Raw genomic sequence first — 57671 nt, 5'->3', positions numbered from 1 at the left:
CCGCCATGTTCCTCGTTCGGGCCGCCAAGTTCGGCATGAGCCGTACCACGTTCGCATCGGTTCGCACTTCGAGAAAGTCGGTCGGCACGCCCGCGGCGATCGACACCAGCGTCTGTTCGGGCGAGAGATCGAGTTCCTCGAGCACCATCCCGACGATGTCGGGTTTGACGGCGACGGCAACTACGTCGGCGTCGGTCGCCTCGGCGGTCTCCGCGGTAGTCCGTGTCGCGTACTCGGCAACCGCCTCCAGCGCGTCAGGGTCGGGGTCGCACGCGATCACCGTGTGACCGCCGGCGCTCGAGAGCCCCTCAATCAGGGCTCCACCCATGTTGCCACAGCCAATAACGCTCGTCCGTACCATCGTTATCCTTCCGAAGGACCGAGATACCCATACAAACTTTGGTATCCGTCCGACGTCAGCCGCTGGGGACGAAAATCGTCCTCCCCGACGTTCGGCCAGTAACTGGCGGCCAAATCCGACTCCCAGCCTTCCACGTGGCGAATCTCGTAGGCGAGACTCGAATGACGAGGAGACAGAAGAGATTGCCAGCTCTCTCGAGAGGATAAGGGTCCGCGGGGGCGCGGAAAGTTACCCAGCTTCCTCGCGTCCGAGATCGGAGCAGTACGTTGATCCGAGGGCTCGCTCGGTACCGTACCGTCCGGCCACCGAGTTCGTCGCGGTGACGACATCGGGTCCGATACTGTCCTCCGATTGGATCAGTCACTCCGATCGAGAGAGATGCGTACACATCCAATCAGGGCTCAGTTTCAGCGGTGACGAGATCGGCGACGACGTCGACGACCGACACGGCGCTTTCGCCGAGAACGTACGCGATCGGTTCGATTCCGAACGCCCCCTCGTGGTAGACGACGCGGGGAACGGTCGCACGCGTCTCGAACGCCGACCGGAGTCGTCCGGTCCGATCCTCGTAGTCCGCATCGAACGCGAACGTCTCGAATCCTCGTTCGCGAGCAGCCTCCAGCAGTCGATCGTCCGTCCGCAGGTTACACGCTGCTCGGATTGTTGGGTCCACCTCGTTAGCTGCAAGGATCATCCGTGAAACGTGTTCCGAAGCGCCGAACTCCGGATTGCCCGGAACCTCGATTCGGCCACGAACGGAATGGATTCGTCCCGGAATTGCAGCGACGTCGGCGGGACCGATCGGATTGGGGCGTGCCATCCCGAGGTTGGTTCCGGCGTTCGGGACGAACGCTCCGATCGAATCCGACGTCTGAAGCATGCGAGTCGCCCGACGGACGTTCGCGAGCGTCTCTCGGTCGGCCGCGACGGCGTCGTCTGCCCCCCGTACGCAGATATCACAGCCCAGTCCCTCGAGTGCGGGCATCTCCGCTTCGTGGATCGCACAGATCGGTCCCCTGTCTTCGAAGCTCCGGATCAACTCGATGATCTCCGCCATCGCCTCGTACTCGTCGAGATCGTCCGAGTCGAAACCTTCCACGAGTCGATCGACGGTTTCTCCGAATCGCGGGTCGTCGGTGAGACGTTCGTCTACAGTCCCCTTGCCGCTCGCGTACCCGCTCACCGCCGCCTGTGTCACGCCGAGTTGCTCGGCGACAGCTCGCTGTGTCCACCCGCGCTCGAGCAACGCCGTCGCGAGCTCGGTCCGGAGTGTCGGTAACACCCGCTCGGTGACGATCTCCTGTGGCAACACCAATCCCATAGACTTCCTTCCCAGCGGTCGACCATAAGCCTCAGCCGGATTGGGGGTGATGACGATGAGCTGGCGGCTACTGATCTCGAGGACCGCAGACACGCCGACGTACACGGACGAAACAGCAACCGGAAAATCGTGTTCCCGGTTCTCCGGCGAGAACGACCTGTTCGAAGCAGCACTCGAGTCTCGAGCTGTACCAGAAGTACAGGGATTCACGTGAATCCAGATGGGTACCAGTCACTACATATCCCGGAGCTCTACTCGAGATCCTGTTCGGTCGGCCCATCCGCTCATCCTTCCAACTATGCGTTCTACAGCACAATAGCCCATCAATTCATCGTCAGCATACCTATCGCTCCGCAACCTATATTAATGGATGATATAACTAGGTAATCGATGCCAGAGACACAACTGCAGCGGGCCCGTGCAGGAGAGATTACCGCCGCTATGGAACGAGTCGCTGAACGAGAAAACCGCAGGCCAGAGACGGTGAGAAAACAGGTTGCCACCGGCCAGGCGGTCATCCCGGCAAATCACGGCCACGACTCCCTCGATCCGATGATTATCGGGCGAGAGTTCTCGACGAAAGTCAACGCGAACATCGGCAATAGCGACACGACCAGTGGTATCGAGGGGGAACTGCAGAAGCTCCATACAGCCGTTCACTACGGAGCGGACACCGTCATGGATCTTTCTACGGGTGACAACCTCGATCGAATTCGAACGGCAAATATCGAACACTCACCCGTTCCAGTCGGGACGGTTCCAATCTACGAGGCAGTCAAGCGCGCGAAGAATCCCGCGGACATCACCCGCGAGCTGTTACTCGAGATTATCGAGAAACAAGCAACGCAGGGGGTCGATTACATGACGATCCACGCGGGCGTGTTGATGGAGCATCTGCCGCTGACGGATAACCGCAAGACCGGTATCGTTTCCAGAGGTGGCTCTATTCTGGCCCAGTGGATCGAAGAGAACGGGATGCAGAACCCCCTCTACACCGAGTTCGAGGAAATCTGCAGTATCTTCGCAGAGCACGACGTGACGTTTTCGCTGGGTGATGGCCTTCGGCCGGGCTGTCTAGCGGACGCGAGCGATGAAGCTCAGTTCGCCGAACTCGAAACGCTCGGCGAACTCACACGGACGGCACGGGACCACGGCGTGCAGGTGATGGTTGAAGGACCGGATCACGTTCCACTGGATCAGATCGTAGACAACGTCGAACGACAGCAGGAGGTCTGTGACGGGGCTCCGTTCTACGTCCTCGGTCCGCTGGTCACTGACGTCGCACCGGGATACGATCACATCACAAGTGCAATCGGCGCGACCGAAGCCGCTCGAGCCGGGGCTGCGATGTTGTGCTACGTCACACCGAAAGAACACCTGGGCCTCCCGGATAAAGCGGACGTTCGGGACGGACTCGCAGCGTATCGAATTGCCGCCCACGCTGCGGACGTTGCAAACGATCACCCCGGAGCACGCGATTGGGACGACGCACTCTCGGAAGCGCGCTACGAGTTCGACTGGCAGCGACAGTTCGATCTCGCTCTCGATCCCGAACGCGCGCAGAACGCCCACGATCAGACGCTCCCGGGAGACAACTACAAAGACGCTCGGTTTTGCTCGATGTGTGGCGTCGAGTTCTGCTCGATGCGAATCGACCAGGATGCGCGAACCACCGACGGTGAGATGACCACGATCAGCGACGAAACCGATCTCGATTCGTCTCCCGCGGCGGACGTGAACCTCCCCCCAGTCGGGGTCCACGATACCAGTCGTCTCCCGGACGAGATCGAAATCGACGGGGTGACCTTCACACCAGAGGAGTCTCACGCGGACGATTAGCGTCTCGATGGCGACGCCAGCAGCGGTCGCTGACGGTATCCCCGAACTGCAGTATCTCCTTCCTTTTGGATGGATGAGTAACTCGCTTCCCCAGCGACTGCACCGCAGACCCTGTAGTCCGATGATCTCTTGGCAACTCGGAACCTGTCTCCTCGATCCCACGAACACGCTGCTGTACCGTACCGGTTCTAAGGGGTCCACTTTGTAGCTGCCTACCCGATGGATCTGCTCAAGGATGGGCCTTAGATAAGGATCTTAGCAAAGATAGTTTTCTAAGATTCGTACCCGAGAGACACATAGCGACTCGAGACGACGACAGGACCACCGTCGATAGTAACGACACCACGTTCGCCGACGCTGTTTAGCGGCTGCGCTCGCGGCGAAAGGAGCGACCGAAAATACCTGAGTTCCCCGCTCGAGCGCGTCTACAGTCGTCGGCTCCCGAGCGGAGCGTGCCCGGACCAGTTCGTTTGGCGGGGCTCGTTCAGCCCTCGGTCGGGAAGGTCTCGTGGAGCAAATCGTGTGCGTCGCCGAGACCGTCGACGAGGCTCTCGCCCTGAACTCGGAGCCGACGAACGGCACGCTCGGCGTCGCGAACGGCCAGCAGCCGACCTCGGGTGTAATCGTACTCCGGGTCGTCGACGTCCATCGACGCGACGGTCTCCTCGAGGTCGACGAGCGCGGCGTCGAGGTGGCGTTCGATCTCCGCGAGGCTCTCTGCTTCGGCGAGTCCCTCGATAGGCCCCTCGAGGTGGCCCTCGAGTTCCTTCTCCGCGTGCTCGCGGGCGTGCTGGTCCTCGACGCCGAGGACGGTCATCAATCCGAGTCGAAGCGCTTCGATTTCGTAGCAGCTCATATGTAGTGGGTGTGTGGTGGTTCGGCGGTTTCGTTCGAGTGTGATTCAGTACCGAGTTCGAGAGGTGTTCTACAGGGTCTGATCGACGAGATCGCTGACGAGACGCCCTCGTTCCAGGTGGTCGGACACGATCCGATCGGCGTCTTCGGCCGCGACGTCGCCGTACCAGATCCCGTCGGGGTAGACCGCGACCATCGGCCCGTCGCCGCAGCGACCCAGACACGACGACCGGGTGATGCGGACGTCACAGTGCTCGGCGTCGCGAGCCTCCTGACGGATGCGTTCGAGCACCGCGGACGACCCCATGTCGGCACAGGTCCGGTTCGTGCAGACCGCGACGTGTTTTTCCGGCGCGTCGTGGCTGTGGGGCTCGTCGTCGACGTCGTCCCGATCGGCGTGTGCCTCCTGGTGGGCCAGCGCGCGCAGCATGGCCCGCGCGCCGCCGACGTCCTCCTCGTACCCCTCGAGATCGACCTTGTACTTGCACGTATCACAGGACATCTCGACGCTCTCCGTCCTGGCCTCCTGCCAGCGATCTGTGAGGACGTCGAGCAGCCGGGAGTCCGTCCCGAGGGGATCGCCAGCGAGCGCGTCGACGTACGGGTACTGGTCGTCGAACTCGCTCGTCCAGTCCCGGACGCGCTGCGTGAGGACGCCGTCGCCGAGCATGTACGGCAGGACGACCGCGGCGTCGGGGCGGTGCTTCGAGAGCCCGTGGAGGGTGTCCTCGAGCGTGGGTTCGGTGACGCCGACGAACGTCGCTTCGGCGCGGTCGAACGCCCGCCCCTCGTACAGCAGTCGGGCGAGTTTGTGGACGTCGCCGTTCGCGTCGGGATCGCTCGAGCCCCGCCCGCAGAGGACGACGGCGATGTCGTCCGTCGTCCGGTCGACGCCCAGCTCGGCCTCGGCCGCGCGAGCCCGGTCGTCCAATAGGTCGAGTATCGCCGGGTGGATGCCCAGGTGTGCCCCGTTGTCGATCTCGAGGTCGTGTGCCGCTCGCGCCCGCTCGATCGCCAGCGGCACGTCGTTTTTGACGTGACTCGCCGCGAACAGCGAGCAGTGGACGACCGTCACCCGGGACACGAGCGTCGCGAGTTCCGCGAACGCCTCGTCGATCGCCGGCGCCGCGAGCTCGAGGAACGCGGCGTCAACTGGGATCCCGAGCTGCGACTCGAGGTCGGCGGCCAGCTCCCGTACTTGCTGGTTCGACTTCTCCCGGCGGGAGCCGTGACCGACCAGCAAAACCGCCTCGTCGTCGAACGCCGCCGTGGGTGCGGTGTCGTCTGGCGTACTCATCTTGGTCTCGTGGGTGGTCTTTCGTCGGTGATAGTCATGATCGGATTCGGTCGCCTTGGTTACGGCTCGTCGTACGCCTCGGCCTGCTCGAGGCTCCGCTCGAGCTTGCGGCGACGACTCGGCGCGTAGAGTCCGGTCTCCTCGCAGTCCTCGTAGAGCCACGTTCCGAACGCGGGCGCGTCGGCGTCGTCGATTCCGAACCAGTAGCCGCCCGAGGAGGTCTCCGAGAGGTCGTCGACGGACGCCTCGATCGGACACCCCGTGATCAGCTCCCGGGTCAACTCGAGCAGGTCCCGGTCGTTGTGGACGAACGAGATCCCGACGGTGCCGCTCTTCGACTTGAAACAGATCGTCCCGCAGCCCTCGAGCAGTCCTCGAAGCAGCTCGCGGTCGTGGCTCGAGAAGGCGCTGAACCGGTAGTTCCCGCGGCCGCCGACGGGAAGGCCGAGCACGTTGCTGCGGCCGAGCAATCCCCTGGTACCGTCCTCCTGGCCCTCGCCGTTCTCTTCCTCGTCGTCCTCGATCGAGAGCGTGTACTCGTCCTCGGTTCGGGTGATCGCCGCGTCGTGGGCGTACTCGCGGCTCGTTGTCTCGTGCTCGAGGTCGCCGCCGGCGACGGCTGCGAGCACCCGTGCGGAGCGCTCGTCGTTGGTGGTGACCTCGATGTTGCTGTCTGAAACCGCCCCGCTCCCGGCGACATGGCCCCAGAAGTACGCGCTCGCGGGATGGCCCGCCAGCGGATCCGCGGGAACCTCGATTTCGAGGGGGTCGTCCTCCCGCTCGACCGACTCGCTCATCTATCCACCTCCTCGACGACGATGGCGTCGGTCGGGCAGGCCGCAGCAGCCTGTTTCGCCTCGTCGAGGCGGTCGTCGTCGAACGTCGCGACGACCCGGTCAGCGGTGTCGGTCACGTCGCCCTCGCAGTCGTAGATCGGATCCGCGTCGGGATCGATCGTCGCGAGGCCGTCCTCGCCCTCGACGAAGCGTGGGTCGCGCGTCAGGCAGGCGAAGATGCCGTCGCAGGCGTCCTTCTCGATGGTGAGTTCGTAGCGTGGCATTGGTTTGTCTCGTCGTTAGTAGTCGTACTTCGTCTCGTAGCCCCGCGGCGTCACCATCCGGTCGTCCCAGACGTAGGTGTCCTCGGTGCCGACGAGGATCGTCGTCGTCATGTCGATAATCTCGCTCTCGCCGAGGTCCTCGAGTTCGCCGAGTTCGGTGATCATCACCTGTTCGTCCTCGCGGCCAGCGCCGTGGACGATCCCGACGGGCGTATCGGGATCGCGGTGGGTCAGCAGGATCTCACAGCATTTCCGGAAGTTCTCTCGGCGCTTGCGGCTCCAGGGGTTGTAGATCGTGATCGTGAAGTTCTCGCTCGCCACCGAGTGCAGCCGGGACTCGATCTCGGGCATCGGCACGAGGTGATCCGACAGCGAGACCGAGACGGTGTCGTTGACCAGCGGCGCGCCCAGCCGGGCCGCACAGGACTGAGCGGCCGGGACGCCCGGGACGACATCGAACTCGACCATCGACGCCGTTGCACCCTTAGACTCGAGGATCTCCAGGGCCAGCCCGGCAAGCGCGTAGACGTTCGGATCGCCGCTGCCGACGATGGCGACGTCGTTTCCAGCGAGGGTACGGTCGATCGACTCCTCCGTGCGCGACACCTCGCCACACATCGGCGTGTCGTAGATCTCGTCGGCCGCCTCGGTGATTTCGTCCGGAATGAGCTCGATGTAGGTCGTGTAGCCGACGATGTGGTCGGCCTCGAGCAGCGCCGTCTTGGCGCGTTCGGTCATCCCCTCGGCGTGGCCGGGACCGAGTCCGACTGCGGTTAGCTGGCCTGGATCGGCGTCGAAGTCCTCGACCGTGGACCCGACCTCCTGTTCGTGGGAGTCGTCGCTCGAAGCGGAACTCGAGGCGCCGCAGTTCGAACTCGAGTCGTCGGTGCTCGAGGCTCCACACGTGCTTGAGGATGACTCCGCCGTTGTCCTGTTCGTCTCGTTCGAGGCGCCACAGTTCGATGTCGATTCGTCGCCCGTCTCCGCGTTGGTGTCCGTGCTCATATCAGAAGTCCTCGACGTCGCGCCCGCCGCGGGGCGTGACGAGGTACGTTCGGTCGTCGTTGCTCCAGGTCTCGGTCTCGTGGGTGCCGACGATCAGCGAGGTTCCCATCCCCGACACCTTGTCGTCGTGGTCGGCGGCCTCGCCCAGCGTCGTGATGAACTCGCTCTCGCCGTTGCGGCCGGCGTCGGCCCGACCCGCGTCGTTGACGATCGCGACGCGGGCGTCGTCGGTCCGCTCCTCGCGAACGATCTCAACTGCCTTCTCGTAGTTTCGCCAGCAGTTGTACAGCACGATCACGAAATCGGAGATCGCCGCCGCGCGCAGCTTCTCCTCGATCTCTTCCCAGCCGCGCCACTTGTCCGACAGCGAGACGGTACAGAAGTCGTTACACAGCGGCGCGCCGACGTTGGCCGCGCCGCCGAGCGCCGCTGTCATCCCGGGGACGATCTCGATCGGAACGTCCGTCGCATCCTCCTCGTCGGCCATCTTGAAGATCAGGTCCGACTTGCCGTAGACGGAGGGATCGCCCCCCGAGACGTGGGCGACGTCTTTCCCCTCACGGACGTAGTCGAACGCCGCGCGGGCGAGTTCGATCTGGCGGCCCATCGTCGAACGGACGATCTCCTGTTCAAAGCCGTCCTCTCGGGTCGCGATGCCGTCCTCGTTCGTCCGTTCTGTAGAGGGGATGGTCCCGTCGTCGCGTAGAAACTCCTGGTAGAGACTCGAGGCGATGACGACGTCCGCGGTCTCGATCACTCGCTTGGCCTTCACCGTCATGTGCTCGGGCAGCCCGGGACCGATGCCGACCACGGAAAGCGTCCCGTGGTCCTCGGGGGTTCCGGTGGTTTCTGTCGCCGCCGAATCGCTCTCCGAGCTCATCGACCGATCGCCACCGTGACCTCGTTTTCGTACCCCCGCTTCTCGAGCACCAGTTCCTGCTCGGCACCGCCCGCGATCGCACTTGCCTCGGAGACGCCCGGCCAGCCGATCAGCTCCTTGGACTTCGAGGGTGTCGGCCCCTCGTGTTCGAGCAGCGTTTCCTTGTCGAAGACCACAACACCCAGATCGAGCTCTCGGGCCGCCTCGAGCAGCCCCTCCTCCTCGGCCTTCCGGGTCGCGGTGGCGACGAACTCGACGTCCGACATCTCGTGGTCGGTCCGCTCGAGGGCCTCCTCCCAGGCGGCGAGAAACGCGTCCTTGCTGGCGCCGGAGACGCTGCCCGTGCCGAGGACGATTCCGCCCCGTTTGTTGCGCTTGAGGACGGTGACGTCGTCGCCGACGAGGACGGCTCGGGGACCCTCGAGCCGTTCGACGGGACCGAGCTCGTCGTCGAGCACGGCGAGGTTCGTCTTGACCGTCGAGTCGCCGTTGACGACGTGGGCGTCCATCGCCTTGGCCTTCGACTCGACGCCCTGCTTGCCCGCCGCCTCGCTGGCGGTGGTCATCGCGGGCACGGCGCCCAGCGTCGCCAGGTCCTGGGCGACCTGGTTGGCACCGTGGTGACCGCCTGTGATCGGGATGGCCCACGTCAGTTCCTCGTCGACGACGCAGATCGCGGGGTCGTCCCACTTGTCGTCGAGCAGACCCGCGGTCTTGCGCATCGCGATTCCCGAGGCCATGAGGCCGATAAAGCAGTCATACTCGCCCCAGTGGTCGGCGAAGACGTCGCCGTGGTACTCGAGGATCTCGATCGACTCGTAGCGCTCCTCGAGTTCAGCCCGGATCTTCTCGGCGGTCTCCATCTTGCGCTCGAAAGAGACGATCGCGATCTCCTCGGCCACCTCGCCGTCCGAATCCGGCGTCGAACAGTGGCTACCGGAGTCTGTACTCGAGTCGTCCGTCCCGTCCGCGTTCTCAGTTCCTGAACTCATTGTCGAACCTCCGTCGTACCGAACTCGCCCGTTCCACGCCGAATCGACCCGTCCTGTCCACCGCTGGGGTGGGACTGAAAGGGGCCAGCCCCGTCGGCGAAGGCGGGCGACGCAAGCACCGCAGGGAGGGAGCGTCGCGACCGACCGAGGAGCACAGCGAGGCCCCCGAGTCGACGGGGCTGGGGGCTTTCATTGTGTTCGCGGTACCGCACCCGACTCTCCTCAGTCATCGCTCGCCTCCGGCTCGCTCGTGTTTTCGGCCGAGCTTCCCGAAGAACCCCGATTAGCCCAGTCGCCGTAGAGATACGAGCGCTCGTAGCCCGCGCCGGTGACGGCGTCGCCGATGACGACCAGCGCAGACGCTCGATACCCCGCCTCCTCGACCTTGTCTGCGATATCGCCGATCGAGCCGACGATCACGTCCTCGTCGGGCCAGGACGCGTGGTAGATCACGCCGACCGGGGTTTCCGGATCGTGACCGTCCTCGAGCAGCCGATCCATCGTGTCCCGAACGGCGTGAGTCCCGAGGTAGATGCAGGTCGTCACGTCGCCCATCTCGACGAAATCGGAGATGTGGTCCTCCTCGGCGCTCAGGGTCTTGCCCTGCGGGCGGGTGAAGGCGACGTGGTTCGCGACCTCGTTGAGCGTCAGCTGCGTCCGCAGGGTGGCGCTGGCCGCAAAGGCCGAGGTGACGCCGGGGACGAAGTAGGTCGGCACGCCCTCGTGCTCCAAGGCGTCCATCTGCTCGAGCGCCGCCCCGTAGATGGCGGGATCGCCGCTGTGCAGTCGGACCACGTTCCGACCCTCTTCGTATGCGTCCCGCATCAGCGGGATCAACTCCTCGAGGTCCTTCCCCACAGAATTGACGAGTTCCGCGTGGTCGCAGTACGCCTCGAGCAGCTCGCTGTTGACCAGCGAACCGGCGTGGACCACGAGGTCGCTCTCCTCGAGCAGTTCTCCCCCGGCCACCGTCAGCAGCCGCGGATCACCGGGACCGGCCCCGACGAAGGGGATCCCCGCCTGTTCGTCGCCCGCGCTGTGGTCGAAGACTCGATCGTCCAGTTCCTCCCGGCGACGATCCCCCTGCGCGTCGATCGCGCTCTGAGGGTCGCCGTCGTCTGTAGCTCCGTCGTCGTCCGTCTCGGTCGTCTCACCCATCAGTACCAGTGCTCGCTACAGTCGCCGTGTTCACAGCCCTCGGCACGCTCGAGGTCGACGAGCGTGCCGTCGACGTCCGAATCCTCCGGAAGGGAACGAAACTCGACACCTCGTTCGCGTCCGGACAACGGTCCGTTCGCCGACGGTCGCCCCGCGACGGTCGACTCGCTGCCGCCGTCCGCGATCGACTCGTCGCTCGAGGGACCGTCCGTTCCGTCGGTTCGGAAGGCCGCCGTCGCCTGCTCGATCTCGAGATCCGCCTTCTCGGCGTAGGCCAGCGTGTAGTAGTCCCGTTCGTCGATCTCGGCGGGGTCGTCGGTCACCAGCGTCTCGCCCTGCTCCATGAACAGTCGGCGGCCGTAGGTCACCTCGTAGCCCGCCTCGACGAGCCCCGCGTGGGTCGCCGGCGCGTCGGTGACCTTGAACAGAATCATCCGATCCGGCCCCGTGGGGCTCGCCCCGCTGGCTGCCTCCCGGAGCGAGAGCCCCGCGCCGGCCTCGATCTCGACGCCCAGCGCGGTCGCGAAGGCCGTCACCGCGCTCACGCCGGGGACGATCTCGAGGTCGATGTCGGGGTGGAAGGCGTCGATCGTTCGCCGCAGGTGACCGAACGTCGAGTAGACGTTCGGATCGCCGAGCGTGACGAAGGCGACGTCGCCCTCGCGAGCGTTGGGCGCGATCTCCGCGGCGGCCTCCTTCCAGGCCGCCCGAAGCTTCTCCTCGTCTCTCGTCATCGGAAACTCGAGGTCGCCGATCCGTTCCTCTGGGACGTGCTCGAGGGCAACGGTCCGCGAGAGTCGGCCCGGCGAGTAGACCACGTCCGCGTCCTCGAGAATCCGTTTTCCTCGGACCGTCACGAGGTCGGCCTCGCCGGGGCCGAGCCCGACGCCGTAGAGGGTCATCGCTGCGATCCCCCACCGTCGGCGGCGACTCGCTTTCCGTCGTCCCCGTCCGCGTCGTTGTCGGTCGCGCTGCCGACCAGCATGTACACCGGATTCTCCGAGTCGAAGCTCGTCGCCCCGGCGAGCTCGTAGCCGTGACTCACCTGGAACTGGACGACCTCCTCGAGGAGGTCCCGCTCGCGGAACGCCTCGGTCGCCCGGCCGGCGACCTCGAGGCGCGAGACGTTCATCACGACGCGATCGACGCCCGTCTCTGCGGCGTGGTCGAGCACGGCCTCGACGTTGCGGCTCCCGCCGAGAAAGAGCGCGTCGGCGTCCTCGGGCAGCCCTTCGGGGGCCTCCGCGTTCCGTAGTTCGACGTCGGCCCGCACCGAGTCGGCGTTCGCCGCGAGGTTCTTCTCGGTCGTCTCGAGCCGTTCGTCCTTCCGCTCGAGGGCGGTTACGCGCCCCGCCCGTCGCGTGGCCTCGATCGTGACGGCGCCCGTACAGGAGCCGACCTCGACGAAGTGGTCGTCCGCCTCGAGCGCGAGCTTCGAGAGGGTGACGGCCCGGACCTCCGCCTTCGTCGGCCCGGCCTTCGCGTCGTGTGGCAGCGCAATCGGTGGCATCACCAGTGGATGACTGGCGCCTCCACTAAAACAATTGTGTTTGGTTTAGATCAACTACTATTGGGCATTCTGAGTTTCGGTAGCGAAAGTTTCGTTGTATTCTCGGGGTGACTGAGGAGAGCGCAAGGACGGGCGTCGGAATCGGAAAGCGGAGCGGGCTACCGCTACACGGGTTGTCGCACCGCGAGCACCACCAGATCCGAGAAGGGGGTGTCCTCCGGACCGTCGCCGCCCGCGTGGGTCGACAGCTCGGCCACCGTGAACCGGTGGATCCGCTCGTCGTCGTGGGTTAGCTTCTCGCAGACCAACGCCTCGAGTTCGGGGTCGGCGCCGCGCTCGAGCAACAATGCGGCGAGGTCGCCGGGCATCCGATCGTACGGTCGCGGGAGCGCGAGCAGGTGGCGGCCGTCCTCGACGACGGCCCTCCCGAGTCGGTCGACGTCGTCCTCGAGGTCGCCGCTCTTGTGGAGCGTGACGAACTCGGCGTCCTCCATCGGGATCCGGGCGCGGCTCGCGGCCACCTGCAGCGAGGAGATGCCGGGGACGATGCGGATCGGGCGCTCAGGGGTCGCTCGTTCCACGGCATCCCGACGAGTGTGCGAGTCGGAGCTCGTCGAGCTCCGCTCGACGGCGTCCTGGACCTTCCCGACGAACTGATAGCCCGAGTGGTTGGGGTCTCCCATCGCCACGGCGGTTCCGGACTCGCCGGCGGCGACGCGCTCGCTGAATGCCTCGAGCGCTTCGGCCTCGTCCCGGTAGCCGCAGGTCAGCAGCTCGGCGTCGGTCAGCTCCTCGACGAACTCGACGACGGTGGTGAAGCCGACGACGACGTCGGCCTCCCGGATCGCTCGCTCGCCGCGGGGCGTGAGGAACTCGCGATTCCCGGGCCCGACGCCGACGACGTAGACGGGGTCGCTGATCTCCTCGTCGATGTCCGGCTCCGGGCTCCCAGCCGCGAACGTTGCCGGGTCCGGGCCTGCATCGAGGTCGTACCCGTCGCTCATCGATCCTCGTCGTCCTCGGTCGCGCCGTCGCTCGCTCGAGCGGCTCGCATCTCGGCCGCGAGATCCAGCTCGAGCTCGCCCGTTCGAACGTCGCTCGCGACGTGGATCAACTCGTTCGTCAGCGCGGCCGCCAGGCCGCTCCCACCGCGGCGACCGACGTTCGTGATCGCCGGCACGCCGTGCTCAGCGCTGACCTCGCGAACGCGCTGGCGGCTCTCCTCGGCCTTCACGAAGCCGACGGGCGTCGCGACGATCGCCGCGGGACGGGTGCCGTCCTCGATGCAGTCCGCGAGTGCAAAGGCGGCCGTCGGCGCGTTCCCGACGACCGCGATCGAGCCGTCGTAGACGCCGCGCCTGTCGAGTTCGAGTACCGAAGCAGCGGTTCGGGTCATACCCGTCTCCTTCGCGAGCTCGGCCCCGTTGCCGATCGCCTTTCGAGTCTCGCAGTCGTGGCCCCGACCCGTAATACCGGCCTTGGCCATCGTGATGTCCGTGACGATCGTCGCCTCCTCGAGCACCGCGCGGGCGCCAGCCCGAACGGGAGCGTCCTCGTCGTCGCCGAGTTCGTCGCCGCCAGTGAACTCGAGCAGGTGTTGGAACTCGATGTCGCCCATCGAGTGGACCGACTTCTGTCGAACCCGATCGGCGAGCGTCTCGTCGGGGACGAACTGCCTGACGATGTCCATGCTCGTCTCGGCGATCTCCATGGCGTTCTCCGTCGTCGCCCCGAGATCGGCGTACTCCTCGTCGTACTCTGGGTCGGACCCCGTGCCGGTCGGCCGCGCACCCTCAGTCATCGTTCGTCACCCCCGCACCGACGACCTCGTTGGTCGTCCGGGCCTCGAGGTCGCCCTCGACCTCGAGATTCAGGTCACGCAGCCGGTCGACGGTCTCCTCGTCGGCGTCCCACAGGTCCCGGTCGATCGCCTCGAGCAGCGTGTCGGTGATCGACTCGAGGGCCCACGGGTTGACGTCGCGCATCCATTCCTGGCGATCCTCGTCGAAGGCGAACTTCTCGGCGACCTCGTTCCAGAGGGTGTCGCTGACGACCCCTGTGGTGGCGTCCCAGCCCAGTGTCACGTCGACGGTCGTCGAGAGGTCGCCAGCGCCCTTGTAGCCGTGGTCCTCCATCGACTCGAGCCAGTCGGGGTTGAGCACCCGCGAGCGCATCGCCTTGCGGACCTTCTCCTCGTTGGTGTAGACGGAGACGTTGTCGGGATCCGAGGAGTCCCCGACGTAGGAGGCGGGCTCCTCGCCCGCGATCTCGCTCACCGCCGAGATGAAGCCGCCGTGAAACGCGTACCAGTCCGATGAGTCGAACTCGTCTTGCTCCATCGTGTCCTCGAGCTTCACGGTGGCGTCCACACTGGAGAGCCGACGCTCGAAGGCGTCGTGGGCGTCCGAGACCCGTCCGCGCGATCCCATCGCGTAGCCGCCCCACTGGACGTAGATGTCGGCGAGATCCGAGCGGTCGTCCCAGTTGCCCTCGTCGACGGCCTTGTTCGTCCCGACGCCGTAGCCGCCGGGTTTCGTGGTGAAGACCCGGTGTTTGGCGGCCGTGTGGGCATCGGACTCGTCGAAACCCTCCTCGGCCTCGAGTTCGGCCTGCTCCTCCTCGACGTGTTTTTTGACGTAGTTCAGCTCGTGGGGCTCCTCGAGATCGATCACGGCGTCGACGGCGTCGTGGATGACCCCGGCCGCGGCGGGGAAGGCGTCCCGGAACAGTCCCGAAACCCGCGTCGTCACGTCGATCCGGGGTCGATCGAGCTCCTCGAGCGGGATCGGATCGACGTCGTCGATCCGGCCGGCGTCGGTCCACTGTGGCTCGACGCCCATCATCGCGAGCACCTGGGCGATCGTCTCGCCGCGGGTGCGGACGGTGGGGGTCCCCCAGGCGACGACGCCAATCTCCTCGGGGTAGTCGCCGTTCTCCGCGTGGTGACGCTCGAGGACGCCCTCGGCGACCTCGCTGCCGACCTGCCAGGCGGGCCTGGCGGGTACCTTGCGGGGATCCAGCGTGTAGAAGTTCCGCGCCGTCGGCAGCAGATCGACGCCGCCGCGAGTCGGCGCGCCCGATCCGCCCGGCGGGACGTACTCGCCTGAGAGGGCGTCGGCGGTGCGCGGAATCTCGTCCTCGGCCCCCTGCACGCGCGGCTGAGCCTCCTCGCAGATGTACTCCAGCACCTCACGCAGGTCGTCGTGGGCGCCCGACGTCGCGCGAGCGTCGCCGATCGTCTCGAGATCGACGACGAGTAGGTTCATGTTCACCTCATCCCCGGGGTCAGCATCGCGTTCCGACTCCGGGATGTCGAACTCGTGTTTCGCCAGCGTCTCGACCAGCTCGAGACTCGTCTCCCGCACCTCGTCGGCGGCCTCGGCGTAGGTCATACCCAGCTCGTCGTCGTACTCGCCGGGCGCGTTCAGCATCCGCTCGTAGTCTACGCCGAGGACGCCCGCAACGCTCTCCCGGAGACTCGGCGCGCCGGGGTTCTCGAGGCGGGTGAGCGCGACGAGGTACTCGACGAGGCGGTCGCCGGCCGGTGGCTGGGACATGGTGTGGAGCCCCAGTCGGATCTGGGTCGACTTCACGTCCGTGAGGTACTCGTGGACTCGCTCGACGAGCTCGTCGATCTCGAGTTCGTCGCCCGTGACGTCGCCCTCGGCCAGGGTCGTGCCGGTTTCCTCGGGACCGCGAACGTCGGCCTTCTCGGTGATTTCACCCGAAATACCCAGTTCGACCGCGAGATCCAGTTCGTTGATTTTCTCCCGGATCAGCACCTCGAGGTGTTCGCCGCTGTCGGCGCGGGCGTCCTCCATCCCGGCCTCGCGGTACTGGTTCGCGAGCTCCTCGAGCTCGGCCAGCTCGTCGTACGTTCCGGCGGCCCGCATGACCGGTGTGAGATAGTCGACGATCGCCGCGTACGACCGTCGCTTGGCCTGCGTGCCCTCGCCGGGGTTGTTGACGATATAGGGGTAGACGTTCGGCAGGTCGTCGATCAGCTGGTCGGGCGCGCTCTCCCCGTTGAGTCCAACGGTCTTGCCGGGGAGCCACTCGAGGCTGCCGTGGGTGCCCAGATGGACCACGCCGTCGGCGCCGAACTCGTTGCGCAGCCAGCCGTAGAACGCGTAGTAGTCGTGGGGCGGCTGCAGGTCGGAGTCGTGGTACACCTTCGAGGGATCCATCCCGAACCCGCGCGGAGGCTGAACCGTGACGAGGACGTTGCCGAACTCGACGCCCGGAATTGCGAACGGCCGATCGGGAACGTCGCCCCACTCCTCGCGGACGTTCTCCTGAAACCGCTCGTCGGCATCGGCGAACCACTCGCCGTACTGGTCGGTCGAGACCACGTCGACCGAGAGGTCGCGGACGTCCTCCGGGGCGATCCAGCGGTCCTCGAGGGTCAGCTGCGAGGTCAGTTTTTCGACCAACGTCTGCCCGTCGTCGGGGGTCTCGCCACCGAGGTCGTACCCTCGAGCGTCGAGCTCCTCGAGCAGGTTCACCGTCGATTCGGGACTGTCGAGTCCGAACGCGGTGCCGATCCCGTCGTCGCTCGGCGGGTAGTTGTGAAGTACGACCGCGATCCGTTTCTCCTCGTTGGGCGTGTGCCGGAGTTCGGCCCAGTTGACCGCCAGCCGCGTCGCGTGGTCGATCCGATCCTCGATCGGGAAGTGATGTTTCGGCGCCGATCCGATGCCAGCCTCGTCGTCGGTGCGTTCCTTCCCCGAGACAGGGTGGGTGATGACGTTTCCGTCGAACTCCGGAAGCGCGACCGAGAGCGCGAGTTCGAATCCCATCACTCCCGTGTCGCTGCCCTCGTAGCGCGACCGGGAGCGCATCGTCGTCACGGTCTGGAGGACGGGGACGCCGAGTCGGTCGAGGAAGACATCTTCGGCGCTCTGGCCCTCATCACTCGCCGAACGGCCGCGCTCGTCCATCGACAGCGAGAACATGAAGGAGGAGAGCACGGCGTCGACGACCGGTTGCCCCGCGCCGTCCAGCAGCCACTCGTCGGTCACCCACTCGGCGTCCTCCTGCTCTTCCGTGTCTGTCGCCGGGTTGCAGAAGATCGGCAGCGCGTTCGCCCCCTGCTCCTCGAGCGCCCGGACCTGCGCGTCGACGTAGCGGGTGTTCTCGTGGGTCCAGTGCGATTCGTAGAACCAGACCGCCACGGTCGGCTTTCCCGGATCGTGGGTTTCGAGCAGTTCCTCGTACCCGACACCCGGATAATCGGGGTGGTAGACGCCCTCCGTGGGGAGTTCGGTCGGCTCCTCGTACGCGAGGTCGCGGTCGCCGTACTCGCTCGCGAGGAACCGACAACAGTTCTCGACGTTGATCGTCCCGCCGCGCTCGAGGTACTCACAGACCTCCTCGCGGTGCTCGCTGACGACCGTCGTATCCTCAAGGGCGAAGGCGTCGCCGGTCGCCTTGACGATCAGCGGAACGCTCGCCGCCTCGAGTGCCTCCGCCGCGTACTCGTAACCCGGCATACTATCTTCGGCGCCGTGCAGCCAGAAGATGGCCGCGTCGGCGCCGCGCAGTTCCTCGACGAACGCCTCGATCGCAGCCTCGTCCTCGAGGTCGCTCTCCGAGCGAACGACCAGTTCGACGTCCTCGAGACGTTTCGCTGCGCGTCCGATCGATCCGAGCTCGTTCTCCGTCGCCGTGTAGATCCCGATTCGTGCCATCGAATTTTTAAACCTCTGTTGTATTAGCGCAACTATGGTTGCAAACGCCGGGGGCAAAAAGCTGTCGTCAACCCCGTTTCCGGCGATCGTCGGCCAGTCGGAGCTCAAGCGCGCGCTGCTGACGATCGCTGTGAACGACGCACTCGACGGCGCGCTGATCGTCGGCGAGAAGGGCACGGCGAAGTCGACCGCCGTCCGTGGACTCGCCGATCTCCTCTCCGATCAGCGTGCTGTCGCGGACTGTCGGTACGGCTGCGCGCCCGACGATCCGACGCTACAGTGTGCCGACTGCCGGGAGCGCGATCCCGACGAGTTACCCGTCGAGACACGACCCGTGCCGCTGGTCACGCTCCCGCTCGGGGCGACCCGCGACCGGATCGTGGGAACGCTCTCGGTCGAGGACGCCCTCGCCGGCGAGGTCGAGTTCGATCCCGGGCTGTTGGCCCGCGCGAACCGCGGTATCCTCTACGTCGACGAGGTCAACCTGCTCGAGGACCACCTCGTCGACGTTGTCCTCGACGCGGCAGCCAGCGGCGTCAACACCGTCGAGCGAGACGGAATCAGCGTCGCTCATCCCGCGAACATCACGCTGATCGGGACGATGAACCCCGAGGAGGGCGACCTGCGCCCACAGCTTCGGGACCGGTTCGCCCTCCAGGCGACCGTCGAGGGCTGTCGGGACGTCGCAGACCGCGTCGAGATCATCGACCAGGCGATCGGCCGTAGCGCCGATCCGAATCCGACAGCGCACGCTGCCGACGTCGACCGGCTCGGCGAGACGGTGACCGAAGCGCGCGAGCGCCTCCCCCACGTCGACCTTCTGGAGGAGTTCAAAGCCGAAATCGCCGAGCTCTGTCTCGAGGCCGGTGTCGACGGCCACCGTGGCGACATCGCGACGGCCAGGACCGCCAGAACGCTGGCCGCTCTCGAGGGGCGAACGACCGTGATCCAGTCGGACGTCCGCGAAGCGATTACTTACACGCTCCCGCATCGCCTCCGGAGCACGCCGTTCGAGGACGAACCGGAGCTCGACGACCTGCTCGAGGATCGGTTCGACGAGGAGTCGTCCGACGAGACGGACGGAAGCGACGAGGGCGACGGGGACGACGAGGGCAAACCTGAATCCGAGGACGTCCGTGAGGACGAACCCGACGCCGACGAGGGCCACGACCGCGACCACGACGAGTCTGATAAGACCGACGGTAGCTCGGACTGCTCGAACGGCACGAACGACGGCGAGCGCGACGGAACGGAGCGCGGACGGCGACCGGGCGACGACGATCGTTCGGCTTCGACCGAGGCGGGACGAGCGACCGCGGGCGATCGCGACGGATCGGACGGTGAGAGCGAGGATCGTACAGAATCGAACGACGACGGCACCGATACCGAATCGAACGAGGATGGAGGGGACGCTCGACCGCTCGTTCCCGGCCGTCGGGCCGAGGTCGGCGACGCGAGCACGCCTGCGCTCGAGACGGACGAGGTCACGGGCGACCGCCGTGGCCGTACGGAAGGGAGCCGAACGACAGTTGCACCGGACACCGAGAACCGGGGTGCTCGCGTCAGGACCGAATCCGCGTCGGACGACGGCCCGATCGACGCCGCGGCGTCGGTCCGGTCCGCTGCGGCCCGTGGCGCGTCGGACGTCGAGATGGAGGACCTACGTCGGTCCGTGCGAGCCGGGAAGACGTCGACGACGATCGTCTTCACCGTCGACGCGAGCGCGTCGATGCGACCCGCGATGCGAACCGCCAAGGGCGTCGTACTCGAGCTGTTGCGGGACAGCTACCAGCACCGCGACGAGGTCGCGTTCGTCGCGTTCGCGGGCGACGGCGCCGACGTGTTGCTTCCGCCGACTGATAGCGTCTCCCTCGCTGCGCGCCATCTCAAGGAGCTGCCGTCGGGTGACCGAACGCCGTTGCCCGCCGGCCTCGAGACCGCCCGAGCGGTCGTCGAGCGATCGGCGTCGGAGGGGGCCGTCGTCGTCCTCGTTACCGACGGCAGGGCGAACGTCGCCGACGGAAGCCCGACGGACGCGACACGGGAGGCGGCCCAGAAGCTTGGGAGTGCTAGAGCGGAGCTCCTCGTCGTCGACGCCGGTGACGACCCCCGTGCCGGACTCTCGGGGCTCGTTGCCGACGAGGCCGACGGCGAACGCGTCCCGCTATCCGCTCTCTCACCGGAACTGGTTCGTTCGACCGCCGAGTCGGCGGGCGCCGAGTAACGCGCCTCGAGAACCGGTCGCCCGAAATGAACGACACCGTTATTAATATTCGGGGCTTGAAAGGTGTGAGAGTACAGCGATCACGCGTCGTTCCGCTCTCTTCCCTATCATGGAATCCAATCATTCTCCTCACTCCACCAGGGATGCAACAGCAGCGTTCGAGCACGAGCTCCAAGACCTGGTTCTCACCGCGTTCGGACACGGAGCGGCCGTCGAGGGAACGTGGGAAATCGTCTCTCCGGCCGCTGATGCTCCGAACTGGGGCGTAACGATCGAAAAGGATGCGCCGGACGACCGCCGCTTCGAGCCGACCGCTCTCGAAGAGTAAATCGTCGTTCTGGGAAGGTTTGTCAACCAGAGCCAAGCGCTCCGTTTGAGCAGTGGGCCAACGACAAAGGTTATAATTGCGCTTCGCTCATCCGAGGGTAGACGTACTCTACTGATGTTGGCTTTCGAGAGATGTTGGCTCGCGCTGTATCGGTGTAGTACCTCACTCGCCTATGATGCCCCACGCTCACGGTCCGAACCAACCTGGCGGGAATCGTTCCGAGATCACCCCGACGGAACTCTTCGTCGCGTTCTCACACGCACGTCGTCAGAAGACGGTCGCCTACCTGTCACAGAAGGCTGCGGCCATTTCGCTCGGGGATCTCGCCGAGTACATCGCGATCAAGGAGGAGAACCCGTCGTACGAGTGGTACGAGCGGATCCTCACCGATCTGGCACACCATCACCTGCCACTGTTGCAGGAGATGAACCTCGTCGACTACGATCGAGAAAGCGAGTCGGTCCAACTGGCCGTCGAACGATCCGTGGTAACGCCGTACCTGGATCTCGCTGGCTATACCGGTGTCTAAGTGAACGTTCAGCTGTCGGGTGAGACTTCTCCGGATCCCTGAACTGTGAAGTACCTCGGGGGCAAGCCTCGAGACACTCTCGCTGTCTCTCCGTAGAACAGCAGGGATAGTTCCACGGAGTACCCGTTCGGAGTTTCGCTCGAGCTCTATCTCGTTCCGGCGATCTTTGGTGCGATCTTCGTCCAGTTCGCGAGGGACGTCCCCAAAGTCGCGGCTATTGCTCTTTCGCTGGCGTTCGCTGTGAACCTGCTTCTGGAATTTGGTTACTTTGCGTTCCTACCCGGCGATCCGATCTACGTCGTTATCATTATCGCCGTCTTCGGGACGATGTTCATCTCCAAGTGGATGTGGGAACGAGAGATAGTAGAACAGGACAGATAAACGCCCCTCAGTAGCGTCGTCCTCAACGTGCGAGACGCTTTGAGAACGACACTCGTTACGCTCGTAGCAGTGTCAGTCGCTCACGTTACAGCTCCCGAGGTAAGTTTGCGTGCACCGACCGAGTCGGTCCACCGTTCTCTCCGTTCTGCAAACCGACTCGACCGGACGGTACCAGGACGGTCGTTTGGCCTGCCGTTCGGTACTCCCTACTCGTGGTCACAGAACCGCGGTGACGTCTACCGACGACCGAAATCGCGGGCTTCGGCTTCGATACCGCGTGACGAGAAACGAGTACGGTGCGGCTAACTGAGTTAGTTACATTCATCAGCACTCTAATTCAGCCGGAGTACGCCTAATCCATACTGATCGTTCGAACTATCGGCCGTCCTTATTACCCCATTCGGCCGTACCTGAGTTGCACTATGACAGATCGAACCCTGAACCGTCGCCGGATGGTGTCACTCGTTGGCGTAGGTGCGGTAGTGGGACTGGCAGGCTGCGGGGATCTCGGAGACGAAGGACCGGACGAGACCGAGGGGGAGGAGACGAGCACCGACGGAAACGAAGACGGCGGAACGGACGAAGACGAAACGGGGGACGATACCGGCGACGACGAAAGTGAGGATGACGACGGCGGCGACGAGGGGGACGAAACCGACAACGGAGACGACGACGCCGAAATTCAGGAGGTAGAGGGGTACGGCCGCGATACCGACGCCGAGGACGAGGGTGGTGAAGGAGACGACGAGGACGGTACGTAACTGGCGCCACAGAACTCCCCGAGAATTAAGAACTAATACGGACGCGATCGGTCGCAGAACGCCTCGATCGTGGCGGGAACTCGGCGAGCCGAAAGCTCGAGTTCGTCAGAATCCTTGACCCCGCTACGCCCGCCGAGGCGCAGGAAAAGAGACCGCTGAAAGCGCGAAATCGATACGTTGTCGAGCTACCTGGTGTCGGTACACTCAATCGGTTGGCCCGACAACATACCGTATGCCAGTCGAAGACGACGACGGACTCCGGGAGATCCTCGAGCTAGAGCGGGTCGCCGTGGTCGGAGCGTCCACCAGTTACGAGAAAGCTGCCCACATTGTCCCCGCGTTCCTTCAGCGAAAGGGCTACGAGATCGTTCCGGTCAACCCCTACGCCGATGAGGTATTCGGACGACCCGCTTACGCCTCACTCTCCGACGTCGAGACGAGCATCGATATCGTGCAGCTCTTCCGCCCGAGCGACGAGGTCGACGACATCGTCGACGCGGTACTCGAGCGTGACGACGTGCAGGCGGTCTGGATGCAACTCGGTATCAGCAACGAGACGGCCACACGACGGGCCGAGCGCGCCGGAATTAGAGTTGTTCAGGATCGATGCATGAAAGCCGAGTACGGCATGCTCATGCACTGACTGTCTCGACGGTTCGGGGCCTCGGAAGGGTAACTCGTCGGTGCACGACTCACACAGCGTACGAGGTGACGTGAAATCGTGAGGAAGACGGGGAAGCCAAAAGCCGACTCAGCGTAACGGATGGGGTATCGTTTTCGTGGATCGATGGGGTCGAGGGCACTCGCCGGTGGTCGGAAAACGACCTCATCGTCCGAAAGGACCAGTATCGAAGAGACGAAACGTAGTACCGATGGAGGAAACGCACGAGTCGTACGACGACCTCGCGGCCGCGGACTGGCTTCACCTCACCGACGGCGAGCAGGTTCAGTGGGCGGGCCGTCCCTCGTGGCTGACGATCGCAGCCTCGGTCGCGTTCGGGATTGGTCTCGCGGTGCTCGGGATCGTGCTTACCGTCTGGCTTTCGGGGGTCATCACTGGCGAGACCGTCCCGTCGTGGGTGGCGTATCTGCCGCTGGTACTGGTCTTGGCCGGCGTCGGACAGGTGGGCGCGACGTACCTCAACTGGCTCCGGCTGCTGTACGTCATCACCGACGAGGAGATCTACGTCAAACACGGGCTCATCTCTCGAGACGTCACGCAGGTCCGCCTCGACAGGGTCCAAAACACCGGGTACAACCAATCGGCACTCGAGCGGGCGCTCTCGTTTGGCGACGTCGTGGTATACACGGCCGGAACGTCGACCGACGACGTCACCTTTCGCAGCGTTCCGAACCCGGAACGAGTCAAGCGAACGCTTACGCATCTGCTGAGCGAGAGCCGAACGCCCCAACCTAACGACGATCTCTGAGAGGGCGGCCGCGGTTTGCACTCGTGCGCTCGCTCGAAAGTGAGACGCGAGGAGCGTCTCCCTCGGCTCGAGCAGGTCTTCGGACTGACGCCCGCTCGATGGCGAACTCGCCGTGGCCGGTCGGACCCGGCCGGAGGCGGCTACGTATCGGGACGGAAGAGGGCGCAGTTCGGACACCAGACGGAGTTGTCCGCCCGAGCGATCTTTCGTCCACCGCAGTCGGTACATCGGTCTGTTGCGTACTGTGCCATGTAATACGAACGACACCAGTCGCTAATATGCTTTCCGTAAGACACTCACACACATACCAGACGGTCTCGAACTCGTACCGAACCGACGAGACGACGCGAGATACCAGTGTGAATACGCCGACCGGCGACTTCGGAAAGTTCATCGGAAGTGCGGTGTGGCTCTTTTGCAGACCTCGGCGGTTCGGGCCGGCTCCCTACCGTCCCGCGACGTGGTTTTAGGTGGGCTCCCTCTGTGGAACGTCGCCGTCCGACGAGTCCTCGGTCGGGTAGGTCTCCGTTTCCTCGGCGTCGGCCTTCGCCGTCAGCTCCCGGAACTTCTTCGATCGGCGCTCGAGGAAGTCGACCGTCTCGCTGTCCGGCGTCAGTTCGCGGGACTCGATCAGGAACGTCGTGATCACGACGGTCTTCACCCAGGGTCTGAGGACGCCGAGGTAGACCGTCAGGCCAATCCCGGCGACGGCGACCCAGCCGAGGATCTCGAACGTCGGCGAGAGGCTCCCGAAGACGGCGGCCAGCGGCGTCAGCGCCAGCAACAGTCCGAACGCCACCGCGTACATCCCGAGGATGATCGCCAGCGTCGAACCGAGGATCGACTTCCAGGTCTTCGCGTAGAGGACGACGCCGTCTCGAGCCGCTCGCCAGTTGTTCTCCTCCTCGGCGATGAAGACGTAGGCGATAATCGCCTCGTCGATGTAGGAGGCGGCAAGTCCGATCGCCTTCCGGAGGACAGTGAGGATGTTCGAAAGCGTCGGAACGAAGCTCACCAGATTCGACAGCGAGATGGCGGTGTTGTTGAACTGTCGGATCGCCGCCTTCACCAGCTGATCGACGACGAACAGGGCGTTGGCCTCCTTGAAGTGCGACCGCACCTGTCCGGTGCCGAACGCGAGCTGGTTTCGCGGCGTCTCGCCGGTCTCGACGATGTGGGCGATGACGGCGACGTGACCCGCGGCGACCATGTAGAGGACGTACCGTCGGGCGAAGCGCATCGCGGCCAGGAAGATCAGAGTCGCGACGAGCAACCCGATCCCACCGATGGGTCCGGAGATGGTTCCCGCGTCGAGCAGCGTCAGTACCAGCCAACCGACGATCCCGAAGTAGACCACTGTGACGAGCCCGAACAGGATCCCGACGGCGATCCGCAGCGCGACGAACGGGAGCGTCTTGAGGAAGACGCTCGTCGCCTTCAGGAAGTGCAGAACCATCGCTACGCCCTCCACCGGCTCGTCGGTGACGACGAGGACTCCCTCGCCGAAGTCGTCGTGCGGTTCCGTACCGTGGATGTCTCTCGTGTTAGCATGCTATCTCCCAGGTTATCTCCCCGCCGTCGGGGTCGTGTTCTACGTCGTCGTTCATGTGGGACGAGGGCTCGAGGTGGAGGCTGCCCGACGTGCCGCTGCCGAGTTCGAATTCGATCTCGTCGACGGTCGTCCGGGCACTGTAGGCTTCGACCTCGCCGATCGTCTCGCCCGGGTCACCGGCCGGAAACGCGATCTCGACCTCGACCACGTCTGACTCTGCCGGGTCATCGCGTTCGACGAAGAACTCTATACCCGCCTCCATATCACGGACGCCGATCATTTCGTTCTCCGGCGGGAAGGTCCTGCGCCCGTCACAGGAAGCGTCGTCGTCGGTGTATGTATCGCCAAGGAACGTAATCTCCGCGGTCCCGACACTTCTCTCGCTCTCGTCGGTACCGTCGTCGTCACTGTTGCTGGTCGGCTCGTCGCTCGTTTCCCCGCCTTCGTCGTCGTTGCTCTCGTCGCCGTTCTCGTCTCCGCTGAAGCACCCGCTCACGAGTGGGACGCTCGCAACGCCCAGTGCTCGGAGCACCGTTCGCCGATCGATCCTCCTATCGTCCCTCCGGCTCGCCGTCGTCCCTCCAATCGATTTCGTTGTCATCCTAGTTCCCGCCACTCGGTTCTCCATACTCGAAGAGCTCCATCTCGAGCAGCTGCTCGCCGTTCTCGTCGTAGTACGCGACGAACGCCGGAAACGCCAGGTCGGGTGAGAGACAGCTCTCGTGGACGACCGTGCCGTCGATTTCGGTCACGGCCACGTAGCAGTCGGTCCCGACGTAGGAGTCGGTGTCCTCGACCGCGTAGCGGAAGCTCCCCTCGTCGGTCGCGACCCGCCACTCGTAGCCGAGGTACACGCCCTCGTCGGCGACGACGTACGGCGAGTGCAGCCCCGAGCCGATGAAGATCGCCGCCGGCGTCGTCAGTAGCTCCGAGAACACCTCGTCCTGGGTGCCGGTTACGGTTCGGGCGAACTCGTCCCCGCTTTCGAACACCAGCTCGGTGTCGACGACGAGCTGGTCCTCCCCCGCGTCCTCGACGATCCAGCTGAAAGTTCCGGGGCCGTCCTCCTCGGTCTCGATGCGGTACTCGTAGCGCTCGCCCGGCTCGAACTCGTACAGCCGCCACTCCTCGTCGGTTTCCGGCGGCTCCTCGGGCGTCTCGACGTCGATCCCCGTTCGATCTCGAAGCTCGTCGCCCGCCCGATCGCTGGCCTCGCTTCTCGCCCGGTTCGTGATGTCGTCGACGCTGAGACAGCCGCTCAGCGCGGTGAGCCCGGCGATCGCGACGAACGAACGCCGGCGCACTCCCATCAGACGTACCTCTCTGCGATCTCGCCGGCGACGGGGAGGGCGTATCGCTCACCCGTAACCGCCTTGTACGTCAGCAGTACCCAGAGAATAAACCCGAGGGGAGCGAGCACCAGGAACGTCAGCATCGAGATCGCCAGTGAGAGCATCCAGCCGACGAACGGCAGGAACTCGAGGACGAACCCCATCATGAATACGCCCATCCCGACGGCGAAGAAGCCGCCGAAGACGACGATGCTCTGTGCGGCGTGGAAGCGAACGAACTCGTTTCGATCCTCAAGGAGGTAGAACAGCACGGCGATAAACGGTGCGAAGAGGTAGACGAGCGCTCCTGCGATGTTCTCGCTGAGGCCACCGACGACGGTGCTGTCTTCGGTATCCACAGCCGAATCGGAAACTGTCGGTTCCGTGTCGGAAGATTCCGTCTCCGTCGTGATCGCGTTCGAGTGATCGGTTCCAAGCTCCCCATCGATTTCAGTATTATCGGTTGACATTTAATTGCCTCCTGATTCTTCCCCGGACCGTCTCTCGTCGACGAACGTGCGGGGAAGACGTTCACGCTGCGTTACTCTATTGGATCTTCCAATTAAGAAGCGTTGTCACATAATACGACGTACCAGTCCCGGTTTCGGTATGATACCGAGCGTCCCTGCACAGTCTCCCTCCGACATATGAAGGTATTCGATTCTTAACCGTGCTTCCTCGAGCCGTTCGGTACGGAACTTCCGCAACGGCCGAAAAGCGCACTTAGAGCGGCTTTTATGCGTATTCTAGTGTCATTCGAATCCATTATCAAAGTCGTTGATAGTCGGTGCGTGCCGGGTTGTACGACGGTTGGACAATCGGTGTGCGACTGAGTCCAATCGTTGCGACGTTCGGACCGCAAGAACGTGGTTCAATCCCATGGAGCGTTTCGCTCTCCGGTATCGGCGGTGTGCGTTTCGCTGAAAACTTCGAGGACGACCTTGAGCATCGCCAGAAGGACCGGACCGAGTATCAATCCCAGAAAGCCAAAGAGGTAGAGTCCACCGATCACGCCGACGAGGACGGTCCCTGGATGCACACCGGACCCAATATCGACGAGGAAGGCACGCAGGTAGTTGTCGACGATCGAGAGGACCGTAACGCCGTACGCTAACAGGAGGAGTGCACCGACGGGATCACCGACGAAAAGAAGGTAGCCGACTATCGGCAACCAGACCAGCCAGATCCCGATCGCGGGCAGAAATGAGACGACGACCATCACGACCGACCAGAACGCGACGTTCGGAACGCCCAAGAGGTAGAGTCCGATTCCGCCCAGCACACCCTCCGCGAGCGCGACGAGAACGTGACTGATCAGTACTGCCCACGTGACGCCCTCGATTTCGGCTACCAGTTCCGTTCGCGTCTCGTCTTCGATTGGTGCGACCGCACCCATCCAACCGACCAACCGCCGCCCGTCGACGAGGAAGTAGTACAGAAGAAAGACAAGTACCAGGATTCCCAGACCGACGCGAAAGCTCGTGTCGAGCAGTCCGACTAGCTCCTGGAGGACGAATTCGATACCCTGCTCGAGGAACCCCTCGACCTCCGCGCTCAGGAATTGCTCTATTTCGTCGACGGTCGCGTCGTCGATTCCCAGCCCGTAGACCGTCTCCTGGACCGTCTCGGCGATCGCCAGGTCGTCGAACTCCTCGAGGAACGAGAGAACGGTCTGAAGAACGATAATGGAGACGAGGAGTAACGGAAGAACGGTGGCAACGACACCGAAGAGGGTTACGACGCCCGCCGATATGCGCGGCGAAATCGTGAGCGTCCGCCCTCGAATTTCGACCGTACGAGCGGCGAGTCGGTCGTGAACCGGAAACAGGACGAACGCCAGCAGCGCGGCCGCGACGATATATTGCAGTAGCGGGAGCAAGAGCAGGGCGCTTATGACGCCGAGAAGCGCGACGAGAAACAGCATAAACACGACGCGGAGATCCATACCCACCCATTCCGAAACGACCTATTTAGCCCTTAATACTTCAGCAGGTGTTCGACCAGATACGCCGATATCGGCCCGCTAGCATCTCGTCGTGCTCGTCTCGGATTCGAGGTCCTCCAGGTATCGTTTCGGGACGTAGGGCCGGATGCCCGTCGGTATTCGCCGAGCGACGACGGTCGCGAGATCGGCGAGACGCCGCCTGAGCGCGGTGTAGGCGGCCCCGACGACGACGATCCCGAGCACGACCCACCGGAACTCGCCCTCGAGCGTATACAGAAGCGGGAGCGCGAGCGTTACCGAGAGCATCAGATCCGTCGGCGAGCCGTCGTATCGAACCAGGTAACGTGGCGGAATCCAGGTTCGGCGGTAGTGATCGTACACCGCCCGGTCGGACGTCCCTTCCCACGGGCGCAACTCGAGTCCGCTCCCGAGGACGTCGGTCACACAGTGGAGAGCGGCTGCGAGCAGAAAGACGGCGACGGCGACGGTCGCTCCCGTCGGAACGAGTACCGCGACGCCGATCGCGAGGACGGCAAGCACGCTGTAGTACACCGGGAAGTGGAGGGTTTTGCGGTGGCCGGCGTACATATCGAGGTCGGGAAAGATCCCTCCGACCAGTCCCGCTCCGAGCGCCAGGGGAGCAAACTCCGGAGCGACGACTAGCAACGGCAACGCGAGTGCCATGCCGCCGAGAGCGTGGGTCGGAAGCATCATAGTGACCCTACTAAGGGGACAGAAAGGCTTCAACGTGTCGGGTAACCCGTTCGAATTCGTCCCGGCAGGAACGTAGTACCCCCTCCAAACTCCTATATGAGGGTGGTGAGAAGGGAGCGGACGAGATGGCTCTCGATACGACGCTGGCCGAGTTGGTGCTTACGATCGGTCCGCCGGTGCTCGTGCTGTTGTACTTTCTCGAGGGGCTGTGGATCGGAAAACTCCTCCACCCATCCGTTCTCCTGATTCTGTATCTCGTCGTTACGGAAGCCGGACTGCTGGTTACGGCCGTGGTTTCCGTCCTCTGTGTCGTTGCCGCGACGGCGGGACAGTGGGTTCTGTACGAGGGCTTCAGAGGTGAGCACGAGGACAGAAATCAAGCCAGCCGCGTCGTTCGATACGTCGACCGGATCCCAGTCGTCGTCAGACGTCGCCTCGGTCGCAAACGGATGTCGTTTATCAACCGCCAGTTCGACCGGTACGGCGGAAAAGCGATCTGCGTCTCGAACGCGACCCCCGGGTTCCGAGGGCTGATGACGGTCGTTGCCGGATTGAACGGCTACCCGCGGCACCGATTCGTGCTCCTCTCGGCGATCGGGAACGGGATATACATGGTAATTCTCGTGGCGGTCGCGAACGGTCTGTTGGAGGCCATCGACTTTCTCCCGGAGTACGATCTCCTACGCATCTGACTCGTCGACACCGAATCGGCTCTCGAGTTGCGCCGCGAGACTCTCGGAAACCTCCGTGAGGTACACCGTCCCCCACGTCGCGACGATGATCGCACCGAGCGTGTTGAACAGCATATCGACGATCGTATCGTCGATTCCGTGTTGTGCCAGTACGGGCTCGATACCTAACAGGAGCGCGCCTTGATCGACGAAGAACTCGAAAATCTCCCAGACGACACCCATCGAGAGCACGAATACGACGGTAAACCCGAACAGCGCCCATCGCGGAAGATGAATGTCCCGCCCGTGGAGGTGGATCGCTCGAAGGGTGGCGTAGCCAGCAGCCGCGACGACCGTTGCCGACAGCGTGTGCGTCAGGTTATCCCAGCGAGCGATCGCGTCGTACAGTCCGGCGGTGCCGAGCGCGTGAAGAAAGACGGCGCTCGTCACCCACAGTGCGAGTCCGGGTTCGATCGCGATGTGGTAGTCCCGGTCCAGTACCGCCGGGACAAAGGTGATGACCAGCGCGATTATGGCGTTGGTCACGACGGGAAGTTGGAGGTTCCAGACACCGTAGGCGAGGACGCCAACGAGGACGAACTGCATCAGCCGTACCAACTGGAGCTGTCGTCGCTTTGCGACCCCCAACCGCTCGCTGAGCACGACTCCCTCGATGTCCTCGCCCTCGGCTCGGGGCGTCGAGGAAGCGGCCATTCGAGGCGATGTACGCGCGCCTGCGTTACGGAAGTACCAGTAGAAGATCGCTCCCGCGAGGAGTCCGGCGATAGTCGCGTAAATGAACTCGATCATCACCGCCGCGTTGATCGCGTCCTGGGTCCGTCCGTCGAGCAAGAACGCCGTTCCGAACAGAACGTCCGCCGACCAGCGAACGATGTTCAACAGGCCGCTCATCGCGAGGGTAAACAGTACGGTGAGAACGATGGCAAACCACGGAACGAGGCGGAGTGACGTGAACCGGTGTAGTTCGACCGCCATCAGCAGTCCCAGTGTGGCGAGTGCCAGACTCGGGACCACGGCCGTCATCAGCGGTCTCGGTGCGAACGCCTCCCAGAGGATGGGAAGACAGATCAGCCCGACGAAGTACCACGGCGGCATCAGCGTCGGATCGCGGAACTTGACCGCCGGAGCCGCGATCACGACGACCGCGATACCACTGAACAGCACCGATTCGTACCGACCGAGGAGAATCCCACCGACGAAGCTCGCTCCAAGTACGGCGAGGAGTAGCCACGAGAGCGCCGTGTTTCGGGAGGACTCGACGAACAACGCCGTGAGCCTGTCGACTTCACTCATCGACACTCGGATTCGGACGACCTTCACCGCACAGTGACTCGTGAACGACCATACTGACACCAGCGTTTTTCTGACCTAAAGAGATCCCGTTTCAAACAGTCCAGAGGGGTTCGGTCGACGGTTCGAGGTCGCCGGCCGCTATTCGTCGTAAAACGCCGCGAACACCTTCTGCTGAGCCGCGCGGAGATGTTGCAGATACGTCGAGTGGGAGATACCCAGGCTGGTCGCGATATCGGTCGCCGACGAGCGGCGCGGCTGCTCGAAGTAGCCGTGACGGTAAGCCGCCTCGAGCGCGACCGCCTGTTTTTCGGTCAGCTCGCTCGTTTGGATCGCGGGCGCCCCGTCGTAGTCCGTCCAGTCGCGTTCGGCGGCCGATAGCACCGACACGTGGCCGTACCGGTCTTCGAGGCGATCGATCAGCGCGCCGAGGTTCTCCCTCGAGGGGAGTTCGATCCGAAGCACCGCGCAGTCGGCAGTGACCTGGGTCGATCGGATGCGCGCGTTGAACGGAGCAAGGGCCGACTCCGGCGTCGGACCGTCGACCGTCAGCCGAAACGAATCGGCTTCGGCCCGCCGGACCGGGACGGCCTCCCGGACGGCCGGGTGATCAGCGGCGGCGTCGCGAAAGTCCTCGGTGGAGCCGCCGCGGACGGAGACGTACTGGACGACTTCGCCGTCGCCGCTCGAGTAGGTACTGTGAACGACCAGCTCTGGCTCCGACGACTCGGCGCCGACGACGGCGACGATCTCGCTCAGGTAGTGTGAGCCGTCCCGGAGTTCGATCCGGGCCTCGACGCCGTGGTCTGCGGTGAGCGCCTTCCGGGCGTCCATGTGATGGATCGCGTAGCCCACGGTTGCCGCGAGATCGCGGAGGAACTCGTGCTCCGCGTCGTCGATCGTGTCTGGTACGGCTCGGTAGGCCGCTAGAACGCCGTAGGTGACGTCATCATAGCCGACCGGAAGCGCGATCGCCGTCCGAAAGCCACGCTCGAGGGCCAGCTCCCGCCAGCCGGTCGGAAACAACGTCTCGAGGTCGGGGATAACCTGCGTCGTTCCGGTCCGGGCCGCCCAGACGCTGGGTTCGCACTCGTGTTCCGCTCGCTCGAGCGAGAGTTCGACGTCCTCGACGTACATCCGATCCCCGGCGACGGCACGCGGCTGAAGCCTCGCGTCGACGACCGTCCCGAACCAGACGAGATCGTACCCCTGTCGAGCGAGTTCGGTGACGACGGCGTCCTCGAGGTCCTCCCGGTTTCGGGACGCCACGAGCGCTCGCTGGAGGTGTCTGTTGAGGTTTCGCTCTCGCCGGTGGCGAACCTCCTTCAGTCGCTTCGTCGTAACGTCCCTGATTGAAAGCATCGTCGCCGGGGCGCCGTCGTACACGAGTTCACACCCCGTGTACTCGCAGTGAGCGATCGTCCCCTCGCCGGTCACCAACCGAAAGCGGTGAATCCCCTCCGTGAGGATTTCCCTGTCGATCCCGCGAAACCGTTCCCGGTCTGCCTCGTGGACGAAGGCGTCGACGAACGAGGTATCGACGAGGTCGTCGACGTTCGAGTCGGTGAGCTCGGCGAAGCGCTCGTTGCAGAACAGGATTCGGTCGTCTCGGAGGATCACGATCGCGTCGCGGCTCTGCTCGATCACGGTCCGGTAGCGCCGTTCGCTGTCCTCGATCGCTTGTCGCAGTGCGCGGCGTTCGACCGCGCTTTTGATCTTGCCGGCCAGAACGGGTGTCTGGTCGACCTTGGGATCCTTCGGGAGGTAGTCGGTTACGCCGGCGTCGATGGCCCGCGTTGCGATCGTCTCGCTTCCTTCGCCCGTCACAAGGATGATCGGCAACTCCGGGCGACGCTCTCGAACGCGCTCTACCAGCTGGATTCCGTCGGCCTCCGGCATCCGGTAGTCGACGACGAGACAGTCGTGGTCCGCCCCTCGAAGCACGGAGAGCGCCTCGTTCGCACCGAGGGCCAGCTCGACCCGGAACGACGGATCGCGCCCCTCGAGTTCGTCGGCCATGAACGTCGCCCACCGCTCGTTGTCGTCGACGAGCAAGACCTCGATCGGCTCGAGGAACGGCTCCCCTCTGTGATCGTCGGTCGGCGGTTCAGTCATTCGACCACCCAGTCACTTCGTCCGACGAGCGTTCGCTCTCCATCACCGTTCCGGTTCCAGCCGAGGGGGCAGAATCGGTAACCGTAACGGTCTGTGCGCCCTCCGGTTTACGGTCGCCGTCGGCACGTATCAGTCGGACGGTCACGGTCGATCCGGTCGGCCGGTTCTCCGCGACCGAGAGTTCGGCTCCGTACCCCTCGATCAGCGATCGAACGATGTAGAGCCCGTAGCCCGGACCATCGTACTCCGAAAGCGGAGTTGCTCCGGTGAGCAGCTCCGTCGGCCCCTCGGGGAGGCCGGGACCATCGTCGGCGATCGCGACAGCGATCCGGTCGGCGGACTCGGCTATGGTGACGGTCACCTCGGGTCGTGGGTTGTCGCTGTGGACGATCGCGTTCGTCAGGAGGTTGTAGAACACCGACGAGAGCATCTCGTCGGCGTACACCGTCGCGTCGGGGAGTTTGGATTCGACCTCGATTCGTGCGTTATCAAACGCGGCCGCCACGATATCGAGTTCCTCCTCGAGAACCGGCTCGAGTTCGACGGGTCGCGGTTCGCGCTCGCGCTGGTCGATCGTCTGCAGGAGTTCGCCGACCGTCTCCGTGAGATCGACGACGTGCTCGCAGTTCCACCTGATGCGGTCGGTGTGCGCCGCGAGCCGGTCGTGAACCTCGGGGTTGTCCTCGCGCAGCCGCTCGAGTTCGGGTTCGACACGACGTAACAGCCCTAGGACGAGCCCCATTTCGTTTCTGATGTCGTGGCGAACCAGCTGGTTCAACAGCTCCCCCTGCTCGTTTCGCAACTCGAGTGACCGTTCGTAGCGCTTCTGGGCGGTGACGTCCCGAAGGACGATCACTCGCCCCACGGTCGTCTCCTGGGAGTGCAACGGCTGCGAGCGGAGCTCGAGGAACCGATCGCCCTCGGGCGTCTCGATCTCGACTGTCCGTACATCGTCCGTTTCGTCACACAGCTCCGGAAGGACGGCGTCTACGGGTTTGCCGGTAAACGGCGGCGAAACGCCGAGCAACTGGCCGACGCTCTCGTTCGAGTGGACGACCCGTCCGTTCGAATCGAGAACAAGGACGCCGTCGGGCGAGTTACGCATCGCGGTCGTGTACGCGATCGGTGGCAGATCCAGCAGCCGGTACCGGAACGTCGCGACTCCGAGTGCGGCGACCGAGAGACCCGCCGCCGCCGGGACGAGGTTCACACCCTCCCGATCGAACAGCGGAACCCCCGTGATCGTGAGGAAGCTCGCACCGATAGGAGCGACGACCGCGACCGTCAGGAGGGCGGCCTGCGGGTAGTACGTTCGGCCGGTTCGAACCGACTCGGAAAGTACGACGGCGAGCGTGAGGGCAGCCATGAGCGCGGCGTAGACGAAGCTCAGGGCGACGTGTGCCGGGCCGCGATCCGCTCGCCAGACAACCAGCCCGTCGGCGTCGACCATCCGCGTGTCGATGATCGCTACGTCATACGGGTTCGTGAGCAAGAGCGCGACGAACGCGACCGGTACGACGAACACGCCGACGGAGAGCGAGCGCGTAAGCCAGCGGGAGCGATCGGTGTACGCAAGCGCGAACAGCAACAGGAGGGGACCGACGGCGGCGCTGCCGACGTGAAGCAACTGGTAGCTTCGGAACTGGACTGCCGGGTCGGTACTGAGGAGTTTCAGCGCGGAAAACCCGGTCCAGATCGCGATCGCACCGGTCATAGCGGCGAACGCCAGCAACGTCGGCGATCGTCCGCGGCGCCGAATGCGGGCAACCGCGTACGTACCCAGCACGACCGAGAGCGCCGTCGCGAAAAGAATCGGGTACGCGTAAACAGTATGTTGCCACGCCATACCACGCTTCTCGAGCGAGACTGATATAACGATACCGGTGACTCTTCGTTTCCCGGTCAGATCGTTACGCGGCAGTTCTGGAGGAAGATGCTCCCGGTCGTACCGAGCCGAGCGTCCTTTCTCACAGCCACACTCAGGCGAACGAAACCGTTCGAGTGTTCCTATAGAAATCGTTCTTGAGAATTGATGTTACCGGCAAAGTAGCGTTAGGTGTACATTATACAGATGGATGAGTGCTCGAGCCGGTCGTCTTCCGAGAAGTATCGGCTCGAGCGCGTCCAAAGGGTGTAGAGCTCTTTTTCGGTCGTCGCTTCGACTGATAGCCGCGGCTCTGTCCGTCTCCACCCCCATTATAGATAATGCAAATTATAATAGCAAAGTTGTGATGGGAGCTGCCGTTGACGGGCAGTTACGAGACGCGTCGAGAGGACCGAGAGAGAAGGCGTGCGTTCAGTAGACGTCGAACACCGACGGGAGCACGTCGGGCATGACGTAGACGAACAGCAGCGCCCAGATACCGACGACGACGGCGTAGTAGAACAGTGGAATCAGGTTCAGCCTGATGACCCGCCCCTCCTGACCGACGAGACCGACGGTCGCCAGCGCCGCGACGATGTTGTGGATCGCAACGAGGTTACCGATCGCACCGCCGACGGCCTGCGTTCCGACGACGATCTGGCTCGGCAGGTCGAGTTCGTGTGCGGCCGTGAACTGGAACCCGCCGAAGGTGATGTTCGAGACGGTGTTCGAGCCGACCATCGCGGCCGCGAGCGCGCCGATAAGCGCCGCCAGCGCGGGGTACAGCGGCCCGGTGACGTCCGCGGTCGCGATCGCAAGGATCTCGATCATGCTGCCCACCTCGGGCGCGCCGGGTGCGCCGCCAGACTGGATCATCACCTGCACCATCGCGATCACGAAGATCAGCGCGATAAACGGCGACACGAGCTTCTGTGCAGCTTCAGTCCAGGCAGCTTTCACCTGTTGGCCTGACATCCCGAAGATTCCGATCGCAGCGATTGCGCTCACCAGCAGCCAGAACCCTGGCACGTTCACCCATGCGATATCGGCGGCGAGGTCGTACCCGAACATCTCGTTCCACATGATTACGACGCCGATCGTGAACTCGCCAAGACCGGCGACGGCAAACTCGGCACCGAGGTCGGCGTCGGTCAGGGTCTCCGAGATCGGTTCGACGACACGGGTAACGACCAGCAGGACGATGAGCACGATGTAGGGAGACCACGCTTTGAGCAGCGACATCTGTTCGCCACCGTTCGGAACAGGGCCGTTAGCCTCCTCGCTACCGGGTTCGATCGCGCCCACCCAGTGATCGGCCCACTGTTCTCGCGGCGGGAAGTCCCACTCGTCGTCCGGGAGCAGGTATCCCTGTCGGAGCAACGCGACGGTGATCGCGCCGCCCACCATCGCCCCGATCAGTGCCGGGAACTCCGCGGTGAGGAACCACGCGGAGATCCAGTAGGGGACTGCGAAGGCAAACCCCGCGAATAGACAGAGCGGCCAGACGCTGAGCGCCGGCTTGATCGATCGCTCTTCCGGTGGGCTGAAGAAGTAGACGATCATCCCGACGGCGAACAGCGGCATCAGGAAGCCCGTTAGGGCGTGGTAGGTCGCCGCCCACGCTGCGACCTCGTGGGAGTACTCGACGACGCTCATGCCGCCGTCGTTGACGATCTGGTCCTCGTAGATCATCAGCGGATCCTGGATCCCGACGATGATCGGCGTTCCCACTGCGCCGTAGGTGACGGCGATGATGTGGCCGATCAGCGCCGCGATGACGGCGGCCAGTGCCGGGAATCCCAGTGCCAGCAACAGTGGTGCCACGACGGCCGCCGGCGTCCCGAACCCGGCGGCGCCCTCGATGAACGTCGCGAGGAAGAACGCGAGCAGCACGATCTGGACCCGGCGATCGTCGGAGACCGCGGTGAACCCCTTGTTGATCCGATCGAACGCGCCGGCCTGCATCAGCGTGTACAACAGTACCAGCGCGCCGAAGACGATCCACAGAATTTCGAGTGCGGTCATCACCCCGACGAACGATGATCCCGCCAGATAGTCCGGCGGGTTGTTCCACCAAATGTAACCGACGCCGAGCGCGGCGATCCACGCGATCGGCATCGCCCGGGTTGCCGGCCACAACAGCCCGACGAGCAACACCGCAACGACCACGAGCGGCAGCGCTGCGACGATGATGTCCACTACCATCTGTGCCGTTCACCCCGGTTGCGTCGGCGTGTAGCCACCGTTCGTCCATTCCCCTGCCCGGTTTCCTGTCGCGTCGCACCGTCCTTTTGTGTCATGAACGTTCCGTGATCACGTATATCACAAAGTATAATAAATGGTTCTATTTATAATCTGATCATTGAGTATCAGTAGGAGGAGACGAGTCGGAGAGGGAAGCGAGCCAGCACCCAAACAGGAAGGTATCGTTTCTCGAACAGTGCGAAAAATCACAAGGTGTCTGACGTTATCGAGCCGGAAGCAGCTCGTTGACCTTTTCGATCGGGTGCGGCGGCTTTTCGGAGGGTCCGTCGCGGTCGCCGATCTGACTCCGGCAGGAGGCGCCGGGTGCGACCGGGTTCCCCTCGCTCTCGTCGATCTTCTCGAAGAGTCGCTCGCCGATCGACTTCGAGAGGTCGTAGTGCTCGGCCTCGTAGCCGAACGAGCCGGCCATTCCACAACAGGTGCTGTCGAGCGGATCGACGGCGTAGCCCGCCCGCCGGAGAATGCCGACGGCGTGATGGTCCTTGCCGGTTGCCTTCTGGTGGCAGTGGCCGTGGTAGGCCAGCGTCTCGTCGGTCTCCTCGAGCGGGAGGTCCTCGACGAGGCGGTAGGTGTCCATGTACTCGGTGATCCCGTAGGAGTGGCCGGCGACTTTCTCGGCGGTCGCGGAGGGCGCCAGATCGAGGTACTCGTCCTGGAACATCACGGCGTCGGAGGGCTCGAGCGAGACGATCTCGTATCCGCGATCGACGTACTCGGCGAACCGCTCGATGTTCGCCACCGCGCGCTCCTCGGCGTCGTCGAGCATCCCGACCGAGAAGGCCGCGCGGCCGCTCGGTCCGACGTCCTCGGGGACGGTGACGTGGACGCCCGCGGACTCGAGGACGCGCACGGCGGCCTTTCCGGGTCGGGAGTAGCTGTAGTTGGTGTACGTGTCGGGGAACAGGACGACCTTCCGGTCGGCCGTGTCGGGATCGACCCGCGGGCCGCGCTTCGCGAACCAGTCCTGGAAGGACTCCTGCTGGAAGCTGGGGAGCTCCCGATCGGCGGCGATCCCCGCCACTTTCTCCATCACGAGGCGGCTGCCGGGGAGTTTCGGTCCGAGGTTCGACAGCGGAGCGAGCGCACTCCCAACCTTCGAGAGGGTGTCGATGTTGCCGAACAGCCGCGAGCGCAGGCTGACGCCCTCGCGTTCGTAGTACTGGTACTTGGTCTCGGCCTTGAGCTTCGCTAAGTCCACGCCGGTCGGACAATCGCTCTTGCAACCCTTGCAGCCGACACAGAGGTCGAGCACCTCCTCCTGGAAACGCTCGGTGTACATCTCCTCCTCGGGGAGGTCGCCCGAGATCGCCGAGCGGAGCATGTTCGCCCGCCCGCGGGTCGTCGCAATCTCGTCTTTCATCCCGCGGTAGGTCGGACACATCACGTCGTCGGTCTGACGACAGGTACCACAGCCGTTACACAGCTCCACGAGGTGCGAAAAGCCGCCCTCGTCGGAGAAGTCGAGCTTCGTCTGGGGCTCGATCGAGGCGTAGGCGTGCCCGTAGCGGAGGTTCTCGCGCATGTCCGTCGGCTCCTCGTCGGTGTAGACGACCTTCCCCGGGTTCATCCGCCAGTCGGGGTCGAACACGGACTTGACGTCCTTGAACGCCTGCCAGAGGTCCTCGCCGTACATCTTCGGGTTGAACGCGGTCCGGGCGAGCCCGTCGCCGTGTTCACCGGAGAACGATCCCTCGTGCTCGAGGACGAGGTCGGTGACGGCGTCGGTGATCGACTGCATCGTCTGGATGCCGCCGTCATCTTTGAGGTTGAGGATCGGCCGAATGTGTAGGGTCCCGCTGCCCGCGTGGGCGAAGTAGGCGGCGGAGGTGTCGTGGTCCTCGAGGACGTCCATGAACTTCTCGACGTACTCGGCGAGCTCCTCGGGGGGAACCGTCGCGTCCTCGATGAAGGGGTACGGCTTCGGGTCGCCCTCGAGGCCCATCAGCAGCGGGATCGCGGCCTTCCGGAGCTTCCAGATGTCGGCCTGATCCTCCTCGGTGTACGCTTCCAGGGCATCGAAGGCGTCGCCGTTCTCGACGAAGTGCTCGTTCGTCCGACCGATGGCCTCCTCGAAGTCGTCGTGGAGCTCCGAGTCGTACTCGAGCATCAGCGTCGCCTCGGTGCCGTCGGGAATGGGCTCCTCGTACTGGGCGAACTGCTCGGACTCGCGGGCGAGCCGGAACACCTCGCTGTCCATCAGCTCGACGGCGCTGGGTTCGAACTCCAGGGCCTCGGGGACGGCCTCGAGCGTTTCGATGAGGTCCTCGAAACAGTACAGCACGAGCGCGGTCTCCTCGGGAAGGGTGACGAGGCTGATCTCGGCCTCGACGATCACGCCAAGCGTCGATTCGGCGCCGACGAACAGCTTCGAGAGGTTGATGACCTCCTCGCCGTCGTCGTTCTCGTAGACGACCTTGTTGAGGTTGTAGCCCGAGACGTTGCGCTTGAGATCGGGGTAACGCTTCTCGATCTCCTCCTGGTTGTCCTCGACGAGGCCACGGACGGTCTCGTAGATCTCGGCCTCGCGGTCGTTCTTCGAGACGATCTCCTCCCACTCGGGAGAGTCGAGGACGACCTCGCGAGTATGGATCAGCGAGCCGTCCGCGAGCACGACGTCCAGTTCCTCGGTGTAGGCGTCGGAGATCCCGTACCGGACCGAGTGGGCACCGGTCGAGTTGTTCCCGATGCCGCCACCGATCGTCGCACGGTTCGAGGAGGCCGGGTCGGGAGCGAACTTGAGTCCGTACTCCCTGGCCGCCTCGTCGAAGTGGTCCTGGACGACACCGGGCTGGACCCGCGCTCGCTGGCGGTCGGCGTCGATCTCCAGGATGTCATCCATGTAGGTCGTCATATCGAGAACGACGCAGCCGGGCCCCACGGCCTGGCCGCCGAGCGACGAGCCCGCGCCACGGGCCATGATCGGCACGTCGTGGTCGGCCGCGACGCGAACGGCGTTCTGGACGTCGGCGGCGTCTCGCGGAAGCACGACGCCGGCGGGTTTGGCCTTGTAGATGCTGCCGTCGGTCGCGTACAGGACCTGGGCGTACTCGTCGAACCGAACCTCGCCCGTGACGACCGATCGAAGATCCCTCGCGAGTTCCACGTACTCGTCGACGTCCTCGTATTCGTGATCGAGTTCGTCACGAAACTCCTCGTAGTTATCTAAGCCACCGCGTGGCTTTTCAACAGCCATTACCCGACCCTCAGGGATCGATTATGATAAATCCTGTGTCTGTCCTCCCCATGAAATCCGATAGACACCCACACGAACTGGCGGTTCCCGCAAGGCTTGCCTCACGAGGAAAATCTGGCAGTCACTCCTCGGGTTCGACGACGAGGATCCGGAGGTCGTTGACGTTCGTTCCGGTCGGTCCGGTCCGTACGATGGCGTCGGCGTCCTCGAGCGCGGGCAGGGCGTCGTTTCGCGCGAGCGCACGCCGACCCTCTGCGGCCGGGACGTCGCCAGCCGCTGCGATCGCGCCGGCGGCATCGGTCGCGCCGTCGATCCCATCGGTGTCGACGCTCGCGACGACGACCTCGTCGCTCTCGAGTTCGACGGCACCACTGAGCGTGAACTCCTGATTTGGGCCTCCCTTGCCGTGATCCTCGGCGAGCGTCACGGTCGTCTCCCCGCCGGAGAGCAAGACAGCGGGCGGCGAGATCGGATCACCGGTCTCAGCGCACTCCTCGGCGATTGCGACGTGGGTGATCGCGGACTCGCTGGCCTCGCCCCGGACTCTCGAAGAGAGGACGAGCGGATCGTACCCCCGGTCGCTCGCCACCTCGCGGGCCGCCTCGATCGCGGTCCGGCCGCTTCCGAGCACGTGGATCCGCACGGACTCGAGCAGCGGATCGTCCGGCGAGACCGTTTCGAGGTTCTCGCCGCGCTCGCCGGCCTCCAGGTACGTCGAGACGGTTTCGGGAACCGATAGCTCGTATCGCTCGAGCACCTCGAGGGCGTCCGCGTAGGTGGAGGCGTCGGGGGCGGTCGGCCCGCTGGCGATCACGCTCAGGTCGTCGCCAACGACGTCGCTCAGGACGAGCGTCGCGACCGTCGCCGGCGTCGCCCGGCGGGCGAGTTTGCCACCCTTGATCGACGAGCAGTGCTTGCGAACGGCGTTGATCTCGTCGATGGAGGCCCCGCACTCGAGCAGCGACTCGGTGACCGACTGGAGGTTAGCAAGCGAGATCGACCCGGCCGGAGCCGGCAGGAGGGCGCTCCCGCCGCCGGTGATACAGGCCAGCACGAGGTCGTTCTCGCCGGCCCGATCGGCGACCTCGAGCACTCGCCGGGCGCCCTCGACGCCGTCCTCGCTCGGGATGGGGTGGTCGCCGGGGTGTTCCTCGACGACCGACGTGCCGGCCGGATCGTCGGTGACGACGACCCCGCCGGTGAGCGCGTCGCCGAGCGCGTCCTCGAGGGTCCGGGCGAGGTGGCCTGCGGCGTTGCCGCCCCCGACGACGAAGACGTTCTCGTAGCGGTCCAGGTCGTACTCGGTGCGCTCGTCTCCGGCCGCGTTTTCGACCGCGAGCACGCCCTCGCGAACGGTTAGCGTCTCGTCGACGATCCGCTCGGGATGGGCGGCCTCGAGGCCGGCGACGAGGCAGTCGAGCGCGACCTCGTGGGCGCGCGATCGCTCGAGCGCGTCGCGGTTCGCAATCGTGACCATACGTTCCAATGAACGGACCGCGGTATGTAGCTTTCCTGGATCGCCCGCGGCTCCCGCGTCCGTCGTCGGTTATACATAATTGTTGGTAGTGAAAACAGCTTTACCACCTGTGCGATATATGATGACATATGTCCCTCGAGGACGAGTCACTTGAGTACCACGAGGAGGAACCGCCAGGAAAGATCGAGATCGCGACGACGAAGTCGACGAGCACGCAGCGGGACCTCTCGCTGGCGTACTCGCCCGGCGTCGCCGGCCCCTGTCGTGCCATCGACGAGCGGCCTGACGACGCCTATCGGTACACGGCGAAGGGAAACCTCGTCGGCGTCGTCTCGAACGGCTCCGCGGTACTGGGGCTGGGCGACATCGGCGCGCAAGCGTCGAAGCCGGTGATGGAGGGAAAGGGCGTCCTGTTCAAACGGTTCGCGGACATCGACGTCTTCGACCTCGAGTTCGAGCTCGACGATCCCGACGAGATCGTCGCGGCGACCGCGGCGATGGAGCCGACGTTCGGCGGGATCAACCTGGAGGACATCGCGGCGCCGGACTGCTTCGAGATCGAGGAGCGACTCCGCGATCGGATGGATATCCCCGTCTTCCACGACGACCAGCACGGGACCGCGATCATCTCCGGAGCCGGGCTGCTGAACGCCGCCGAACTCGCCGGCAAACACCTCGAGGACCTCGAGGTCGTCTTCTCGGGGGCGGGCGCGAGCGCGATCGCGACGGCTCGCTTCTACGTCTCGCTCGGCGTTCGGAAGGAGAACATCACGATGTGTGATTCGACCGGGATCATCACCGAGGAGCGCGCCGCCGCCGGCGAGATCAACGAGTTCAAACGGGAGTTCGCCCGCGACCTCCCCGAAGGGGGCCTTGCGGACGCAATGGAGGGAGCCGACGTCCTCGTCGGGCTGTCGGCAGCGGGCATCGTCTCCCAGGAGATGGTTCGTTCGATGGCCGAGGACCCGATTATCTTCGCGATGGCCAACCCCGATCCCGAGATCGGCTACGAGGAGGCGAAAGCCGCCCGCGACGATACGGTGATCATGGCGACGGGACGCTCGGACTACCCGAATCAGGTCAACAACGTGCTCGGCTTTCCCTTCATCTTCCGGGGCGCGCTCGACGTTCGGGCGACCGAGATCAACGAGGCGATGAAGGTCGCCTGCGCCGAGGCGCTCGCCGACCTGGCGAAACAGGACGTCCCCGACGCCGTCATCAAGGCCTACGGGGATCAACCGCTGCGCTTCGGTCCCGAGTACATCCTCCCGAAGCCGATCGACCCTCGGGTGCTGTTCGAGATCGCGCCCGCGGTCGCCGAGGCGGCGGTCGAGAGCGGGGCCGCACGCAGCGAGGTCGACCCCGAGACCTACCGGGAACGGCTCGAGGCCCGGCTGGGCAAGTCCCGCGAGATGATGCGGGTCGTGCTCAACAAGGCGAAAAGCGACCCCAAGCGCGTCGTCCTCTCGGAGGGGGAAGACGAGAAGATGATCCGGGCGGCCTACCAGATCCAGGACGAAGGGATCGCGACGCCGGTGTTGCTCGGCGACCGCGACGAGATCGGGACGACGGTCACCCGGCTCGGCCTCGAGTTCGAGCCGGAGATCGTCGATCCGTCGACCGGCGACTACGAGTCCTACGCCGACCACCTCTACGAGCAGCGCCAGCGCAAGGGGATGACCCGTAACGAGGCCGACGAACTCGTCCGGAGCGACCCGAACTACCTCGGCAGCGTGATGGTCGACGTCGGCGACGCCGACGCCATGCTGACGGGGCTGACCCACCACTACCCCTCCGCGCTGCGCCCGCCCCTCGAGGTGATCGGCACCGGCGACGACGCCGACTACGCCGCCGGCGTCTACATGCTGGCGTTCAAGAGCCGCGTCGTCTTCATCGCCGACGCGACGGTCAACCAGGATCCCGACGCCGACGTCCTCGAGGAGGTCACTCGACACACGGCCGACGTCGCCCGCCGATTCGACGTCGAGCCGCGCGCGGCGATGCTGTCGTACTCGAACTTCGGCAGCGTCGACAACGAGCGCACCCGTCCCTCCCGTGAGGCCGCCCAGCGGCTGCAGGCCGACCCGAACGTCGACTTCCCTATTGACGGCGAGATGCAGGCCGACACCGCCGTCGTCGAGGAGATCCTCAACGGCACCTACGAGTTCTCGGAACTCGAGGAGCCCGCGAACGTGCTCGTCTTCCCGAACCTCGAGTCGGGCAACATCGGCTACAAGCTGCTCCAGCGGCTGGGCGGCGCCGAGGCGACCGGGCCGATGCTCGCGGGAATGGACAAACCTGTTCACGTGCTGCAGCGAGGCGACGAGGTCAAGGATATCGTCAACCTCGCGGCCGTCGCAGTCGTCGACGCACAGCGAACGGAGAACTGAGCGACCCGGGTCTCAGGCGACGCGGTTTTTCAGCTCCTCGTCCGACTGGTAGCGCTCGACGTTCTCCGCGACGAGTTCGGCGATGTCGAGGTGATACCGATTCGTCGCCGACCCCTTGTGCGGGAAGACGATCACGTCGTCGAAGCCCCACAGCGGCGACTCCTCGGGGAGCGGTTCGGTCTCGAAGACGTCGAGTCCGGCGCCGGCGATCTTATCGGCCTCGAGGGCTTCGACGAGCGCGTCCTCGTCGACGACGGGCCCGCGGGCGACGTTGATCACGTAAGCGTCCTCGCGCATCGTCTCGAACTCCGCATCGCTCAGCATGTCGTCGGTAGCCGGCGTGTGCGGGACGGTGAGGACGACGAACCTGGCGTCCTCGATCGCGTCGTGGAGCCGATCGGGTGAGAAGATCTCGGAGACGCCGGGCACCGGCTCGTCGGAGCGACGAACGCCGACGACGTCCATGCCGAGTGCGTCACAGCGGGTCGCGGTCGCCTCGCCGATCGTGCCGAGGCCAATGACGCAGACGCGCTCGTTCTCGAGGGTGAACGGTCGGTCGTACGGCGGCTCCCACCACTCGCGGTCGTTCTGGTGGTCGCGGTAGCGATGGCCCAGCCGCGCCAGCGAGAGCATACAGTTGAGCGCAACCTCGCTGACCGTCGAGCCGTGGATCCCCGAACTGTTCGTGAGGGGAACTCCCTCACGTTCGTACTCCTCGGTGTCGAACTCGTCGTAGCCGGCGCGAATGCAGTGGACCCAGCCCGCGTCCAGGTACTCCGGTCGCGGGACGTAGGTCGCCACCGCGTCCGTCGGGCCGTACTCGCGGCCGTCGCCGACCAGTTCGGCCGGAATCGGGAGCTCGTCGAACGCCTCGACGAACGCTTCCGGCGGAATCACGTTTTCGACCGATTCGTGGACGTACAGCTGCTCGAGCTCGTGGCGCTCGGTCATACGCTACTCCTTCCGTGGAGGGGAATTGAATGTTGCGTATTATTCAGCGCCTCGAGAGTATGAATACAGTTGGCACGGATCCCAGGACGCGACGCTCGCGTCGCCGCCACCACAATCTTTTTTGAGCAACGTTGCGCGTGTTGCGGTATGGAGTACCAGGAAGTGGAGGCGACGCGGGAGTTCCTCGCGCGACTCGAGACCGGACAGGACTGGCGCGACGAGATCGAGAGCCTCGCCCGGGAGGAGGCGATCGAGGCGGGCTGGTTCAACGCGATGGGTGCGGTACAGGACGCCGAGATCTGGTTCTACGACCAGGACAAAGAGGAGTACCAGTCGGTCTCCTTCGACGAACCGCTCGAGGTCGCCGCCTGCGTCGGGAACATCGCGAAACTCGACGGCGACGTGTTCGCTCACACCCACGCCGTCCTCTCCCGGCGAGACGGCGAGACCCTCGCGGGCCACCTCGAGGGCGGGACCGTCTTCGCCGGCGAGGTCCACCTCCGCGCGTTCGAGGAGCCCCTCGTCCGGAACTTCGACGAGACGACGGGTCTGGACCTCTGGCTCAACGAGTAGCGCTGACAAAAGTTGCTGTTTTTGCGGCGGTCGTGACGACGAGTGATCCGTTAGAGACGGCTCCGGAGGTCCTCGACCACGTCCTCGGTCCCGCTCGAGCCGCCCAGGTCGGGCGTTCGCGGGGCGTCCGCGTCGGCGAGCTGGTCGGTGACGGCGTCCCAGAGGGCATCGCTGGCCTCCTCTTCGCCGAGGTGATCGACCATCATCGCACCAGAGAGCATCGTCGCCAGCGGGTTCGCGACGCCGTCGCCGACGATGTCGGGAGCGCTGCCGTGGACGGGCTCGAACATCGACGGGTACGTCCTCGAGGGGTCGATGTTGGCCGAGGGCGCAAGCCCCATACTTCCCGTGATGATCGCGCCGATGTCCGTCAGGATGTCGCCGAAGAGGTTCGAGGCGACGACGACGTCGAACTCCTCGGGACGGCGGATGAAGTCCATGCTCGCCGCGTCGACGAGCAGGCGCTCGACGGTAACGTCGGGGTACTCCTCGCTTACCTCCTCGACGATCTGGTCCCAGAAGACCATGCTGTGGGCCTGGGCGTTGGACTTCGTAATGCTCGTCAGGTGGCCCTCCCGCTCGGTCGCCGCGTCGAAGGCGGCCCGAACGATGCGCTCCGTTCCGGTTCGGGTGAAGACCGCGCTCTGGATCGCGACCTCGTGGTCGTGGCCGGGGTGTTCTTGGCCGCCCATGTTGGCGTACTCGCCCTCCGTGTTCTCCCGGTAGACGACGAACTCGATGTCGCCGCCGTCGTACCCCTCGAGCGGGCTCTCGACGCCGTCGAAGAGGATCGCGGGACGCTTGCAGATGGACTGATCGAACCCCTTGCGGATCGGGAGGAGGAGGTTGTTCAGCGTGACGTGGTCCGGGACGTCGGGGTGACCGACCGCCCCCAGCAAAATTGCGTCGTACCCCTCGAGTTCCTCGAGGCCGTCCTCGGGCATCATCGCCCCCTTCTCGAGATGGCGCTCGGTTCCCCAGTCGTACCGCGTTAGTGAGAGTTCGAACCCGTGTTGTTCGGCGACGTCCTCGAACACCGGTCGGGCCGCGTCAACGACCTCGGGACCGATACCGTCACCTGGAATACTCGCTATCTCGTATGCCATGGGAACCGATACCGCTCGACCATCAAAAAGACTCGGAAAGGGTCAAGGATTCCCCGTCCACCCGACGAGTGCCTCCGTTTTCCTGCAAGCGCGCGATACGGTCGTCGTATCCAGTGATTTTAATACCGTGGTCGACCGGGAAAACGGTATGGAGCTCATCCATATCAACATCAACGTCGCTGACGCCGACGAGACGATCGCATTCTACGAGCAGTTCGGGTTCGAGGAGAGCTGGGAGTTCGAGACGCCCGACGGCGAGACCCAGAACCGGTACATCGCCGACGAGAATGGCGTCGAACTCCAGCTATCGGACACTGATGGTGAGGAGAGCTTCGAAGAGGGGTCGTCGTGGGACCACCTCGCAATCGGCGTCGACGACGTCGACAGCGTGTTCGACGAGATCGACCACTACGGCGTCGAGAAGGAGCCCGGAGACCAGCCCGAAGCGGGCGCTCGAACGGCGTTCGTCTACGACCCGGACGGACGGAAGGTCGAGCTCGTCGAATCGCTCGACTAACGGATCAGCACACACTCGCCGCGACGGAGCGGCTGTACGACCGATGTTCCCTTCTTTTCGCTGGAACTCGTCTCCGCGAATCGACAATGCCGACGAACCGAACGGCAATCGGCCGGACCGGAATGACAAACCAGTACAGTTCGGTCGATCGAGTTCTCTATTTCAGAATATTCGGCGCTGGTAGGGTCGGAACCGGAGGAGATTACAAGAATACTGCTGTAAATATACCGATATCCTCTCGTAGCTATTGAATGGTAAAAGAAGTAGATCCAATCTGCGTTTTCTATCTCAGAACGAGGTAGAACCACCGAGCAACCGGTCGCTCAGCCAACAAATCGAGTCTAGCTGCCGCGCCGTCGGTCGGTTCGATGGGTCGGCAAGCGACTGTTTTCTATAGGAACACTTGTCAAACAGTATCATCATGGGGGCCGGGCGAACCAGCCGTTCGGACGCGAGGTCGTCGTCGCAGCCGCGGCACTCGAGCGCGTCCGCGGCCGTCGCTTCGCCGTCGATCCGGTTTCCCGATCTCCAGTGCTGTACCGAACCGTCGCACGAACGCTCCGTTGGATACCGGAGATGGCGCGTTCGCGCCGCAGTCGGTCGTCTTGGCCGCGAGGCGGTACCAAACGATTTTAATATTAGAACGCAATAGAGCCAGATGGATTCATGAGTACGCATACCGACCGTCTTCACGACCGGAAGTTCGTGCGAACGTTCTTTACTACCCCGACTGCCGTCGAAGGAGAGGACGACTCCGCGAAGATGCTCCAGAGTGCCGTCCAGCTTCGCGGCATGCAGGCACCCGACGTCTGGGTGCCGGACAACGAGGACGCGACCGCGCCGTCGATGCGACCCGAGGGCGTCGACAACATGATCGACGTGATCTCGGAGCACGGCGCCGACTTCCCCGGCGAGATCCACCCCCGCGTCGTCTGGCACCGCGAGAGCCCCGGAACGCGATATCAGGGCCTCCAGCAGATCATGAAGCTGGCCGACCCCGAAAACGGCGCCATCGAGCACCTCGACGGCTTCGTGATTCCGGAGGTCGGCGACATTGACGACTGGAAGAAGGCCGACGAGTTCCTCACCATCGTCGAGAACGAGTACGATCTCGGGGAGGGGAGCCTGGCCATGTCGGTCATCGTCGAGAGCGGCGAGTCCGAGCTGGCGATGGGCGACCTCCGCGAGGAGATGGGCAAGCCGTCGAACAACCTCGAGCGCCTGTTCATGCTTGTCGACGGCGAGGTCGACTACACGAAGAGCATGCGCGCGATCACGCCGACCGGCGAGCTCCCGCCGTGGCCGGAGCTGCGACACAACACCTCCCGTGGCGCGAGCGCGGCCGGCCTGATCGCGGTCGACGGTCCCTACGACGACATCCGCGACGTTGAGGGCTACCGCGAGCGCATGACCGACAACCAGGCCAAGGGGATGCTCGGCATCTGGTCGCTCACCCCCGGCCAGGTCGTCGAGGCCAACAAGTCGCCGCTCCCGCCGAAGAACGGCAGCTGGCAGCTCGAGGTCAACGATCGCACGATCGAGCTCGACGAGGAGGACGGACGCCACGTCTACAGCGGTAACGAGGTCGAACTCGAGGAGACGGGCGACGACCAGTACACGCTCCGCGTCGGCGGCGACGAACTCGAGCTCGACGGCGAGGAGCTCTCCCAGGAGCTGCTCGACATGACCTCCTACATCCCGAGCCTGGACGACATCGTCGACTCGATGGAGGAGTTCGAGGCGGCCAAGGAGGCCGGCAAGGGCGCCATCGCGATGGAGCGATCGGGGACGCTCGTCATCGACGGCGTCGAGGTCGAGGTCAGCAACGACCGCATGTGGGACGAGGCGACCTATCAGGCGGCCCAGACGCCGATCACGCTGTTCCAGGACGTCTACGAGAACCGTCCGGACCAGCACGAGGACCTCGAGGAGCTCTACGGGGAGGACCTCGTCGAGCGCGCGGTCGTCGTCGGATAGTCGGGGTTCGGTACCTCGGACGAATCGTCTCGTTTTTTTGATGCTCGTGCTCGAGGAGACAGATCCCTACTCCCACCCTGTCGGCTCGTCCCGGCTCCCTCTGCGGTGGCGAGCGCTCTCGGCACGGCCGACGGCGTCCGTAGTTCGTGCCCGCGGGCGATGGTGGCAGCGAGCGTCGAGCGTCCGACGGCATCGCTCGACGGGCGATACCCGTAGCACTAACCCACGCCCGCGGACGGGAAGTTCCTCCACTTCGGGGCGTCGATCACGGCTCGAGAGGACGGACGAACGGACGGCCGGTCTCGACTACCGACGAGTGGTCTGTTCTCCATGTGAGAATTCATCTCCCGCTCGATCCCCAGCTCCCGCGTGCAGTACAAGGGGACGCTTTCGCAGCTCAGATGCCGCTTACGCCGACTTCTGCCGAAGCTCGCGGTTTCGGCTGATGACTATATTCGTCGATTTTCCGCCCGGAATGGGCTGATTACGACGTTCTCTATAAGAGACTAACCTTTATTGGCGTCCACCGACTGGTTTCGCGTATGGAAAAACGGGCCAAACATCCCGTCCGGACGACCGAGAAGTCGCTGACGCTCATCGAGGAGCTCAATCGCCGCGGGGGTGCGCGGATCACGACGCTCGCGGACGAGCTGAGCATGGGCAAGAGCGCGATCCACAACCATCTCAGCACGCTCGAGGAGCACGGGTTCGTCGTCAAGAACGGAAACACCTACGAGCTGAGTCTGCGCTTTCTGGATATCGGCGGCCAGCTCCGCAGCGAGATGGACGTTTACAGGGTCGCCGAGCCGCAGGTCGAGGCGCTGGCCGAGGAGTCCGGTGAGCTGGTCCACTTCGTCGTCGAGGAGGGCGGTGAGGGGGTCTATCTCTGTCGCGCGAAGGGCGAGCGGGCCGTCGACCTCGACACCTACGTCGGCTGTCGTCACCCCATGCACAGCTCGGCGTTCGGCAAGGCGATCCTCTCGCATCTCCCCGACCAGCGGGTCGAGGAGATCATCGACCGTCACGGCCTCCCGTCGGTCACGCCGAAGACGATCACGAGCCGGGACGAACTCTACGACGCGCTCGAGCGAACCCGGGAACGAGGGTTCGCCGTCGACGACGAGGAGCGCCTTGAGGGGCTGCGCTGTATCGCCGCGCCGATCCGGTTCGACTCCGAGGTCATCGGCGCGATCAGTATCTCGGCGCCGACGGCCCGCATCGACGACGACTGGGAAGAAAACGAGTTCGTCGAGCAGCTCCGTCGCACCGCGAACGTTATCGAGCTGAACAAGTACAAGGTGTAGGCTCGCCTACGCCAGCGACGCCTCGAGTTTCGCGATCGGGTGGGGCGGTTTCTTCTCGTACTCGTCGCCGATCTGGGTTCTACAGGACGCCCCCGGAGCGACGACGCCGTCGCCGTCGCTCTCGTCGATCTGGCCGAACAGCTGCGTGCCGATCGCGCGGCTCATCGAGTAGTGTTCGGCCTCGTAGCCGAAGGAGCCGGCCATCCCACAGCAGCTGCTGTCGAGCGGGTCGACGCCGTAGCCCGCCCGCCGGAGGACGCCGACGGCGTGGTGGTCCTTCTTCGTCGCCTTCTGGTGGCAGTGGCCGTGGTAGGTCAGACGTTCGTCGACGGCGCCAAACTCGAGGCGGTCGTCGAGTCGGTGGACGTCGAGGTACTCGCAGACGCCGTAGGCGCTCTCGGCGACGTCGGTCACGTCGTGTCCGGTGACCAAATCCGGGTAGTCCGACTGGAACATGACCGCGTCGCTCGGCTCGCAGACGACGACGTCCCAGCCGTTTCGCACCCTCGGAATCAGGGCGTTGACGTTCTGCTCGGCCTGTTCGCGAGCCGTCTCGAGGAACCCCTTCGAGTAGGCAGGGCGGCCGCTGCTGGTGGTTCCGGACGGGAGATCGACGTAGACACCGGCGGCCTCGAGGAGCCGAACCGCGGCCTTGCCGATCTCGGGATCGTTGTACTCCGTGGTGACGTCCGGGAACAACAGGACCTTGTGGTCGGCCGTCTCCGGATCCACAGTCGACTCCCGGCTCTCGAACCAGTCGGTGAACGTCTCCCGGTGGAACGTCGGCAGGGACCGCTCCCGAGCGATTCCGACGGTTTTCTCCATCACTGTCCGGGCGCCCGGCAGCTTCGTCATGTAGTTCGACAGCGGCGCGGTGGCGCTGCCGAGCTTCGAGAGCGTGTCGATGTTCGCGAACATGCGTTCGCGGATCGAGGCGCCGTTTCGCTGGTGGTACTCGTGTTCGACCTCGACCTTGAGCTTCGCCATGTCGACCTCGCTCGGACAGTCCTTCGCACACCCCTTGCAACCGATACAGAGGTCCATCACCTCGGTGACGAACTCGTCGGAGAACGCCTCGTCCGGCTCGAGTTCACCGGTCATCGCCTGGCGGAGCATGTTCGCCCGGCCGCGGGTGCTCGTGATCTCCTCGTCGGCCGCCCGGTAGGTCGGACACATCACGCCGCCGGTGCCCTCCTGGCTGGTCCGGCAGCCACCACAGCCGTGACAGAGTTCGACCATCCCCTGGAACCCGTTCTCGTTCTCCCAGTTGAGGGCGGGCTCGAAGCCGGCCTCGAACTCGCTGTCGGGGCCGAACCGCAGGTTCTCGGTCATATCGTGGTCGCCACAGACCGAGCCGGGGTTGAGCAGCCAGTCTGGATCGAACGCGGTCTTCAGGTCGCGGAAGACGTTCCAGATGTGGTCGCCGTACAGCTTGCGATTCCACTGGGTCCGGGCGCGGCCGTCGCCATGCTCGCCGGAGACGCTGCCGCCGTACTTCACCGCGAGGTCCGTCGCGCCGTCGGCGATCGCCTCCATCGTGTCGACCCCCTCGGCGGTTTTCGTGTTGACGAGCGGTCGGACGTGCATACAGCCCGGTCCGGCGTGGGCGTAGAAGCTGCCGAACGTCCCGTTTTCCTCCATGACCTCCTGGAAGTCGGCGACGTACTCCGTGAGGTGCTCCGGCGGGATCGCGATGTCCTCGATGAACGCGATGTGTTTCTCGTCGCCGGTCCGCGAGAGCAAGATTGGCGTCGAGGCCTTTCGCATCTTCCAGAGCCGGGACTGCTGTTTCTCGTCGTAGGCCGTCAGCGCGTCGAACGCGATCTCGCCCTCGCGGTCCTCGATCAGCCCCTCGACCAGTTCGCGGCCCTCTTCCTCGTCGTCGGCGTAGAACTCGACCAGCAGGAACGAACTGGTCCCCTCGGGGAGGATACCGACGACGTCGGCGAACTCCTCGGTGTTTCGCGCCAGATCGAGCAACACGTCGTCCAGCACCTCGACCGCCGCAGGGTCGTGTTCGAGGATGTCTCCGACGTCGTCCATCGCGTCGAGCAGGCTGCGGTAGCAAAGCACGGCGACCGAGGTCGTGTTCGGGATCGGCTCGAGGGAGACCTCCGCCTCCGTGACGATACCCAGGGTGCCCTCGCTGCCGACCAGCAGCCGCGCGAGGTTGACGGTTCCGCTCTTTGCCTCCTCGACGAGCATGTCCAGGTTGTACCCCGAGACGTTCCGCTTGAGCGTCGGGTAGGCCTTCTCGACGGCGTCGCTCTCCTCGTCGACGACCCGAGCGACTTCAGCGTAGATCCGCTCGAGGAGTTCCCCGTCGGGATCGCCCCGCTCGCGCAGTTCCTCGAGGTCGATCTCGCCGAACTGTTCGACGGAGCCGTCGGCGAGGACGACCTCGCAGGACTCGACGTAGGCGTCTGTCTTGCCGTACTTCAGCGAGTGCGCCCCGGTCGTGTTGTTCCCGATCGCGCCGCCGAGGGCGCTCCGGTCCGCGGTCGACGGGTCCGGAGCGAACTTGAGCCCGTGGGGCTCGAGAGTCCGGTTGAGTTCGCCGACCGTGATCCCCGCCTGGGCTCGAGCCCGCCTGGCGTCGGGGTCGGTGTCGGTCACCGCGTTCATGTAGCGAGTGAAATCGAGGACAACAGCCTCGTTGACGGTCTGCCCTGCGAGGCTCGTCCCGCCACCCCGGGGAAGCACCGGAATCTCGTGGTCCGCGCAGTAGCCCATCACCGCAGCGACGTCGTCGGTCCCGGTCGGGTAGACGACGCCGATCGGGAGCATCTCGTAGGCGCTCGCGTCCGTCGCGTACAGCTCGCGGGAGTACTCGTCGAAGCGGACGTCGCCGTCGACCCGCTTCTCGAGCGCGTCGACGAGATCGGTTCGTTCCGTCGTCTCGTTCTGGTAGTCGTACTCCGCGCGACGATCCGTCGCCGGGTCTCCGTCGATCGGTCTGTCGTGTGTAGCCATTGGATATCTGGTGTTGGTCGAAGCGGTTTCTGTTGCAAGCGGTGCCAAAGCCGGCTCGGAAAGGTGACGACGGGGCGTCTACTCGCCGATTCGGCTGCTGACGAACGGCCGGACTACTCGCCACACCGCGAACCGGTCGGTCGGGAAACGGGGAGCAGTCACCGGTCGTTTGCTAATCGCTTGCATATTTCGTGTGTGGTAACTGCTAGTCGAGGGAACTCACATAACTGTTGTGCCACTCGGCTGCGGGTGCGGTCACGTTCGTGGATCGCACCACCCCGGCGCGTCGGTCCTACACGGACTCCCGAATCGCATCCGAAACGGTTGCGAGCCATCTTACAATCGTCTCCGGAAGACGGTACGGCAGCCCGTCTCAGTCCGTGTAGCCGTCGTTCGCCCGGTAGACGACGAGGAGATACGCGGTGACGACGAGAAACACCGTCGCGTACAGCACCGATCGGACGTACAGGGAGTAGACGAACGCCGACGCGTTGAGCACGATTCCGCCCAGTACGAGTCCCCGCTGGAGTCGCGGCATAGCCGTCGATACGGGCACTCGAGTATTAAACTCGGTGGTGATGTCGATTCCCCAGTTCCCCTACTCGCCGTCGTCCCCGACGGAGCCGTCTGTCGCTTCGTCCGCGGTCTCGAGCTGATGGACCGGATACCGCCCGTCCTGGGGCCACCCGATCGCGGCGAGCTTACACGGCTCCTCGAACGGGTTGTAGACGAGGTGAGCGCCCGCCTTCCCCTCGTCGAACGCGATGATATCGTCGGTCTCGAGCGTTACCGTCGCGTCGGTCGTCTCGGCGTGACAGGACCCGGAAACGACGTAGAACAGCTCCTTCTGGTTCTCGTGGTAGTGGAAGTGATTCTGCGAGAGTCGTTCACCCGACTCGAGCACGGCGACGTTGAAGTTGAACGCGTCGACGCCGAGCGCCGGCGAGGCCTCCCACCGACGCCCCGGCTTGTCGGGATTGGTCTCGAGCTCCTCGAGTGTAACGTGTTGCCAACCGTCTTCCATACGATACCGGTCGCACGTCGGTACTTAGCCGTTGTGATAGCGGTTGTTCGCCGCTCGCTTCGAGAAGGGATCCGAGTGTCAGTTCCTGCTGACGAGCCGCTTGACCCGCCCCTTCAGGAAGGGGCCGAACAGGATCAGGAAGATGGCAAGCGTCAGCAGGAACGACAGCGGCCGGTTGATCGGATCGAAGAAGATCGTGTACTCGCCGCCCGAGATCTGCAGCGACCGGAAGAAGTTCTCCTCGGCGATCGGACCGAGCACGATCCCGAGCACGAACGCGATGATCGAGTAGTTGTTCCGGACCATGTAGAAGCCCAGAACACCGAGCACGATGACGGCGCCGACGTCCCACCAGTTCTGGTTCAGGGTGTACGCGCCGGCGTACGAGAGCACAACGACCATCGGAATGATCAGCGTGGTATTAAGCTCGGTGATCTTGCTCGCGTACGGGATCAGCGTCAACCCGACAGCAAGGATGAGGACGTTACCGAGGAACAGTGAGATGAACAGCGCGTACGTGATCTGAAGCTGTTCGCCGAAGAGGACTGGACCCGGCTGGAGCCCGTGCATGAGAATACCCCCGAGCAGGACCGCAGTCGATCCGCTGCCCGGAATCCCGAACGACAGCGTCGGAATAAGTGATCCACTCACGGTTGGATTGTTCGCGGCCTCCGGTGCGATGACCCCGCGTGGGTCACCCTCGCCGAATCTTCCGTCCTTGGTGGAGGAACGGGCCTCCTCTGCGTAGGCGACGAACGTCGACGTCGTCGCTCCGGAGCCGGGAACCATCCCGATCCCCATCCCGATCAAGCCTGATTTGAGGGTCGTAACCGGGTACCTGAATATCGTCGTAATCCCGTCTCGAACGCTACCGGCGAGCTCGACGTTGCCTTCCGAGATCTGTTTGCGGGCGGCGAGTTTCATCATCTCGGCGAACGCGAACATCCCGATCAGCGCCGCGACGAAGTCGATCCCCTCGTAGAGTCCGAACTGGCCGAAGGTGTACCGCGGACGCGGACTGAGGATTGCGGTCCCGATGGTCGAGATCATGAATCCGAGCGCGCCGGCGACCAGCCCCTTGACGATCGACCCCTGGGTGACGATCGTGATCAGGGAGATCCCGAGGATCGCCAGCAAGAAGTACTCCGGCGAACCGAACGCCAACACGACCTCGATCAGGACCGGCGAGAGAAGGATCAGCGCGATCGCAGCGAGAAAGCCGTTCAGCGCCGAGGCCGTCGTCGCGATGGCGAGTGCGTTCTTCGCCAACCCGTTCTGTGACATCGGATAGCCGTCGAGCGTCGTCGCCGCGGCCGACTCGGTCCCGGGCGCGTTGATCAGAATTGCGGAAATCGAGCCGCCGAACATCGCACCGCTGTAGATCGCGACCAGCAGAATGATCGCCGCCGTCGCGTCGAGGGGCAGCGTCAGCGGCAACACGATCGCCATCCCAACCGGTGAACCGATACCCGGGAGGGCGCCGAGAACGATCCCGAGGAGCAACCCGAGAGTCAGCCAGACGAGCATCTCGGGCGTCGTTGCGATCGATAGTCCCTCGAAGAAGGCGTCGACCGCCATCTACAGTCCACCTCTCAGTAGTATCGGCGCGCCGTCGAACAGCATCGGTACGAGCGGACTGAAGTCGAAGACGTGCCCCTGGTCGAACGGCAACACGAGATACGTCATGAACAGGTAGATGACGACGGTCCCTCCGACAGCCAGTCCGACACTGATAACCGGGTTGATCCGGAACCAGAGGGTGTACCCGAGGATGTACAGCGGCGTAATGAAGAGGAAACCGGCGGCCCATCCGACGACGAAGTACAGAACCGCCGTCGAAACCATAAACACCGTCTCGTTCACTTCGTACCCGTACTTTGCACCGAGTGTGTCCTTTTTGTACTCCTCCTCCGGCTCATCGAGCTCCTCGAGCTCGTCGTCATCATCGACCTGATCGATTACCTCCGACGAGTCAGAGGTGGTGATGCTGACACTCTCGGCGACGAACTTCTGGAGGGGGCCAGGAAGGTAATTCTGCAGCAACAGGAGCAGCGAGCCGATAAAAACGGCCGACGCGGTCAACTGGGGAAACACGCGAGCGTCGTCCGGGTAGCTCTCGATCACCGGCTCGATAATAAACACCGCGCTCACGACGAGGAACGTAACGAGCATTATTCGCTCCGGCGTTACTTTCCTCTTAATTGACTCTGAATTGCTCATTATAATATAACAACGGCGGGGGTAGTTATGAGTGCTCTTCGATCAGATCGACGATCTCTAGCTCCTCCATCTCCTCGAACGCGTCGTCGATCGCCGCGTTCGCCTCCTCGGGACCTTCGTAGAAGATCGGGTTGCCGGTATCCTCCGACCACTCCTCGTAGCGCTCGTCCTCGGTTGCCTCTTCGACTCGTGCGGAGAGTTCCTCGATCGTCCCCTCCGGCGTTTCGGGTGGCGCGTACAGGCCACGGGTCACACCGGAGATGAAGTCCATCTCCGGATACCCCTCGTCGGTCACCGACGGAATGTCGGGGTACACCTCCGTCCCCTCGCTCCAGAACGTACAGACCGGGTAGACGCCACCCGCGGAGACGTCCGGTTCCGTCCCTGCGTCGGTTCCGATCCCGCAGGGAACCTCGCCGGAGGTTACCGCCTCGGCGATTGGGCCGGTACCCGTGTACTGGACCCGGTCCTCCCACTGCCAGTCGTACTCCTCGGCGTACCCCTCACCGTGTTTCGCCAGGAGGGTCATGATGTCCTGTGGACTGCCGGGCTCCTGGATACCGATCGAGTCCCACTC

Annotated in this window: 48 protein-coding genes (2 of these 48 cut by a window edge); 13 read left to right on the top strand and 35 right to left on the bottom strand. The window is 64.4% G+C overall.

All coding sequences use genetic code 11. From position 1 onward, the window contains the following. On the bottom strand, positions 1-361 hold the beginning of the coding sequence (gene proC, locus QA600_RS13320; RefSeq protein WP_278292432.1) for a pyrroline-5-carboxylate reductase. Its footprint begins 407 nt before the window's first position; 361 of the gene's 768 nt are visible here — the first part of the coding sequence; its start codon is at positions 359-361; its stop codon lies beyond the left edge, outside the window. 394 nt (positions 362-755) lie between these two features. Then, complete coding sequence (locus tag QA600_RS13315) at positions 756-1682, bottom strand: thiamine-phosphate synthase family protein (protein WP_278292431.1); 927 nt, start codon at positions 1680-1682, stop codon at positions 756-758. A gap of 390 nt (positions 1683-2072) precedes the next feature. Between QA600_RS13315 and thiC the strand changes: the two genes are divergently transcribed. Then, on the top strand, positions 2073-3521 hold the full coding sequence (thiC, locus tag QA600_RS13310) for a phosphomethylpyrimidine synthase ThiC (protein WP_278292430.1): 1449 nt from the start codon (positions 2073-2075) through the stop codon (positions 3519-3521). 484 nt (positions 3522-4005) lie between these two features. Here the strand turns inward: thiC and QA600_RS13305 are convergent, their stop codons facing one another. From QA600_RS13305 to cobN, 13 genes are all read right to left on the bottom strand, one after another. Next, on the bottom strand, positions 4006-4377 hold the full coding sequence (locus QA600_RS13305; protein ID WP_278292429.1) for a DUF3209 family protein: 372 nt from the start codon (positions 4375-4377) through the stop codon (positions 4006-4008). A 69-nt stretch (positions 4378-4446) separates the two neighbouring features. After that, positions 4447-5673, bottom strand: a complete 1227-nt coding sequence (locus tag QA600_RS13300; protein WP_278292428.1) for a CbiX/SirB N-terminal domain-containing protein — start codon at positions 5671-5673, stop codon at positions 4447-4449. Between the two features lie 59 nt (positions 5674-5732). Beyond that, a complete protein-coding gene (locus QA600_RS13295) occupies positions 5733-6470 on the bottom strand; it encodes a cobalamin biosynthesis protein (RefSeq protein WP_278292427.1) in 738 nt (245 codons plus the stop codon). Continuing rightward, the gene (locus QA600_RS13290; protein ID WP_278292426.1) at positions 6467-6733 is read right to left on the bottom strand and encodes a ferredoxin; all 267 of its coding nucleotides are present in this window, start codon (positions 6731-6733) and stop codon (positions 6467-6469) included. The genes QA600_RS13295 and QA600_RS13290 overlap by 4 nt, the downstream gene beginning before the upstream one ends. Before the next feature lie 15 nt (positions 6734-6748). Next, on the bottom strand, positions 6749-7738 hold the full coding sequence (gene cobJ / locus QA600_RS13285; protein WP_278292425.1) for a precorrin-3B C(17)-methyltransferase: 990 nt from the start codon (positions 7736-7738) through the stop codon (positions 6749-6751). A 1-nt stretch (position 7739) separates the two neighbouring features. Next, positions 7740-8618, bottom strand: a complete 879-nt coding sequence (locus QA600_RS13280; protein WP_278292424.1) for an SAM-dependent methyltransferase — start codon at positions 8616-8618, stop codon at positions 7740-7742. Continuing rightward, entirely contained in the window at positions 8615-9610 is a 996-nt protein-coding gene (cbiG, locus tag QA600_RS13275; protein ID WP_278292423.1) for a cobalt-precorrin 5A hydrolase, read from the bottom strand. Before cbiG ends, QA600_RS13280 begins: the two co-directional genes overlap by 4 nt. Positions 9611-9832: 222 nt before the next feature. Next, entirely contained in the window at positions 9833-10768 is a 936-nt protein-coding gene (locus tag QA600_RS13270) for an SAM-dependent methyltransferase (RefSeq protein WP_278292422.1), read from the bottom strand. Next, the gene (locus QA600_RS13265) at positions 10768-11670 is read right to left on the bottom strand and encodes a cobalt-factor II C(20)-methyltransferase (protein WP_278292421.1); all 903 of its coding nucleotides are present in this window, start codon (positions 11668-11670) and stop codon (positions 10768-10770) included. Before QA600_RS13265 ends, QA600_RS13270 begins: the two co-directional genes overlap by 1 nt. Next, entirely contained in the window at positions 11667-12278 is a 612-nt protein-coding gene (gene cbiT, locus QA600_RS13260; RefSeq protein ID WP_278292420.1) for a precorrin-6Y C5,15-methyltransferase (decarboxylating) subunit CbiT, read from the bottom strand. The genes QA600_RS13265 and cbiT overlap by 4 nt, the downstream gene beginning before the upstream one ends. A 164-nt stretch (positions 12279-12442) precedes the next feature. Then, positions 12443-13282: a cobalt-precorrin-7 (C(5))-methyltransferase gene (locus tag QA600_RS13255; protein WP_278292419.1), complete on the bottom strand. Its 840-nt coding sequence runs from the start codon at positions 13280-13282 to the stop codon at positions 12443-12445. Beyond that, positions 13279-14079 carry a precorrin-8X methylmutase gene (locus tag QA600_RS13250; RefSeq protein WP_278292418.1) on the bottom strand — a complete coding sequence of 267 codons (801 nt, stop codon included), beginning with the start codon at positions 14077-14079 and terminating at the stop codon, positions 13279-13281. Before QA600_RS13250 ends, QA600_RS13255 begins: the two co-directional genes overlap by 4 nt. Beyond that, positions 14072-17968, bottom strand: a complete 3897-nt coding sequence (cobN, locus tag QA600_RS13245; RefSeq protein ID WP_278292417.1) for a cobaltochelatase subunit CobN — start codon at positions 17966-17968, stop codon at positions 14072-14074. Before cobN ends, QA600_RS13250 begins: the two co-directional genes overlap by 8 nt. Before the next feature lie 34 nt (positions 17969-18002). Between cobN and QA600_RS13240 the strand changes: the two genes are divergently transcribed. The 6 genes from QA600_RS13240 to QA600_RS13215 all read left to right on the top strand — a co-directional run bounded on the left by QA600_RS13240 (position 18003) and on the right by QA600_RS13215 (position 23621). Beyond that, a complete protein-coding gene (locus QA600_RS13240; protein WP_278292416.1) occupies positions 18003-20192 on the top strand; it encodes a VWA domain-containing protein in 2190 nt (729 codons plus the stop codon). 109 nt (positions 20193-20301) lie between these two features. Continuing rightward, a complete protein-coding gene (locus QA600_RS13235) occupies positions 20302-20520 on the top strand; it encodes a hypothetical protein (RefSeq protein WP_278292415.1) in 219 nt (72 codons plus the stop codon). Between the two features lie 175 nt (positions 20521-20695). Further along, positions 20696-21049, top strand: a complete 354-nt coding sequence (locus QA600_RS13230) for a hypothetical protein (RefSeq protein WP_345782028.1) — start codon at positions 20696-20698, stop codon at positions 21047-21049. A gap of 863 nt (positions 21050-21912) precedes the next feature. Next, entirely contained in the window at positions 21913-22191 is a 279-nt protein-coding gene (locus QA600_RS13225) for a hypothetical protein (RefSeq protein WP_278292413.1), read from the top strand. 232 nt (positions 22192-22423) lie between these two features. Then, positions 22424-22834 carry a CoA-binding protein gene (locus QA600_RS13220; RefSeq protein WP_278292412.1) on the top strand — a complete coding sequence of 137 codons (411 nt, stop codon included), beginning with the start codon at positions 22424-22426 and terminating at the stop codon, positions 22832-22834. A 229-nt stretch (positions 22835-23063) separates the two neighbouring features. After that, positions 23064-23621 carry a PH domain-containing protein gene (locus QA600_RS13215; RefSeq protein ID WP_278292411.1) on the top strand — a complete coding sequence of 186 codons (558 nt, stop codon included), beginning with the start codon at positions 23064-23066 and terminating at the stop codon, positions 23619-23621. A 466-nt stretch (positions 23622-24087) separates the two neighbouring features. On the opposite strand, the gene QA600_RS13210 is transcribed toward QA600_RS13215, so the two are convergent. From QA600_RS13210 to QA600_RS13185, 6 genes are all read right to left on the bottom strand, one after another. Then, complete coding sequence (locus QA600_RS13210) at positions 24088-25077, bottom strand: hypothetical protein (protein ID WP_278292410.1); 990 nt, start codon at positions 25075-25077, stop codon at positions 24088-24090. An 88-nt stretch (positions 25078-25165) separates the two neighbouring features. After that, positions 25166-25774, bottom strand: coding sequence for a hypothetical protein (locus QA600_RS13205; RefSeq protein WP_278292409.1), 609 nt, complete (start codon positions 25772-25774; stop codon positions 25166-25168). 1 nt (position 25775) lies between these two features. After that, positions 25776-26483, bottom strand: coding sequence for a hypothetical protein (locus QA600_RS13200; RefSeq protein ID WP_278292408.1), 708 nt, complete (start codon positions 26481-26483; stop codon positions 25776-25778). Next, positions 26483-26974: a hypothetical protein gene (locus QA600_RS13195; protein WP_278292407.1), complete on the bottom strand. Its 492-nt coding sequence runs from the start codon at positions 26972-26974 to the stop codon at positions 26483-26485. The genes QA600_RS13200 and QA600_RS13195 overlap by 1 nt, the downstream gene beginning before the upstream one ends. A gap of 401 nt (positions 26975-27375) precedes the next feature. Beyond that, positions 27376-28449, bottom strand: a complete 1074-nt coding sequence (locus QA600_RS13190) for an AI-2E family transporter (RefSeq protein ID WP_278292406.1) — start codon at positions 28447-28449, stop codon at positions 27376-27378. 78 nt (positions 28450-28527) lie between these two features. Next, positions 28528-29160 (bottom strand): metal-dependent hydrolase, encoded by a 633-nt coding sequence (locus tag QA600_RS13185; RefSeq protein ID WP_278292405.1) that lies wholly within the window; start codon positions 29158-29160, stop codon positions 28528-28530. Between the two features lie 128 nt (positions 29161-29288). On the opposite strand from QA600_RS13185, the gene QA600_RS13180 reads away from it, so the two are divergent. Then, positions 29289-29855, top strand: a complete 567-nt coding sequence (locus QA600_RS13180; RefSeq protein ID WP_278292404.1) for a membrane-associated protein — start codon at positions 29289-29291, stop codon at positions 29853-29855. Here the strand turns inward: QA600_RS13180 and QA600_RS13175 are convergent. The 6 genes from QA600_RS13175 to QA600_RS13150 form a co-directional block, all read right to left on the bottom strand. Beyond that, positions 29844-31148: a hypothetical protein gene (locus tag QA600_RS13175; RefSeq protein ID WP_278292403.1), complete on the bottom strand. Its 1305-nt coding sequence runs from the start codon at positions 31146-31148 to the stop codon at positions 29844-29846. The two genes, QA600_RS13180 and QA600_RS13175, sit on opposite strands and share 12 nt — an antisense overlap. Positions 31149-31286: 138 nt before the next feature. Next, on the bottom strand, positions 31287-33260 hold the full coding sequence (locus QA600_RS13170) for a bacterio-opsin activator domain-containing protein (RefSeq protein ID WP_278292402.1): 1974 nt from the start codon (positions 33258-33260) through the stop codon (positions 31287-31289). Next, positions 33253-35106, bottom strand: coding sequence for a histidine kinase N-terminal 7TM domain-containing protein (locus tag QA600_RS13165; protein WP_278292401.1), 1854 nt, complete (start codon positions 35104-35106; stop codon positions 33253-33255). The genes QA600_RS13170 and QA600_RS13165 overlap by 8 nt, the downstream gene beginning before the upstream one ends. Positions 35107-35556: 450 nt before the next feature. After that, positions 35557-37329, bottom strand: coding sequence for an L-lactate permease (locus QA600_RS13160; RefSeq protein ID WP_278292400.1), 1773 nt, complete (start codon positions 37327-37329; stop codon positions 35557-35559). Positions 37330-37591: 262 nt separating this feature from the next. Further along, positions 37592-40582 (bottom strand): FAD-binding and (Fe-S)-binding domain-containing protein, encoded by a 2991-nt coding sequence (locus tag QA600_RS13155; protein WP_278292399.1) that lies wholly within the window; start codon positions 40580-40582, stop codon positions 37592-37594. 121 nt (positions 40583-40703) lie between these two features. Next, a complete protein-coding gene (locus QA600_RS13150) occupies positions 40704-42059 on the bottom strand; it encodes a DUF4147 domain-containing protein (protein ID WP_278292398.1) in 1356 nt (451 codons plus the stop codon). Between the two features lie 128 nt (positions 42060-42187). Here QA600_RS13150 and QA600_RS13145 point away from each other — a divergent pair, with 128 nt between their 5' ends. Continuing rightward, complete coding sequence (locus tag QA600_RS13145; RefSeq protein WP_278292397.1) at positions 42188-44449, top strand: NADP-dependent malic enzyme; 2262 nt, start codon at positions 42188-42190, stop codon at positions 44447-44449. A 12-nt stretch (positions 44450-44461) separates the two neighbouring features. Here QA600_RS13145 and ddh read toward each other — a convergent pair whose 3' ends face one another. Next, on the bottom strand, positions 44462-45400 hold the full coding sequence (gene ddh / locus QA600_RS13140) for a D-2-hydroxyacid dehydrogenase (protein WP_278292396.1): 939 nt from the start codon (positions 45398-45400) through the stop codon (positions 44462-44464). A gap of 147 nt (positions 45401-45547) precedes the next feature. Here ddh and QA600_RS13135 point away from each other — a divergent pair, with 147 nt between their 5' ends. Next, on the top strand, positions 45548-45973 hold the full coding sequence (locus QA600_RS13135) for a PPC domain-containing DNA-binding protein (protein ID WP_278292395.1): 426 nt from the start codon (positions 45548-45550) through the stop codon (positions 45971-45973). Positions 45974-46023: 50 nt separating this feature from the next. Here the strand turns inward: QA600_RS13135 and QA600_RS13130 are convergent, their stop codons facing one another. After that, positions 46024-47079 carry an isocitrate/isopropylmalate family dehydrogenase gene (locus QA600_RS13130; RefSeq protein ID WP_278292394.1) on the bottom strand — a complete coding sequence of 352 codons (1056 nt, stop codon included), beginning with the start codon at positions 47077-47079 and terminating at the stop codon, positions 46024-46026. A gap of 148 nt (positions 47080-47227) precedes the next feature. Here QA600_RS13130 and QA600_RS13125 point away from each other — a divergent pair, with 148 nt between their 5' ends. The 3 genes from QA600_RS13125 to QA600_RS13115 all read left to right on the top strand — a co-directional run bounded on the left by QA600_RS13125 (position 47228) and on the right by QA600_RS13115 (position 50877). Next, the gene (locus QA600_RS13125) at positions 47228-47596 is read left to right on the top strand and encodes a VOC family protein (RefSeq protein ID WP_005557441.1); all 369 of its coding nucleotides are present in this window, start codon (positions 47228-47230) and stop codon (positions 47594-47596) included. Positions 47597-48262: 666 nt separating this feature from the next. Next, positions 48263-49573, top strand: a complete 1311-nt coding sequence (gene aceB / locus QA600_RS13120) for a malate synthase AceB (protein ID WP_278292393.1) — start codon at positions 48263-48265, stop codon at positions 49571-49573. Between the two features lie 542 nt (positions 49574-50115). Then, on the top strand, positions 50116-50877 hold the full coding sequence (locus tag QA600_RS13115) for an IclR family transcriptional regulator (RefSeq protein ID WP_278292392.1): 762 nt from the start codon (positions 50116-50118) through the stop codon (positions 50875-50877). Between the two features lie 6 nt (positions 50878-50883). Here the strand turns inward: QA600_RS13115 and QA600_RS13110 are convergent, their stop codons facing one another. The 6 genes from QA600_RS13110 to QA600_RS13085 form a co-directional block, all read right to left on the bottom strand. Next, positions 50884-53850: an FAD-binding and (Fe-S)-binding domain-containing protein gene (locus QA600_RS13110; RefSeq protein ID WP_278292391.1), complete on the bottom strand. Its 2967-nt coding sequence runs from the start codon at positions 53848-53850 to the stop codon at positions 50884-50886. Positions 53851-54223: 373 nt separating this feature from the next. Beyond that, complete coding sequence (locus QA600_RS13105; protein ID WP_278292390.1) at positions 54224-54388, bottom strand: hypothetical protein; 165 nt, start codon at positions 54386-54388, stop codon at positions 54224-54226. A 60-nt stretch (positions 54389-54448) separates the two neighbouring features. Next, entirely contained in the window at positions 54449-54874 is a 426-nt protein-coding gene (locus QA600_RS13100) for a cupin domain-containing protein (RefSeq protein WP_278292389.1), read from the bottom strand. Positions 54875-54952: 78 nt separating this feature from the next. After that, positions 54953-56452, bottom strand: coding sequence for a tripartite tricarboxylate transporter permease (locus QA600_RS13095; RefSeq protein WP_278292388.1), 1500 nt, complete (start codon positions 56450-56452; stop codon positions 54953-54955). Continuing rightward, a complete protein-coding gene (locus tag QA600_RS13090) occupies positions 56453-57046 on the bottom strand; it encodes a hypothetical protein (RefSeq protein ID WP_278292387.1) in 594 nt (197 codons plus the stop codon). It lies immediately after the preceding gene. 73 nt (positions 57047-57119) lie between these two features. Then, a protein-coding gene (locus tag QA600_RS13085; protein WP_345782029.1) for a tripartite tricarboxylate transporter substrate-binding protein crosses the window boundary here: on the bottom strand, positions 57120-57671 show its 3' portion. Its footprint extends 453 nt past the window's final position; only the last 552 of its 1005 coding nucleotides appear in the window; its start codon lies beyond the right edge, outside the window; the stop codon is at positions 57120-57122.

It is taken from the genome of Natronococcus sp. A-GB1 (genome assembly GCF_029688845.1).
GTDB lineage: Archaea > Halobacteriota > Halobacteria > Halobacteriales > Natrialbaceae > Natronococcus.
Note: the sequence above shows the minus strand (reverse complement) of the source record. Positions and strands in the feature narration are given on the sequence as shown.

What these genes read in the sequence shown, in the direction of transcription:
- QA600_RS13100 (WP_278292389.1), bottom strand. Translation starts at nt 54,874, where the DNA reads ATGGAAGACGGTTGGCAACACGTTACACTCGAGGAGCTCGAGACCAAT.
- QA600_RS13105 (WP_278292390.1), bottom strand. Translation starts at nt 54,388, where the DNA reads ATGCCGCGACTCCAGCGGGGACTCGTACTGGGCGGAATCGTGCTCAAC.
- QA600_RS13135 (WP_278292395.1), top strand. Translation starts at nt 45,548, where the DNA reads ATGGAGTACCAGGAAGTGGAGGCGACGCGGGAGTTCCTCGCGCGACTC.
- QA600_RS13150 (WP_278292398.1), bottom strand. Translation starts at nt 42,059, where the DNA reads ATGGTCACGATTGCGAACCGCGACGCGCTCGAGCGATCGCGCGCCCAC.
- QA600_RS13250 (WP_278292418.1), bottom strand. Translation starts at nt 14,079, where the DNA reads ATGACTGAGGGTGCGCGGCCGACCGGCACGGGGTCCGACCCAGAGTAC.
- cbiG (WP_278292423.1), bottom strand. Translation starts at nt 9,610, where the DNA reads ATGAGTTCAGGAACTGAGAACGCGGACGGGACGGACGACTCGAGTACA.
- QA600_RS13265 (WP_278292421.1), bottom strand. Translation starts at nt 11,670, where the DNA reads ATGACCCTCTACGGCGTCGGGCTCGGCCCCGGCGAGGCCGACCTCGTG.
- QA600_RS13280 (WP_278292424.1), bottom strand. Translation starts at nt 8,618, where the DNA reads ATGAGCTCGGAGAGCGATTCGGCGGCGACAGAAACCACCGGAACCCCC.
- QA600_RS13205 (WP_278292409.1), bottom strand. Translation starts at nt 25,774, where the DNA reads ATGACAACGAAATCGATTGGAGGGACGACGGCGAGCCGGAGGGACGAT.
- QA600_RS13110 (WP_278292391.1), bottom strand. Translation starts at nt 53,850, where the DNA reads ATGGCTACACACGACAGACCGATCGACGGAGACCCGGCGACGGATCGT.
- QA600_RS13175 (WP_278292403.1), bottom strand. Translation starts at nt 31,148, where the DNA reads ATGAGTGAAGTCGACAGGCTCACGGCGTTGTTCGTCGAGTCCTCCCGA.
- QA600_RS13215 (WP_278292411.1), top strand. Translation starts at nt 23,064, where the DNA reads ATGGAGGAAACGCACGAGTCGTACGACGACCTCGCGGCCGCGGACTGG.
- QA600_RS13240 (WP_278292416.1), top strand. Translation starts at nt 18,003, where the DNA reads ATGGTTGCAAACGCCGGGGGCAAAAAGCTGTCGTCAACCCCGTTTCCG.
- QA600_RS13155 (WP_278292399.1), bottom strand. Translation starts at nt 40,582, where the DNA reads ATGGCTGTTGAAAAGCCACGCGGTGGCTTAGATAACTACGAGGAGTTT.
- QA600_RS13200 (WP_278292408.1), bottom strand. Translation starts at nt 26,483, where the DNA reads ATGGGAGTGCGCCGGCGTTCGTTCGTCGCGATCGCCGGGCTCACCGCG.
- cbiT (WP_278292420.1), bottom strand. Translation starts at nt 12,278, where the DNA reads ATGCCACCGATTGCGCTGCCACACGACGCGAAGGCCGGGCCGACGAAG.
- QA600_RS13220 (WP_278292412.1), top strand. Translation starts at nt 22,424, where the DNA reads ATGCCAGTCGAAGACGACGACGGACTCCGGGAGATCCTCGAGCTAGAG.
- QA600_RS13160 (WP_278292400.1), bottom strand. Translation starts at nt 37,329, where the DNA reads ATGGTAGTGGACATCATCGTCGCAGCGCTGCCGCTCGTGGTCGTTGCG.
- QA600_RS13270 (WP_278292422.1), bottom strand. Translation starts at nt 10,768, where the DNA reads ATGGGTGAGACGACCGAGACGGACGACGACGGAGCTACAGACGACGGC.
- QA600_RS13090 (WP_278292387.1), bottom strand. Translation starts at nt 57,046, where the DNA reads ATGCTCGTTACGTTCCTCGTCGTGAGCGCGGTGTTTATTATCGAGCCG.
- QA600_RS13185 (WP_278292405.1), bottom strand. Translation starts at nt 29,160, where the DNA reads ATGCTTCCGACCCACGCTCTCGGCGGCATGGCACTCGCGTTGCCGTTG.
- ddh (WP_278292396.1), bottom strand. Translation starts at nt 45,400, where the DNA reads ATGACCGAGCGCCACGAGCTCGAGCAGCTGTACGTCCACGAATCGGTC.
- thiC (WP_278292430.1), top strand. Translation starts at nt 2,073, where the DNA reads ATGCCAGAGACACAACTGCAGCGGGCCCGTGCAGGAGAGATTACCGCC.
- cobN (WP_278292417.1), bottom strand. Translation starts at nt 17,968, where the DNA reads ATGGCACGAATCGGGATCTACACGGCGACGGAGAACGAGCTCGGATCG.
- QA600_RS13130 (WP_278292394.1), bottom strand. Translation starts at nt 47,079, where the DNA reads ATGGCATACGAGATAGCGAGTATTCCAGGTGACGGTATCGGTCCCGAG.
- QA600_RS13210 (WP_278292410.1), bottom strand. Translation starts at nt 25,077, where the DNA reads ATGGTTCTGCACTTCCTGAAGGCGACGAGCGTCTTCCTCAAGACGCTC.
- QA600_RS13230 (WP_345782028.1), top strand. Translation starts at nt 20,696, where the DNA reads ATGCCCCACGCTCACGGTCCGAACCAACCTGGCGGGAATCGTTCCGAG.
- QA600_RS13290 (WP_278292426.1), bottom strand. Translation starts at nt 6,733, where the DNA reads ATGCCACGCTACGAACTCACCATCGAGAAGGACGCCTGCGACGGCATC.
- QA600_RS13300 (WP_278292428.1), bottom strand. Translation starts at nt 5,673, where the DNA reads ATGAGTACGCCAGACGACACCGCACCCACGGCGGCGTTCGACGACGAG.
- QA600_RS13095 (WP_278292388.1), bottom strand. Translation starts at nt 56,452, where the DNA reads ATGGCGGTCGACGCCTTCTTCGAGGGACTATCGATCGCAACGACGCCC.
- QA600_RS13295 (WP_278292427.1), bottom strand. Translation starts at nt 6,470, where the DNA reads ATGAGCGAGTCGGTCGAGCGGGAGGACGACCCCCTCGAAATCGAGGTT.
- QA600_RS13190 (WP_278292406.1), bottom strand. Translation starts at nt 28,449, where the DNA reads ATGGATCTCCGCGTCGTGTTTATGCTGTTTCTCGTCGCGCTTCTCGGC.
- QA600_RS13170 (WP_278292402.1), bottom strand. Translation starts at nt 33,260, where the DNA reads ATGACTGAACCGCCGACCGACGATCACAGAGGGGAGCCGTTCCTCGAG.
- cobJ (WP_278292425.1), bottom strand. Translation starts at nt 7,738, where the DNA reads ATGAGCACGGACACCAACGCGGAGACGGGCGACGAATCGACATCGAAC.
- QA600_RS13180 (WP_278292404.1), top strand. Translation starts at nt 29,289, where the DNA reads ATGGCTCTCGATACGACGCTGGCCGAGTTGGTGCTTACGATCGGTCCG.
- QA600_RS13165 (WP_278292401.1), bottom strand. Translation starts at nt 35,106, where the DNA reads ATGGCGTGGCAACATACTGTTTACGCGTACCCGATTCTTTTCGCGACG.
- QA600_RS13195 (WP_278292407.1), bottom strand. Translation starts at nt 26,974, where the DNA reads ATGTCAACCGATAATACTGAAATCGATGGGGAGCTTGGAACCGATCAC.
- QA600_RS13315 (WP_278292431.1), bottom strand. Translation starts at nt 1,682, where the DNA reads ATGGGATTGGTGTTGCCACAGGAGATCGTCACCGAGCGGGTGTTACCG.
- QA600_RS13235 (WP_278292415.1), top strand. Translation starts at nt 20,302, where the DNA reads ATGGAATCCAATCATTCTCCTCACTCCACCAGGGATGCAACAGCAGCG.
- QA600_RS13115 (WP_278292392.1), top strand. Translation starts at nt 50,116, where the DNA reads ATGGAAAAACGGGCCAAACATCCCGTCCGGACGACCGAGAAGTCGCTG.
- QA600_RS13145 (WP_278292397.1), top strand. Translation starts at nt 42,188, where the DNA reads ATGTCCCTCGAGGACGAGTCACTTGAGTACCACGAGGAGGAACCGCCA.
- QA600_RS13255 (WP_278292419.1), bottom strand. Translation starts at nt 13,282, where the DNA reads ATGAGCGACGGGTACGACCTCGATGCAGGCCCGGACCCGGCAACGTTC.
- aceB (WP_278292393.1), top strand. Translation starts at nt 48,263, where the DNA reads ATGAGTACGCATACCGACCGTCTTCACGACCGGAAGTTCGTGCGAACG.
- QA600_RS13125 (WP_005557441.1), top strand. Translation starts at nt 47,228, where the DNA reads ATGGAGCTCATCCATATCAACATCAACGTCGCTGACGCCGACGAGACG.
- QA600_RS13305 (WP_278292429.1), bottom strand. Translation starts at nt 4,377, where the DNA reads ATGAGCTGCTACGAAATCGAAGCGCTTCGACTCGGATTGATGACCGTC.